We start from the raw sequence: 55,588 nt of genomic DNA, 5'->3' as shown, positions 1-55,588 counted from the left end.
CGGTCAGCCAGGCCTCGGTCGAGGGCAGCCACAGCTCACCGGCACGGGCCAGGAACTCCGAGGGCGGGGGGAAGAACGGCGAGCGCGCGTTCTGCGCCGCCAGTTCCCAGACCAGCAACAGCCCGGCCAGGACGGCCCAGCGCAGCAGGAACGATCCCAGGGTGCGCCCGGCGCGACCGGCCCTGCCGGGGTGCGCCCGCCCCGGGGAACCCCGGCCGGGGGGCACGGGCGCGGGTCGCACCACGCCGGGACCCCGTGTGTCCGAGGGCGGCTCCACCGTCGGGAACGTCTTCACGTCTGTTCCTCCATGAGGCGCTTCCAGTGGAAGAGCCGCTGTTCGACGGAGCGCAGGAGTCCGTTCACGGCCAGACCCAGGAGCCCGGCCACGATCGTCCCCGCGTAGACCATGTCGGTGTTGGCGCCGCCCGAGCTCATCCTCAGGATCCAGCTGCCCAGGCCCTCGGCGGCACCGGCGAGCAGTTCGGCGCTGACGGTGACGATCAGTGCGATCGCGGCGGAGATGCGCACCCCGGCGGCGACGAAGGGTGCGGTGGACGGCAGGACCACGCGCGCCAGGACCGCGAGCCGGGGCACCCCGAACACCCGGGCCGACTCCCGGGCCAGGGGTTCCACGGCCCGCACCCCGTACAGGGTGTTGAACAGGATCGGCCACAGCGCCGCGTAGGTCACCAGGGCCACCTTCATCTCGGCGCCCTGGCCGAACACGAGGATGGCGACCGGGATGAGCGCCACAGAGGGGAGCGGGCGGAGGAACTCCACCACCACCGAGGAGGCGCGTTCGACCCAGCGCAGGGAACCCAGGAGCAGCCCCAGGCCGACCCCGGCGAGCGCCGCGAGACCGAGGCCGGTGAGGGCGGCGGTCAGTGTGGCGGCGACCTCGGCCAGGAAGGCCGGATCGGCCAGCAGCCGGGCCGTGTTGGCCAGGACCACCGAGACCGGCGGCAGGGCGGCGGAGTCCACACCCCAGCGGGCCACGGCCTCAGCGAGGCACAGCGCGACGACGACGCCGACGAGACCTCGGCGTAGGGTGCCGAAGGTCGACGTGCGCGGACTGCGGCCCAGGCGACCACGCCGCGTGAGGATGTTCAGGGGGGTCACGTCGGAACGCTCCTGGGGGATGACGGAATGCAATCACTCTATTGATTATGGTTAATATGTCAACGTGCGTCCCCCGAACTCCACGAAGCCCGCCCCGTCGGCCCTCCCGTCCGGTTCAGCCCGGCGGCGTACGGGTGCTGCTGCGCGGCGGAGTGTGCTCGTCGGCCGCCCGTCTGGCCCGCCGCGCGTCACCCGAGGCGATGGCGTCCACCAGGTCGCGGTGCAGCTGGAGGTTGGCCTCGAAGCCCGCCTCGAAGCCGGGGTCCGCCGCGATCTCGCGCACCGACTCGCGCGCGGTGTCGAGCAGCGAGACGTACAGGGTGCGCAACAGCTGGTTGGAGGAGATCCTCGCGATCTCCTCGTGCAGCTCCCAGTTACGCGCCAGGTAGCCCGCCGGGTCGTCCCTGAGGTCCGCCATCAGCGCCACGATCTCCCGCAGCCGCCTGATCTGCTCCTGGCCAGCCTCCCGCGCCGCGTGTTCGGCGATGGTGGCCTCCAGGGCCTCACGGACCTCCAGGCTGTTGGCGACCGACAGCGCGTCGTCACCCAGCCCCAGGATGAGGTGACTCAGCCGGATGTGTGCGCTCGGGGAACTGACGAAGATGCCCCCGCGCGGACCGGGACGGGCCTCCACCAGACCACGCGTCTCCAGGAGCCGGACCACCTCGTTGAAGGTGCCGACCGAGACCTCGAACCGCTGGCGCAACTCCTCCTTGGTGCCGAGGCGGTCACCCGGGCTGACCTGCTTGTTCATGATGATGTCGCTGATGTGGCGCACCACGCCCTCAGCCTTGGACACGCGTTCGGGCAGGGGGCCGCCGATGGTGGGCCAGCCGCTGAAACGATTCGCCATAATGATCATAACTATAGGACCCTCCGGCGAACCGCGCAGGTGAGGGGCCTGCTCCCAGCCCCCGCAGGCGGTTCGGCGGCCTCCGCCGCTCCTCGCGGATCCCCTGACGGCACCCTCGTTCCCCCTCCCTCCGGCGCCTCCGCGCGCACCCCCGATCCGCCCCCTCAGGAGACCCCGTGGACCCCACGACGACCGAAGCACTGATCGCGGCCGGGGCCGCCCTCGCCCGGCACGGCCTGGTCGACGCCTTCGGCCACGTGTCGACCCGGACCCGCGACGGCGGCTGGGCCATGACCCGGGGCGTTCCCCTCGGCGCGCTCACCCCCGACGACGTCCGGCCCTTCGACCCCACCGCCGACACCCTCGCGCCGTCCCTGCCCAAGGAGGGGTGGATCCACCGTGCCGTCCTCCGTGCCCGCCCCGACGTCGGGGCGGTCTGCCGGGCCCAGCCGCCCACCGCGACCGCCCTGGCCTCGGCGGGGGTCCCCGTCGTCCCCCTGCACGGACAGGGCGCCTTCCTGGGCCCGGAGGTCCCGGTGCACGAGGACCCCCGGCTGGTCCGCGACCCCGACCACGCCGAACGGCTCGCCCACGACCTGGGCCGGGGCCCGGCGGTCCTGATGCGCGGGAACGGGGCCGTCACGGTCGGCGACTCGGTCGCTGAGGCGGTCGCGCTCATGTGGGTACTGGAACGCTCGGCCGTCATGAACGCCACGGCCTCGGCCGCCGGAACCCCCCGCCCCCTGGCCGACGACGAACAGCGGGCCTGGCGCGAGGTGGCGCCGGAACTCTGCCTGCGCGTCTGGCTGTACCTCGCCAACGAGGAAACCCCCCAAAGGAGATCCACCAGCACATGATCGAACTCAAGGACATCGCCTACGTGCGCTCCGGCGCCGCCGACCTGCGCGCCGCCGTCGACTTCGCCACCGACGTCGTCGGTATGGAACTGGTCCAGGAACAGGACGGGATCGCCTACCTGCGGGTGGACCACCGCCACCACTGCCTGGCCTTCGTCGAGGGCGAGTCCGGGGTGATCAGCTCCGGGTTCACCGTCGCGGACCTCGACGCCCTGGCGGCCGCGGAGACCGAACTCGAGTCCGCCGGGCTGCCCGTCCAGCGCGGCAGCAAGGAGGGCGCGCGCTCCCGGAGGGTCCACGACTACCTGACCTTCGAGGACCCCTTCGGCAACAGGATCGACCTGGTCGTCGGTCAGACCCACCTGACCACCCCGGTCGCCTTCTCGCGCCCCGCCGGGATCACCGAGTTCGGGCACATCTGCTTCGACGCCCCCGACATCTACGAGGCCGGACGCTTCTGGACCACCCGGTTCAACGCGAAGGTCTCGGACTGGGTGAGCGACGTCGCCTGCCTGATGCGCATCGACCCGGTGCACCACAAACTCGCCGTGTTCCACGGCGAGCGGCCGGGGCTCTGCCACATCAACTTCCAGGTGGAGTCGATCGACGACGTCATGCGCTCCTGGAACTTCCTCAAGAGCAAGGGCGTGGAGATCGAGCAGGGGCCGGGCCGCCACCCCCAGTCCACCGCGATCTTCCTGTACTTCAAGGGACCGGAGGGCCTCACCTACGAGTACTCCTTCGGCGTGCGGCGCATCCCCGAGGACGAGGACTGGCAGCCCCGCTGGTTCGACCTCAACGAGCCCGGCGCCATCGACATGTGGCTCGGTGAGAACAAGCGGGTGAGCACCCAGTACCAGGTGTCGTCGGACAGCGTCCCGCTGTCCGACTGACCTCCGCCCGGCCGAACGGGGGAGAGGGGCGGCCGTGTCCCGCCCCTCCCCGTCCGTCCGGCCCCGGACTCAGACCGACGGGATCTGGCCGCCGTCGACGCGGACGACCGAACCGTTGACGTAGGCGGCCTGCCTGCTGGCCAGGAACGCCGCCACCGCGCCGTACTCCTCCGGGGCGCCGTAGCGGCCCGCGGGGACCGTAGCCCGGCCCTTGGCCTGGGTCTCCTCCAGCGACAGCCCCTCACGCTCGGCGCGGGCGCGGTCCAGCGACTCCACCCGCGGGGTGGCGATCCGGCCCGGGACGATGACGTTGGCGGTCACCCCGTCGGCGGCCACCTCGCTCGCGACCGTCTTGGACCAGGAGTGCAGTGAGGCGCGCAGGGTGTTGGACACCCCCAGGTTCGGGATGGGCGCGATCGGCCCGCCCGACGTGCTGGTGATGATCCGGCCCCAGCCGCGCTCGCGCATCCCGCCGACGACCGCGTCGGTCAGCCTGATGACCGGCAGCACCATCGCCGCGTACATGTCCTCCCACAGCGCCGGGTCCTGGCCCAGGGCGGGGGTGGGCGGCGGGCCACCGGTGTTGTTGACCAGGATGTCCACCGGGCCCAGCTCCTCGACCACACGGGCCACGACCTCGCCCGCGCGCCCGTGCTCGGCCAGGTCCCAGACGACGCCGACCGCGTCCACCCCGTGGGCGCGGCACGCCTCGACCGTCGAGTCCAGACGCTCCTCGTCGCGTCCGGTCACGGCGACCCGGACCCCCTCGGCGGCCAGCGCGACGGCCATCGCGCGGCCCAGCCCGGAGCTGGCCGCGGTCACGAGCGCGACCTTGCCAGCGATTCCCAGATCCATTGTTCTCCTCAGACTTCCGACGCTTGCTGACGGCATCTTGGCAGCAAGGGGGAGACGTGGGACACGCGGGGGCCTGGTCAGCGGGGATCCCGGGGAGCGGTGGCCGTGCCCGGCCCCGGTAGCCTCGACACCGAGGTCCCGTCCCCCGGGTGGGGTCGGACGCGCCGGACCCCCTTCCCGAAGGACGCCCTCCCATGAGTGAGCCGCAGGTCATCGAGGTCCCCGACGCCCTGGCGGCGTCCCACGGGACTGGTGAGGGGGAGCGGGCCTGGATCGCGCGCCTGCCCGCACAGGTGAGGGACCTGCTCGATCTCTGGGACCTGGAACGCGACGGGAGCTTGGTCTCCGGGCAGGCCGCACTCGTGGCGCCGGTGCGACGCGCGGACGGCTCCCGCGCGGTGCTCAGGGTCCAGATGGCACGCCAGGAGACGACCGCCGCACTGATCGGCCTGCGGACGTGGAACGGCGACGGCGTCGTGCGGCTGCTCGACCACGACCCGGAGAGCGGTGCCCTGCTTTTGGAACGCCTGGACGGGTCACGCTCCCTGGCCTCCGTCGAGGACGACGACGAGGCCGTGGCCACCCTGGCCGGGCTGATGGCCCGGCTGCACTCCGCCCGTGCGCCCGAGGGTCTGCCCGGCCTCGGTGACGTCGCGCGGGACCTGCTGGTGTCCGTGCCCGACGCGCTTTCCGCCCTGTCCGATCCCGACCGGCGGCGGCTGCGCGGCTGGGCGGCGGTCGTCACCGAACTGGTCGACGAGCCCGGGGACCGGATGCTGCACTGGGACCTGCACTACGACAACGTGCTCGCCGCCGCGCGGGAACCGTGGTTGGCCATCGACCCCGAACCCCTCGTCGGTGACCCGGGGTTCGACCTGTGGCCCGCGCTCGACACCGGCTGGGAGAGGTTCCACACCGACGACGTGCCCCGGGTGGTGCGGCGCCGGTTCGACCTCCTGACCGAGGCGCTCGGGCTGGACCGCGAGCGCGCGGTCGGCTGGACCCTGGCCCGCCTGCTCCAGAACACCCTGTGGGACGTCGAGGACGGTCGGACCAGCATCGACACCTCCCAGGCCGTCGTGGCGGAGGCGCTGTCCCGCTACTGAGTCCGGTCATCCCGGGGAGCGGGCCGCGCCGGTGGAGTGACCCACCGGGGCGACCGGCCGTTTCGCCACTCCCGACTGATCCGCTCGCGGTGGGCGGCCAGGCGGGAGGGCACCTCGTCGACACCTGGGGAACGGCACCCGGCGCCGGTGCTCCATCGCGGGCCGCGGCAACCGCGCGAAGGCCGCCCGGCACCACACCGCGAACGGGTGGTCCGGACGGCCCGACCACGAACCCCGCGCCCCGGTTCGGTACCGGGACGCGGCGGGACCTCAGCTCTCGTTGGGCACCACGACCGCGCGCCCGTCGATCTCGCCCGCCTCCAGCCTCCGGTACGCCTCCAGGGCGTCCTCCAGGGAGAACAGCTCGACGTCCGGGCGGATCTGCCCCGCCCTGTACATGTCCACCACCTCCCACAGCTCCGCCACGGAGCCCCAGTAGGTGTTGGTCAGGTACGACTCGTACGGGTTGGTGAAGAACGAGAACTCGTGGGTGCCGCCCCCGATGCCCACGATGCTCACCCGGCCGCCCTGGGCCACGGACGCCGCGGCCGCCGCCACGGTCGGCCCCGCGCCCACGAAGTCGAAGACCGCGTCCACACCCCGGCCTCCGGTGAGCTCCCGGACCCGCTCCACCTGGCCCTCCCCGGCCTCGACCGTGATCGCTCCGTTGGCCTCCGCGCGGGCGCGCGCCCTCTCCTTGACGTCCGTGGCGATCACCGTCGCCCCGGTCAGCGCCCGCAGGATCTGGACGCCGATCTGCCCGAGCCCGCCCAGGCCGATCACCAGTGCGGTCCGGCCTCCGCCGCCCAGGTGCGGAAGGGCGGCCCTGATCGCGTGGTACGGAGTCAGCCCGGCGTCGGCCAGCGGAGCCGCTGCCACCGGGTCGGCGTCACCCAACGGGATGAGGTGGCGCTCGGGAACGGTCATGTACTCGGCCATCCCGCCGTCGCGGCCCAGCCCGACCGCCAGATAGGGCATGGTCGCCGCGTTCTCGCAGTAGGTCTCCAGCCCGGCGGCGCACTTGCGGCAGTGCTGGCAGCCGATCGGCCCGTACACCATGTAGGAGCCGCCCACCTGGACGCGGTCGCTCACCCCGCTCCCGACGGACTCCACCCAGCCGGCGTTCTCGTGCCCCAGGACGAACGGCGGCTTCTGCGCGCCCGGCTGCCCCTCCTTGAACAGGCGGTACACGCTGATGTCGGAGTGGCACGCGCCCGCCCCCGCGACGCGGAGGAGGACCTCCCCGGGGCCTGGTTCCGGCACGGGGACCTCCGTGAGTGAGGGGAACTCCCCATAGTTCTCGAACACCACTGCGCGCATGTGCGGTCTCCCCCCGCGTGAGGCGCGGTGCCCGTACGGGGGCACCGAGGACGGGACACGCTCGGTGCCCCGGCAGTCCCCGCGAAGCTAACACCGGGCCGATTCCCCCGTCACCCAAGGGGCGTGCACGGAACCGTCCGCATTGTTTGACCCCGATCCACCGATCCCGTCGATGAGTTCCGGGAACGACGCTGGTCAGTACGGGTGAAGACACCGCGACCTCCAAGGAGGACACCATGTTCGACAGCACGAGGGCCTTCGGGTCCTTCGCGGTCCCCGACGCCGAGACGGCCCGCGCCTTCTACCGCGACACCCTCGGCCTCACCGTCAGGGACGTCCCCGGCATGGAGGAGTACGGCCTGCTGGAGATCGACCTGGGCAACGACCGCAGCATCCTCGTCTACCCGAAACCCGACCACCGGCCCGCCGTGTTCACCGTCCTCAACCTGACCGTGGACGACATCGACGCCGCCGTGGACGGGCTGGTCGACCGTGGGATCACCATGCTCCGGTACGACGACTTCGACCAGGACGAGAAGGGGGTGGTCCGTGGCGGACGCCCCCTCGTCGCCTGGTTCACCGACCCGGCCGGGAACGTCATCGGCCTCATCCAGGAGTAGGCCGAGCACGGCGCACCCACAGGGGAGGGCGTCCGGGTACCATCACCCGGATGCCCTCCCCCCGTGTGGACAGCGTCGGCCAACACCCCGGCTTCCGCCGTCTCTGGGCCGGTGCGGTGGTCAGCCAGTTCGGATCCGCCGTCGGCATGGTGGCTCTGCCCGTCATCGCCGTCGTCGTGTTGGACGTCAGCGTCTGGCGGGTCTCCCTCCTGGCCGGGATCACCGCGCTGGTCACCGTCCTGGTCTCCTTCCACGTCGGCCGACTCGTGGAGTACACGCGCAAACGCCCGGTGATGATCGGCGGCGATCTCCTCAGGGCGGCAATCCTGGCCAGCCTCCCCGCCGCGCACGCCTTCGGGGTGCTCACCTACACGCACCTGTGCGCGGCAGCGGCCGTCAACGCCGTCTGTGCCGTCGCCTCCACCGGAGCCGCGCAGGCCCACCTGAAGTCCCTGGTCTCCCCGGCCGGGCTCGTCGACGCCAACAGCCGACTCGAGTCCACGCGCTGGCTGAGCGTGTCCGTCGGCCCCGCGCTCGCCGGTGCCCTGATCGCGGCGCTGTCGGCCGTGGGAGCCCTGGTGGCCACCACCGTTGGGTACCTCTTCGGTGCCCTGGCCGTTCGGACCATCCGTGAGCCCGAACCCGCCCCGCCCACGCGCGACGAGTCGGGGTCCTCGCGCCGGGAGGAGCTCTTCGCCGGGCTCGGCTTCGTCTGGAACCACGCCACCCTGCGGCCGATCCTGCTCGGATGGGTCCTGTTCGCCGGGGCCTCCTCGATGGCGGCCCCGCTGACCGCCGTGTTCTACATGCGTGACCTCGGTTTCAGCGCCTTCGAGTACGGGCTCCTCATGGGGGTGCCGTCGCTCGGTGGACTGCTGGGCGCCCGCCTCGTGCCCCGACTGGTTCGGAGACTGGGCGTGCTGCGTACTCTGCGCTGGGCCTCCCTGCTCCGTGGCCCCTGGTACTTTCTCATCCCCTTCGCGGTTCCCGGCCCCATGGGCCTGCTCATGTGCGGCCTGGGGTTCGGCCTGCTCCTGGTGTTCGCCGCCGCGGCCAACTCGGCCATGGCCGGATACCGGCAGTTGGAGACCCCGGACGCCCTGATGTCCCGGGTGGCCACGCTCTGGGCCTTCGCCACGACGGTCACACAGCCTGTGTTCATCGTGGTCGGAGGAGTGGTGGCCAGTCTGATGGACGCGCGGGTGGCACTCCTGGCCGCCGCGGTGGTGATGGCTCTGGCAGGGCTCCTCCTGCCTCGTGGGGACCATACCGCCAGCACTGCCTGAGCATTCCGTGCATGTGGGAGGCACGGACCTGACCCCTGACGGCCCAGCCCAAGGACACACTGTGTCGGCCGTCGGTACGAGGCACCCGCTGTGCGAACGAAGGTGGCGTGCTCCCTGGCGGGGACCCCTGGCAGGGACCCTGGGTGCCGACGGCGGACGGGGGCGTCCGTGCGCGGTCCAGGGGTCCCCCCGCAGTTCAACCGGGGTGAGGTTGGGGGGCGGCGGGCTCCCTGACGGAGGACCGTGGGGTGCCGACGGCACTCACGTCGTCCGTGAACATCGCCGTCGGCGCGGCGCGGCGCGGCGCGGCCCCGGCCCCCCGCACCGCTACTCGACCGGTGCGTACCGGTCGATGGCGGCGAGCTCCTCGGTGGAGAACTCCAGGTTGCTGACGGCGGCCACGTTGTCCTCCAACTGCGCCACACTGCTCGCGCCCACCACCGCGGAGGTCACCCGACCGCCGCGCAGCACCCACGCCAGCGCCATCTGCGCCAGGGTCTGTCCGCGCCGGTCCGCGATCTCGTTCAGCCCTCTGACCCGGTCGAGCACCGTGTCGGTGATGCCGTCCTCACTCAGGAACGGGCTGGCGCCCGCGGCCCGCGAACCCTCCGGCACCCCGTTCAGGTACCGGTCGGTCAGCAGCCCCTGGGCCAGCGGCGAGTACGCGATCGACCCGGCGCCCACCTCGTCCAGCACGTCCAGCAGCCCGTTCTCGACCCACCGGTTGAACATCGAGTACGAGGGCTGGTGGATCAGCAGCGGTGTACCCATCTCGCGCAGGAGGTGCGCGGCCTCCAGGGTCTGCTCGGGGGAGTAGTTGGAGACCCCGGCGTACAGCGCCTTGCCCTGCCGCACCGCCGTGTCCAACGCGCCCATGGTCTCCTCCAGGGGTGTGTCCGGGTCGGGGCGGTGCGAGTAGAAGACGTCCACGTGGTCCAGACCCATGCGCTCCAGGCTCTGGTCCAGACTGGCCAGCAGTCCCTTGCGTGACCCCCACTCGCCGTACGGCCCCGGCCACATCAGGTGCCCGGCCTTGGTGGACACGACGAACTCGTGCCGGTACCGCCGCAGGTCCGAGGCGACCACGCGGCCGAAGTTCTCCTCGGCGGCCCCGGGCGGAGGACCGTAGTTGTTGGCCAGGTCGAAGTGGACGACCCCCAGGTCGAAGGCGCGCAACAGGATGTCGCGCTGCGTCTCCAGCCCGCGTTCTCCGCCGAAGTTGTGCCACAGGCCCAGGGACAGGGCCGGCAGGCGCAGACCGCTACGGCCACAGCGTCGGTAGGGCATGGTGTCGTAGCGCGTGGGTGCGGCGACGTAGGTCATGGTGGCCCCTCGTGGCTGGTGGGAAAGGGTGGCTGGGCCCACATTCTGGCACGTGCGTCACGCCCGGGACCGTTGTCCACAGGGCCTCTTCCCGTGAAGACCAGCATCCCCGTGCGCTGTTTCCGCCCGGCGGTCCAACACGTCACCCCCTCGCCGATGAGTTCCCCGCGCCCGACCGGTCCGTACATGTGAACGAATCAGATCGTTCGACCCCTGACCGAGGAACGGACCCCCATGAACCCGACACCATCGCTCCGCCGGACGGCGGAACCACGGGCCACCAGACGTGAGTGGCTCGGGCTCGGTGTGCTCGCTTTGCCCACACTGCTGCTGTCCCTGGACATGAGCGTGCTGTACCTCGCACTTCCACACCTGGCCGCCGACCTGCGGCCCACCGGCGCGCAGACCCTGTGGATCATGGACGTGTACGGGTTCATGATCGCCGGGTTCCTCATCACCATGGGCACCCTCGGAGACCGGCTCGGGCGCCGCCGACTCCTGATGATCGGAGCCGCCGTCTTCGGGCTGGCCTCCGTGGCGGCCGCCTTCTCCAGCAGCGCCGAGACGCTCATCGCCACCCGCACCCTCATGGGGGTGGCCGGGGCCACGCTCATGCCCTCCACTCTGGCCCTGATCAGCAACATGTTCCGCGACCCCGCACAGCGCGCGGTGGCGATCTCGGTATGGACCAGCTGCTTCATGGGCGGGACCGCCATCGGACCACTGGTGGGCGGCCTGTTCCTCCAGTGGTTCTGGTGGGGGTCGGTCTTCCTCCTCGGCGTCCCGGTGATGCTCCTGCTCCTGGTCTGCGCACCCCTGCTCCTGCCCGAGTACCGTGACCCCGGCGCGGGCCGACTGGACCTGTTCAGCGTCGCCCTGTCCCTGGCCGCGATCCTGCCGGTGGTCTACGGGCTGAAGACCGCCGCCGAGGGCGGTTCCGGCCCCGTCTCCCTGATGGCCGTGCTGTTCGGCGCGGCGACGGGGACGTGGTTCGTGCGCAGGCAGCTGCGCCTGCCCGACCCGCTCCTGGACCTCAGCCTGTTCCAGTCGCGCTCCTTCAGCGCGGCGCTGGGGGTCATGCTGGTCGGCGCGGTCGCGATGGGCGGCATGTTCCTCCTGCTCAGCCAGTACCTCCAACTGGTCGCCGGGAACTCCCCGCTGGCCGCCGGTCTCTGGTTGCTCCCCCCGACCCTGGCGATGATCGTCGTCACCATGTTCTGCGCACCCCTGGCCCAGCGGTTCGGCAGGGGCACGGTGATCGGCGGCGGCATGTTCGTCAGCGCCCTCGGCTTCCTGGTGCTGGTGTTCGTCCCCGTCGACGGCGGTAGCGTCCCGGTGGTCCTCGGCCTGCTGCTCACCTCCGTGGGGGTGGGGCCGGGCGCGGCCCTGATCGCGGACATCGTGGTGGGAACCGCGCCCCGGGAGAAGGCCGGTTCGGCGGCGGCCATGTCCGAGACCAGCGGCGAGTTCGGCATCGCGATCGGTGTGGCCGTGCTGGGCAGCCTGGCCGCCGCCGTCTACCGGACCCGGGTGGAGGTCCCCGAGGGCGTCGCGGACCCGGGCGCGGTCGAGGTCGCACGTCAGACCCTCGCGGGGGCCGCCAGCGTGGCCGGGGACCTGCCCGCTCAGCAGGGGGCGGTGCTGCTGGAGTCCGCCCGGGAGGCCTTCACCACGGGCGTCAACATCACCGCCGTGTTCGGTCTGGTCGCGATGGGGTTGTTCGGGGCGCTGGCCCTGTGGCTGCTGCGCGGCGCGGGGGAGTCCGCCCCGTCTCCAGCGGTGCCGGAGAAAGTCGCCCCGAGGTCCGAGGCGACCGATGACTCTCCGGGCGGGGACGGGTCGGTACGGGTGAGGGAACACGACGACACCATCGGGAGGACACCATGAAGCGCCCCAACCTCGACAGCATGCTGCTCGCCAGCACCGACCCGGACCGCCTGCGCGACTGGTACGCCGCCGTCCTGGACCCCGTCAGCAACGACGACATGGACAGCTACCGGGTGCTCCGGTTCGGCACGTTCCACATGCTGATCGACCAGCGTGACGACGTCGGCGCCGAGGCGGCCGACCCCACCCGGATGATCCTCAACTTCGACGTCGGTGACGCCCGCGCCGTCGCCGCGCTCATGGACGAGCGGGGCACCGAGTGGGTGGCGCCGCTGGAGGACCGTGACGGGAGCCTGTTCGCCACCGCCAAGGACCCGGACGGCAACTACGTGCAGATCATCCAGATGAGCGAGGAGGCCCTCGCCGCCATGGAACGCGGTGACCTCGGCGGCTAGGTCCGATCCCGGGCGGACCGTCCCGGTCCGCCCGGAGCCGAGGTACAGAACTTCACGTGCTTGGTTGGCGAGGAGGCCGGGGCGTTCACGCCCGGGAGGAATTCGTCTTGCCTGCTGGATCATGAGCGCGAAGGGCGGTGTGTGGCGGGTTTCGGGGGAGTTTTGTGGTTCCCAGCTGAAGGCCGAGTTCGATCTCTCGGCGCAGCCCGCGGTCCGGGTGATCGGCAAGGTCGCTGACGCCTACACCACCCGTGCCGTGAACCTTCGGTCCGGGAACCTTCGGGCCGGGAACCTGGGCCGGAAGGGATCACCCACCCGCAAACGGGTGGAGGCCACCCCGATCAGCTTCCGCCCGGACGCCGCCCAACCCTTCGACGATCGGTGTGTGTCCTGGCAGATGGACGCCCGCACGGTCTCGATCTGGACCACCCAGGGGCGGTTGAGGAACCTTCCCTTCACCAGCTCCCCGGACCGGCTCAAACTTCTGGCCGAGTACCGCCGGGGTGAGAGTGCCCTGATCTGCCACGGCGGGGCCTGGTTCCTCGCCGCGGTGTGCGAGGTGCCCGAAGAGCCCTTGAACGAAGAACCGGAGGGGTTCGTCGGGGTGGATCCGGGGATCGTGGAGATCGCCGCCACCTCCACTGGCCAGCAACATGCCGGACGGCAGCTGAACCGGTACCGGCGCCGCCAGATGCGGCTTCGCGCCACACTCCAGGCCAAGGGCACCAAGAGCGCCCTACGGGTGCTCAAACGCCAGCGCCGCAAGGAGTCCCGGCGGGCGCGGGATGTGAACCACCGGATTTCGAAGAGCATCGTGGACCAGGCCGAACGCACCGGCCACGGGATCGCCCTGGAGGACCTTCGGGGCATCCGTGGCCGGGTACGGCAGGCCAGGAAACAACGCGCCACGCTGCATGCGTGGAGTTTCGCGCAACTGCGCGACTTCATCACATACAAGGCGCGCAGGGCGGGGGTGCCGGTCGTAGTCGTGGACCCGGCCTACACCTCCCAGACCTGCTCGGAGTGCGCCCACACGTGCAGAGGCAACCGGCCCTCGCGGGCCCGGTTCGTCTGTCGGGGTTGTGGTGTGGTGCTGCACGCCGATGTCAATGCTTCACGCAATCTCGCCCGCCGGGGTGAGGCGGTGTGGACCGCGGGGCGGCAGTCAACCGTCCCCGTGCCCTCCACCTGAGGAGAGTGCTGGACGCGGGAGGTCGGATCCACCTGCCAGGTGGGCGCCTACCTGCAAGCCCATAGATTCAGCCACGGGCAGTTGGCAAAGGAACTACATGGAGCCGTGCGTTCTGTCGTAGGTGGGGCGTAGCGTGACGTCCGTGGCCGAACACACGACTGACCAGGACTTCGAGCGGCTCGTCGCTCCCTACCGACGGGAGCTGTACGCGCACTGCTACCGCATGCTCGGTTCGGCGCACGACGCCGAGGACCTGGTCCAGGAGACGTACCTGCGCGCCTGGAAGGGCTACGACCGCTTCGAGGGCCGCTCCAGCCTGCGTACCTGGCTGCACCGGATCGCGACCACGGCCTGCCTCACCGCGTTGGACAGACGCGGCCGCCGCCCCCTCCCCACCGGACTCGGCGGCCCCACGGACACCCCCGAGGCCGCGCTCGCGGAACACGGCGACGTGCCCTGGCTCGAACCGATGCCGGACGTCCTCGGCGGCCCCGACGACACCACCGACCCGGGCGCGGTGGTGGCCGCGCGTGAGAGCGTGCGGCTCGCCCTGATCGCGGCGCTCCAGTACCTCCCGCCCCGCCAGCGCGGCGTGTTGCTCCTCCGCGACGTGCTCCGCTTCAGCGCGGCGGAGGTCGCCCGGACCCTGGACATCTCCGTCCCGGCGGTGAACAGCCTCCTGCAACGGGCCCGCGCCCAGCTGGGGCGGATCACCCCAGAGGAGGACACCGTCCCCGAGCCCCGTTCCGACCAGCGCGAGACCCTCGACCGCTACGTGGCCGCCTTCGAGACCTACGACATCGGTGCGCTCACTGACCTGTTTACAGCCGAGGCGTCCTTCGAGATGCCTCCGTTCGCCACCTGGGTGCGCGGTGCGGAGAACATCGGGCGGCTCATCGACGCGCACTGCCCGGCCAAGGGGCCCGGGGACCTGGCCCTGGTGCCGACCTCGGCCAACGGGCAGCCCGCGTTCGGCATGTACCTCAGAGGGGAGGACGGCTCGTACCGCGCGTTCGGCATCCACGCCCTGACCCTGGTCGAGGAGGGGATCGGCCACTGCGCGGTCTTCTTCGACACCGCGCTGTTCCGCCTCTTCGGCCTGCCCGCCCTTCACGGTCCCGCGAGCTCGTAGCCGGCCGCCTCCACGGCGGCGCGGACCTCGTCGGCCTCCAGTTCGCGGTCACTGCTGACGGTCACCCGGTCCAGTTCGACCTCCACAGTGACCGAGAGGACGCCCTCGACCCGCTCCAGCTCCTCGGACACCCAGCCCGCGCAGTGCGCGCAGGCCATGCCGAGCACGGTGTAGGTTCGTTCGATCATGCCGGGACCCCGTCCTTCTCCATGCGGGTGAGCGAGTGGGACTCGCGCAGGCGGCCGTCGGGCGTGAACCTGCCGAAGAAGTACACGTCGATCGAGAAGGACTTCCCCCTCATGGTCACGTGCATGGTGTAGCGGGCGGTGAGCAGGTCCCCGTCACTCGTGGCATCGTGCACGTCCATCCTGGACGTGGGCTTGTTCCTGCGAATGGGGCCCAGGTGCGTGATGAGCCTGCTCCGGTCCATGCGGTGGCCGTCGTTGACCTGTTCCATGTCCGGGGTGTGGAACCGGTCGACGATCGTCGCGAGGTCCTCCTCCGTATCGGTGACCGCGCCCCCGAAGTCATCCAGGAAACCGACGATGAACCGCCCGGGGTCGCCTGCGAAGGTGTCCACTGTTCCTCCCTGAGTCCATAACTCTGACTCGATGTAAGATATGCCACCCGTTCAATTCTGACAAGGTGTAAGAGATGTCCCCAGCTCCGAACCGTCGGGCCGACGCGCAGCGCAGCCGGGCCGCGATCCTCGACGCCGCGATCCGCCTCCTCAACGACCAGCCCGAGGCCAGGATGGACACCATCGCGGCCGAGGCCGGGGTCACCCGTCAGACCGTGTACGCCCACTTCCCCTCACGGGCCCAGCTCCGGTCGGCGGCGCTCGACCGGATCACCGAGGAGGCCGTGGCCGCGATGGACGCCGCCGACCTCGACTCCGGGCCCGCCGCCGACGCCCTGCTGCGCCTGGTGGACGCCGCCGCCCAGACCGTCGGCAGGTACCCCCACCTGGTGCTCTGGTCCGACGCCCGGACAGACACCTCCGAGGAGGTCCGGCACGCCCCCGTCGTCGAGCGGCTCAGGAGGGTGATCCACCGGGGACAGCTCGCCGGAGAGTTCGACGACACGCTTCCCACCGACTGGCTGGTCTCGGTCGTCATCGCGGTCGGTCACGTCGAGGCCGAAACCGAGGAGGAGACCCACCGGGCGCGGCACACCACGCTCCTCCGTGTCCTCGGCCACCAAGGGCCCGTGTGACCAGGGGCCCAGTCCGATTCGTCCCGCCCACTGGCACAAAGGGCTCCCGAACGCGACTACCGTGCTGATGGGCCGTGTCAGTGCGCGGCCCTCCTTCTGACCATTTCTCCCACCCGCGGCAGCGGGCAGCCAGATGGGAAACGTGTGAACAGCACCCATGACCGATCGCCCCGGAACCTGCGCCTCATCGTGACCGGAGGGGGTACGGGAGGCCACACCTACCCCGCACTGACCGCGGTCAACGCTCTGCGGGCCCGCCTGGAGTCGACCGGCAACTCCCTCGAGGTGCTGTGGGTGGGCGCGGCGGACAGCCTCGAGCAGCGCGTGGCCACCAGCAACGGCATCGCCTTCGAGTCGGTGGCCACCGGCAAGATTCGCCGGTCCAAGAACCCGATCAAGATGGTCTCCCCGGCCAACGTCAAGGACATGACCAACGTTCCCCGAGGCGTGGCGCAGGCCCGGTCGCTGGTGTCCGACTTCGCGCCCGACGTGGTCCTGGCCACCGGCGGATACGTCGCCGTGCCCGTCGGCCTGGCCGCGCGCATGTGCCGCCGCCCCCTCGTGGTGCACGAGCAGACCGTCCGCCTCGGCCTGGCCAACAAGGTCCTCGCCCGCGCCGGCGCCCAGATCGCCGTGTCCGCGCAGTCCTCCGTGGCGCTGCTGCCCGAGGGTTCCCAGGACACCGCCGTGGTGACGGGTAACCCCGTGCGCCCCGAGGTCCTCACCGGCCAGCCGGAACTCGCGGCCAAGGGCCTGGGCTTCGCCGGGTACGACCCCGAGCTGCCCACCGTCTACGTGACCGGCGGCGCCCAGGGTTCGGCGCAGATCAACACCAACGTCAGCGACATCCTCCCGTGGCTGCTCACCAGGGCCAACGTCGTTCACCAGTGCGGTGCGAACAACGTCGACGCCCTCCGTGAGAGCGCCCGGGCTCTGGACCCGGCCCTCGCCCGGCGGTATCACCTGACCGCCTTCGTCGGCCCGGAACTCCCCGACGTCCTGGCCCTCGCCGACGTGGTGATCTCCCGCAGCGGAGCCGGAACCATCGCCGAACTCACCGCCCTCGGCAAGGCCGCGGTGTTCATCCCGCTGGCCTCCTCGGCGGGGAACGAGCAGGCGCACAACGCCCGCCACCTCCAGGAGTCCGGCGCCGCAGTGGCCCTCCTCGGTGAGGTCAACCCGGCCAACCTCCAGGCCGCCGTCGAGCCGCTGCTCGCGGATCCGGCCACCCGCGAGGCCATCGCCTCCCAGGCTCGTTCCAAGGGCATGCCCGACGCCGCCGAACGCCTCGTCGACGTCCTCCTCACCGCCGCCAACTGAGCCATTTCCTGAAACATGTCTCCATTCATGCAGAAGAATCACGTTCGTCCATGGAAATCACCAGTGTCCAACTTTCGAGAAGTTGGAAAAACGACCCCTTGTCACTGGTAAGTTCCCTGTTCAAGAAGTCTGCTCCCCGCGCACGCGGGGATGGACCCCGCAGGCGGAGCAAGGACGGCTCGTGGTCCAGCTGCTCCCCGTGCACGCGGGGATGTTCTGGCAAGCGGTGTTTGTGTCGCGCGAGGCAACCCCGCTCCCAGGGTGTGCAGATCTGGGTCTCCGTACCATGGAAGTGTCTGTGTTGTGCGGGATATGCTCAATTTTCATTGGCCACATCCGGTTTGCGGGAAAGGTCGATTCCCGTTCTGGATTGTCGTCAGGAGCCGTTTAGATATCTCCCATGACCTCCTCTGTTCCTTCCCAGCCCTGGAAGGACCACCTCTCCGCAGCGGCGCGACGCGTGTGGGCCAAGCACGACTTCGACTCCGACGGCTGGCTCCCCCTGTACCGGCACATGGCCGACAGCGCCTTCGTTGCGGGCAGACTCTGGGACGAATGGCTTCCTGACCAGGTCCGGCATCTCGTCGGTGCTGCACTTCCCAACGGTGCGGCGGACGCCCGCCTGCTCGCGGTCTGGCTCGCCGCCACCCACGACATCGGGAAGGCGACTCCCGCCTTCGCCTGCCAGGTCGAACACCTCGCGGACGACATGCGCGCGCACGGCCTCGACATGCCGCTCCAGAAGCAGATGACAGACCGCAACCTCGCCCCGCACGGCCTCGCGGGCCAGCTCCTCCTCCGAGAGTGGCTGGCGCAACAGCACGGCTGGCGGGAACGCGACACCAACCAGTTCACGGTGATCGCCGGAGGCCACCACGGCATTCCGCCGAGCAACACGGCCATCGCTGCCCTGGACAACCGTCCCGATCTTCTGCGCGCACCTGGCAGCGCGGACGCCTGGTACACCGTCCAGACGGAGCTCCTGGACACGGCTGCCCGTGTGACCGGTGCGGCCGAGCGACTCTCGGACTGGCGAACCGCCAAACTCCCGCAGACCGCTCAGGTCCTGCTCACCGCATTGGTCATCACCGCCGACTGGATCGCGAGCAACGCGGAGTACTTCCCCTACTTCCCCGGAGAACGCGGCAACGACCCCGAGCGCTCCGAACAGGCCTGGAGACTCCTCGACCTGCCCCGGCCCTGGACACCCCGTGAGCCCCGGGGAACGGCCACGGAGCTGTTCGCCGCGCGCTTCGCTCTCCCCGCCGGAGCCGTCGTGCGTCCGGTCCAGGAGGAGGCAGTCGAGGCCGCCCGTGCCATGTCCGGCCCCGGACTGGTGGTGATCGAAGCTCCTATGGGGGAGGGCAAGACCGAGGCGGCCCTGGCCGTCGCCGAGATCCTGGGCTCCTACACCGGTGCGGGCGGATGCTTCGTCGCCCTTCCGACCATGGCCACGAGCAACGCCATGTTCTCCCGCTTCACCCACTGGCTGGAGCGTCTGCCCGGCATGCCCGAGGAAGCGGCCTCGATCTTCCTCGCGCACTCCAAGGCGCACCTCAACAAGGAGTTCTCCGGCTACCTCGGTGGCGGACCCCGCCTGGCCACTGACACCGACCGCGACTCGGGAAATGCTCCCGGAAGCGCCGCGCTGGTCGCGCACCGCTGGCTGCGCGGACGCAAGAAGGGCATGCTGTCCTCCTTCTCCGTCGGCACCGTCGACCAGCTCCTGTTCACCAGCCTCAAGAGCAAGCACCTGGCGCTGCGCCACCTCGCGTTGGCGGGCAAGGTCGTCGTGATCGACGAGGCCCACGCCTATGACACGTACATGAACACCTACCTGGATCGGGCCCTGTCCTGGCTCGGCAGGTACGGGGTTCCCGTCGTCGTGCTGTCCGCCACCCTCCCGGCCCGGCGCAGGCGTGAGCTCGCGCTGGCCTACACGGGGGAACGACGGGGGAGCGACCCGACCGAAGAGGCTATGGGGCGGGTTGGGGAGGCGGAGGCATATCCACTGATCACCACGGCCGAGCCCGGCGCGGCACCCCGCCTGTACACCCCCGCCGCTTCCGGCCGATCGACTGACGTCCTCATCGAACCCCTCGGTGACGACCTCGCCACCCTCGCTGCCCGCCTGGAGACGGAACTGGCCGAGGGCGGCTGTGCCCTGGTCATCCGCAACACCGTCACCCGGGTGCACGAGGCCGCCGCCCACCTACGCGACCAGTTCGGTGACGCCGCGGTGACCGTCGCCCACTCCCGCTTCCTCGATCTTGATCGGGCCGCCCGGGACGAACAGCTCCTGAGCGAGTACGGACCTCCCCCGAAGGTCGCCGAACTTGGCGGGGTCCGCCCCGCCCGCCGCATCGTGGTCGCCAGCCAGGTCGTCGAGCAGTCCCTGGACGTTGACTTCGACCTGTTGGTCACCGATCTTGCCCCCGTCGACCTGGTACTCCAACGCATGGGCCGCTTGCACCGCCACCTCCGGGGCGACGGACAGAGCCAGCGCCCCTCCGGGCTCCGCACGGCGCGGTGCCTGGTCACCGGCGTGGACTGGGACCAGAGCCCACCCCGTCCGGTTCGCGGATCGCGCACTGTCTACGGCGAGTACCCACTCCTCCGCTCGCTCGCCGCGCTCCGGCCCCACCTCGAAGCGACGACCGACGACGAGCGAACTCTCCGGCTGCCCGACGACATCAGCCCACTGGTCCAGGACGCCTACCACCAGACCGACGACCATTCCGACATCGCTCCGGCGAGCTGGTCCGCGGCATTGGACGAGGCCCACACCGTCCAGGAGACCCAACACGCTGACAAGGCCGTGCGGGCCCGCGCGTTCCTGCTCGACCCGGCGGCCCGGGACGGCCGTGCGGTGATCGGCTGGGTGGACGCCGGAGTCGGGGAGGCCGACGACAGCCAGAGCGGTAAGGCCCAGGTCCGGGACACCGGGGAGAGCCTGGAGGTCCTGGTGGCCAGGCGCAACGCCGACGGATCCCTGACCACGGTCCCCTGGCTCACCGAGGGGCGTGGAGGCCTGCCACTGCCCCCGGACTCGGTGCCCACTGCCAAGGCCGCGCGAGCGCTCGCCGCGAGTGGCCTGCGTCTGCCCTACCAGTTCACGGTCACCGGAGCGATGATCGACCGCACCATCGCTGACCTGGAGACCGATCTGATCGTGGCCTGGCAGACCAAGGAGGCCCACTGGGTCGCGGGGGAGCTGGTCCTGTTCCTGGACGAGGACAACCGCGCCGAACTGGCCGGACACACGCTGCGCTACACCGAATCCGACGGCCTGGAGGTCACCCGTGCACCATGAGGCGCCCACAGCCGTGGCGACATCCGAATCAGGGTCCTCGCCCCCGCGCTGTTTCGACCTCACCCGCAGTCCCTGGATCCCGGTACTGCGCATGGACGGCAGCGAGGTCGAACTGTCCCTGACCGAGGTCTTCGAGCAGGCCGAGTCGGTGCGCCGGTTGGTCGGCGACGTCCCCACCCAGGACTTCGCGCTGCTCCGCCTCCTTCTGGCGATTCTGCACGACGTGCTCGACGGTCCGCGGGAGGTCGAGCAATGGGGCGAACTCTGGGACGACGGACTGCCGGTCGCGGAGCTGCGCGCCTACCTCGACACTCACCGGGGACGGTTCGACCTCCTGCACCCGCGGACCCCCTTCCTCCAGGTGGCGGATCTGCACACCAGCAAGGGCGAGTACTCGGCGCTGGACCGGATCGTCGCCGACGTTCCCAACGGCTCACGGTTCTTCACCATGCGCGCCCATGGCGCCCGACGGCTCGACTTCGCCGAGGCCGCCCGCTGGGTGGTGCACGCGCACGCCTACGATTCCTCCGGTATCAAATCCGGTGCCGAGGGCGACCCTCGCGTGAAGGGCGGCAAGGGGTACCCGCAGGGTGTGGGCTGGGCGGGCCACCTGGGCGGGGTGTACGCGGAGGGCGACAACCTCCGGCAGACCCTCCTGCTCAACCTCATCTCCTTCGACACCGCCAACCTGGACGTTGACCGGGAACCGGGGCGAGACCGGCCCGCCTGGGCACACCCTCCCGTCACCGCCGCACCGCTGGAGGGCGCCGCCGCCGTGTCCCGCCCTCATGGGCTACGCGATCTCTACACCTGGCAGACGCGCCGCATGCGCCTGCATCACGACGCGGAGGGCGTCCACGGTGTCCTGCTCGCCTACGGCGATCCGCTCACCCCCCGCAACATGCAGCTGCGCGAACCCATGTCGGCCTGGCGCCGCAGCCCCGCCCAGGAGAAGAAGCTCCGTGAGGCCACCGTCTACCTCCCCCGTGAGCACGACCCGTCGCGAGCCGCCTGGCGCGGCCTGGGCGCGCTCGTGACCGGGAAGGTCCGAGGCGCCGAACAGCGTCAGGAGGCGGCCGACCAGGTGCGCCCCCGCGTCCTGGAGTGGATCGCCCGCCTCACCGTCGACAGCTACCTCCCGCGCGGCCACCTCCTGCGGGTCCGACTGGCCGGGGCGGTCTACGGCACCCAGCAGTCGGTCGTCGACGAGATCGTGGACGACTCCGTGGCCATTCCCGTGATCCTGCTCCACAGGGACCATTCGCATCTCGCCCAGGTGGCGGTGACGGCGGTCGGCGACGCCGAGGACGCCGTCACCGCGCTGGGTGACCTGGCCACGGGACTGGCGCACGCGGCGGGGGCCGACGGTGACGGCCCCCGGGCCACCGCCCGCGACCGCGGCTTCGGAGAACTGGACGGCCTCTTCCGCGCCTGGCTACGCGACCTGGCCCCGCTGCGGGAGGAGGAAGCCGACACCGAATCCCGCCTGGACGACCCGCACTACAGCAGGGGGCAGCACGGTCAGTGGCAGCGGACCGTACGCGACACCGTTTCCCGCCTCGGCGACGAGCTCATCGAGTCCGCGAGTGAGGCCTCCTGGGAAGGGCGCGTCCTCGACGCCAAGGGCGGCCCGTTCTGGCTCAACACCTCCAGCGCCGACCTGCGTTTCCGTAGAGCACTGCGCAAAGCCCTGCCCCTGACCGTCCCCGTCACGGGCTCCGAGAACACGGAGGAAGAACAGTGACCACAGCGAGCGCCACCGACTACGTCCCCGACCTCAGAGAGGTCGGTGAGGCCGTCGACGAGCGTATCCGCCAGCTCCAGGCCGGATACCTCCGGGATCACCCCGACGCGGTCGCCACTCTGGCCAAACTGCGTCGCGGAGCGGGCAGGACCATCGACGAGGTGCCGGAGCTGGTCGGAGTCACCATCGACCACCGCTTCTACGAGACCTTCCACGTCAACGATCCGCGCACGCCCGACGCGGAGTCCGCCGTGCACGAGGCCCTCACGCTCTACGCCCTCCATCAGCAGTCCAAACGTGAGAAGGGCATGCACCGGCGAGGGAGGGACTTCGGCGGAGCCGTCCGACGCCTCATGCCGTCCGGCGACATCGACGAACCCCTGCGCAAGCGGTTCGTCCAGGCCCAGACCGCGAGCAGTCGCAGCACCCGCCTGGACCGGCTGCGCGGGATCGTGCAGCTCATGCGAGCCGAGGACGTTCCGCTCGACTACGGGCTTCTCGCGGACCAGCTCCACGACACCCGCACCGTGGCGGGAGCCGAGCGGGTGCGCCGCGCCTGGGGGCGCGGCTTCCAGGCGTACCGCCCGAGCAGGTCCGAGCCCACGCCGGAGGGTGACGAGACCGGAACCGACCCCGCCGAGTAACCGCCGATGGCGGGGTCAGCTCCGGACCCCGCCATCGGCGACACGACCCCCAACCCTCCTGTTCGCGCCACGCGCCGAACACACACCGACCAAACGAGGACACACCCATGAGCCGGACCATTCTCGACGTGCACGTGTTGCAGACCGTGCCGCCCAGCAACCTCAACCGTGACGACACCGGTGCCCCCAAGACCGCCGTCTACGGCGGTGTACGCCGCTCCCGGGTCTCCAGCCAGGCCTGGAAGCGTGCCACGCGGCTCGCCTTCGACGCCCTGCTCGACCCCCAGGACCTGGGCACCCGCACCAAGCGCGTCGCGGAACTGATCGCCGCCCGCATCCGGGAGATCGACCCCTCCATCGAAGAGAGCGAGGCGCTCACCCTGGCGGCCGAGACCGTCCAGGCCGCCACCGGTTCCAAGATCGAGCCGCCCAAGCGCAAGGTCGACGCCGCGAAGAAGAACGGTGAGGCGGCCCCCGCCCCCGAGTCCGCCTACCTGATGTTCCTCAGCGCCCGCCAGCGCGACGGTCTCGCCCGGCTCGCCGTTGACGGCAGGGACGACATCAAGGCCTTCCTCAAGGAGAAGGACAACAAGGCGCGCGCCAAGACCGTCGCCGACACCCTGCACTCGGTGGACATCGCCCTGTTCGGTCGTATGGTCGCTGACGGCGCCGACATCAACGTGGACGCCGCCGCCCAGGTCGCGCACGCCATCAGCGTGCACGCGGTGGAGAACGAGTCGGACTACTACACGGCCGTCGACGACAGGAACCCGGAGGAGGAGACCGGCGCGGGCATGATCGGGACCGTCGAGTTCAACTCCTCCACCCTCTACCGTTACGCGGCGGTCGACGTGGACCTGCTCCGGAGGAACCTGGGGGAGGGGCTGCGTGAGGACGAGCCCGTCACCGAACCGCTGCGCCGCGCCGTGGAGGCGTTCGTGCGCGGGTTCGTGGAGTCCCTGCCCACCGGCAAGATCAACACCTTCGGCAACCACACCCTGCCCGACGCGGTCGTCGTCAAGCTGCGCAGCCAGCGGCCGATCAGCTTCGTGGGGGCCTTCGAGGAGCCGGTCGGGGCCGAGACCGGTCACGTGGCACAGGCCAGCGCCCGCCTCGCGGAGTACGTGCCGGAGGTGGAGCGGGCCTTCGGGGCCGCTGACGACGTCGACACCTGGGTGGTGCGGGTGGGGGACCGGACCGCCAAGCTCTCCGGGCTGGGTGCCGACGTGACCCTTCCCGAACTCCTTGAGCAGGTCGGCTCCGCCGTCGCCCGGCGGCAGGCCCCGAAGTGAGTGCCTCCGCCCTGGGGGCCGCCGGATCGCTCACCCTGCCCCTGGTCCTGGCGGGGCCGCTCCAGGCCTGGGGATCCTCCTCCCGATTCTCGCGGCGCGGTACCGAGAACGCGCCCACCAAGAGCGGTGTGCTCGGGCTTCTCGCCGCCTCCCTCGGACGTGACCGGACAGAGGATCTGGCCGATCTGGCGTCGCTGCGATTCGGTGTGCGGGTGGACCAGCCCGGTACCCGAGTACGGGACTACCAGACCGCGCACCACCTGGTCACCGGTGTGTCCATGCCGGTCTCCGAACGCTTCTACCTTTCCGACGCGGTGTTCGTGGCGGCGGTGGAAGGCGCCCCCGAGCTGATCGTCGAACTGTACGAGGCGGTGCGCGCGCCCGTGTACCTCCCCTATCTGGGCAGACGGTCCTGCCCGCCCTCGCGGCCCGTCGAACTGGGCGAGCCGGTGCGGAGTCCGCTGGAGGACGTCCTGCGCGACCAGCCCTGGCAGGCTTCCGAGTGGTACCGGAAGCGGCGCGGACGGCGTGAGGGGGCGGAGATCGCACTCTCCACTCTCGTGGACGCGGCATCCGGGGACGGCCCGGCCGATTCCCTGCGTGACCTCCCACTCAGCTTCGACCCGAGACACCGCCGGTACGGCCTGCGAGCGGTCCGAGCCGATTCGGTCAGCGTCTCCAACCCGATCCCGGGGCGGCGCGTGAAGGTCGCGCCTGCCCACGATCCCCTGTCCGCGCTGGGAGACCCCTGATGCATCTCACCCGTTTCCGCTTCAACACGCATCGGCCCGGAACACGCAGGCTGTTGTCCTCGCCGCAGGCACTGCACGCCGCCGTGATGGGCGGGTTTCCCGACCTGCTGCCCAGCGCCGCCTCTGCCAGCGACCCGCTGGCCGGGATCGCGGGACCCGTCAGCCGGACCGGCAGTGACGGAGGCAGGCCGCGAGTCCTGTGGCGTTTGGATCGCAACGCCAGTGCGGAGGTGCTCCTCTACGTGGTGAGCCCCAGCAGGCCCGAGCTCACCCACCTGGTGGAGCAGGCCGGCTGGCCCCAGGCAGAAGAGGGGCCGGGGTGGCAGACACTCGACTACAGCGGGTTCCTGTCCCGGCTGGAGACCGGACAGACCTGGGCGTTCCGGTTGACGGCCAACCCGGTGCACAGCATCAGGCGCAAGGACGGGGAGGAGACCAAGCCCACCGCGCACGTCACCCCCCGGCACCAGGCCGGGTGGCTGCTGAAACGGCAGGAGAAGTGCGGGTTCGAGGTGCTGCGCGCCGCAGGTGCTGACCCGGCTCTGCCGGAAATGGATGGCTACGAACTACTGGTTCACGACCGCAACAGCGCGGGCTTCGACAAACCCGACCCGAGGCCCGAGCGGAAGGGGAAACGGATGCGGGTGCCCGTGGTGACCGCGACCTTCGACGGGAGACTGACCGTCACCGATCCCGACGCGCTGCGCCAGGCCCTGAGCGCGGGTATCGGCCGTGCCAAGGCGTACGGATGCGGTCTCATGACCCTGGCCCCGGTGGGTGAACGGTGACGACGGTCGGGAGGAGGCGGACGCCCTCACCACGTGAGCTGACCCGGATGAAGGACCGGGTGTCGTTCGTCTACCTGGAGCGGTGCGTGGTGCACCGGGAGGACAACGCCATCACGGCTGAGGACGGGGACGGCACGAGGTACATACCCGGAGCGACCATCGGGACCCTTCTCCTGGGGCCTGGGACCACCGTGACCCAGGCTGCGATGAAGGTCCTTGGGGAGTGCGGAGCCAGCGTCGTCTGGGTGGGTGAGCATGGGGTCCGCTTCTACGCGGCGGGGCGAGGGCTGACGACCTCGTCCCGGATGGTGGAGGCACAGGCTGCTGCATGGGCCAACCGTCAACGTCGGCTGGACGTCGCACGGGCGATGTACAGGATGCGCTTCCCGGACCTGGACGTGGAGGCCTTCAGCCGCCAGCAGTTGCTCGGCAAGGAAAGCGGCCGAGTGAGGAAGTGCTATCAGGCTGAGTCGGAACGTACCGGGGTGACCTGGAAGGGGCGCAAGTACAAACCTGGTCAACATGACATGTCCGACGCGCCGAACAAGGGGATCACCTCCGCGGCACAGTGTCTCTACGGGGTGGCGCACACGGTGACGGTCGCTCTGGGATGCAGCCCCGGGTTGGGTTTCGTGCACTCGGGGCACGATCGGGGGTTCGTGATGGACATCGCGGACCTCTACAAGGTGGAGATCGGGATACCGGTGGCTTTTGATGCCGCTGCGCAGGGTGATGACGACGTTGATGGGGTGACCCGGAGACTTCTGCGGGATCGGATCAACGAGGAGGGCCTGCTCGACAGGTGTGTCCGGGACGTCAGGAAGCTTCTTCTCGGGGACGCGAGCTGCGAAGAGTCAGACGAGGACTCGGTCGGCCTCGTTGGTGACGATGGGCAGCTGTTGGAGGCTGGGAGGCACCATCCTGACGAGGTGGTGTGGTGACGGTCATCGTTCTGGCCAAATGTCCCAAGGGACTGAGGGGCTTCCTCAGCCGTTGGCTTATGGAGATCTCTGCGGGCGTGTTCATCGGCAATCCCTCTCACAGGGTTAGGGAAGCGCTGTGGGCTGAGGTCCGGGAGTACGCGAACAACGGTCGGGCGCTGCTCGTGTACGGGAACGACTCGGAACAGGGGTTCGCCTTCGACACGTTCGAGCATGATTGGGAGCCCAGGGACCACGAGGGGCTGGTGCTGATGCATCGCCCCAAGAATCCAACCCGCAGAAGTCCGGCCACTACTCCCAAGGCCGGTTGGAGCAAGGCTGCCCAGCGGAGAAGGTTCGGGAATCGATGAGCCACAAGGTGCCTATGGGGTTTTTGTCTTTGGTGTCCAAATTCCGAGAAGTTGGAAAAACGACCTTTTGCCACTGGTAAGTTTCCTGGTCAAAAAGTCTGCTCCCCGCGCACGCGGGGATGGACCCGAGATGTTGGCCAGGCGCTTGAAGAACTTCTCCTGCTCCCCGCGCACGCGGGGATGGGAACGGCCTGCTTGACTGGGGCGGTCAAGGTAGGGGGAAGTTGTGGGCGGTCGGGTTTGGTGGGTGGCGGGTCTCTCCCTGCTGCTCGCGGGGTGTGGTGCTGAGGTCCTACCGGAGGGCGGGGCCGACTACCAGTTGGGCGGTGCCTACCCGCCGCCGGACGGGGTGACCACGGTGGTGCGTGACTCCACGGCGGAGCCGGTGCCGGGAATCTATTCGGTCTGTTACGTCAACGGCTTCCAGACGCAGCCCGGGGAGCTGGACTTCTGGCTCGGAACCGATCTGTTGCTGCTGGACGAGGGCGGGGAACCGGTCGCGGATCCGGGATGGCCCGACGAGATGCTCCTGGACACCTCGACGGAGGAGAAACGGGGGCGGATCGCGGAGATCCTGGGGGAGACCATCGACCGCTGCTCTGAGGCGGGGTTCGACGCCGTCGAGTTCGACAACCTGGACTCCTACCTGCGGTCGAACGGGGCGCTGACCGTGGACGACAACCTGGCGCTGGCCGAGGAGATCGTCGGGTTGGCACACGAGGGCGGGCTCGACGCCGGGCAGAAGAACGCGGCCGAGGTGGCCCAGCAGGGCAGGGACGAGGCCGGGTTCGACTTCGCGGTCGCCGAGTCCTGTGCGGCGTGGGCGGAGTGCCCCGCCTACACGGACGTCTACGGGAGCGACGTGATCGCCGTCGAATACCCCGGGGACCTGGACGACGCCGGGACCAACTTCGACGTGGAGTGCGAGAATCCCGACGTGCCGTCCAGGTTCGTGCTGCGGGACCTCGACCTGGTCGAGCCCGGGGACCCCGAGTACGTGTACGCGGAGTGCTAGCCGAAGGCGGCGGCTTCCAGGCTCAGCCCGATCAGTGGTCGGCCGTGGAGTCTGTCCCGGGGTGGTCGTAGGCCGTCACCCCCGGGAGCTGAAGTTGGTTGAGGTCAAGACAAGGAGGGCTGGATGAGTTTCCCCGGCACGCTGGACCACCTCGTGTACGCGGTGCCCGATCTCGAGGAGGCGGTCACCGACTTCGCCCGGTGGAGCGGGGTGACGCCCGCCCGCGGCGGTTCGCACCCGGTGGGGTCGGCCAACGCCCTGGTGGCGCTGACCGTGGAAGGTCGGCGCGCGCCCTACTACCTGGAGATCGTCGGCCCCGATCCCGAGCAGGTGGGGCCGGTGCGTGTCTTCGGGCTGGCCGACCTGGACCGTCCCCACCTGGCGACCTTCGCGGTGCGCGTCGACGGTGACCTGGAGACCGTCGTCGAGCGGGCCCGAGCGGTGGGCCACGATCCCGGTGACGTGGATCCGTGGTCCCGGACCACTCCGGACGGAACCGTGCTGCGGTGGCTTCTGGCCAAGCGGGAGCCCGACGAGTACCCGGCGCCGGTGCCGTTCCTCATCGACTGGGGGCGGACCCCGCAGCCCGGTCTGGGAGACCTGCCCTCGCTCGAACTGCTGGCCCTGCGCGCGGAGCACCCCGATCCGGAGTCGCTGGCGCCCGCCTTGGAGGCGTTGGGTGTCGACCTCGACCTCCGCCGGGGGCCGCGGCCCCTGTTGGAGGCGGACCTGCTCGGTCCGCGAGGTCTTCTCGTCCTGCGCTGACCAACGGGGGAACCCGGATTCCCCCATCTCTTCCCAGCCGTCGTTTTCGACCCACTCATGTCGGGTACCGCAGCACCCACATCCCCCCGCCGTAACCGACGAACAGGGGAGCACATGCCGCAGGCCCAGCACACGCCCGCTGACCGGGAGGGCGCACGGTGAGCGGCTGGAAGGTACCCCTCGCGCTGGCCGGACTCCGGTGGGTGTGGTCCCGCCGCAAGCGGGCGCCCGAGCCCGAGCCCGGGAACCACGGGGAACTCCTCCTCTGGGGCGCGGCCGGGGCCGCTCTCGGGGTCGGCGCCTCGGCGCTGTCCGAACGCCGTCGATCCGGGCTGATGAACGGCAAGGTCGTGCTGATCACCGGCGGCTCCCGGGGACTCGGCCTCCAGCTGGCCCGCGAGTTCGGCGCCAGCGGGGCCTCCGTGGTGATCTGCGCGCGCGGCCAGGAGGGCCTGGACCGCGCGGTGGCCGAGCTCTCCGGCAGGGGAGTGCGGGCGCACGGCGTGGTCTGCGACGTCACCGACGCGGACGCGGTCGAGGACCTGCTCGACGAGGCCGAACGGCACTTCGGCCGTCTGGACGCGGTGGTCAACTCGGCCGGGATCATGCGAGTGGGCCCTCAGGAGACCCTCACGGAGGACCACTTCCGGCAGGCCATGGACGTCATGTTCTGGGGCCCGTTCCACCTGTCCCGAGCGGCGGTGGACCGCCTGCGTCGCACCCGGGGCACCATCGTCAACATCACCTCGATCGGCGCCTACCTGTCCGTGCCGCACCTGCTGCCCTACTCCACCGCCAAGCACGCCTGGGCCGCGCTGTCCGAGGGCATGGCGGCGGAGACCGCCGGCAGCGGCGTGCGGGTGACCACCGTGGTGCCCGGGCTGATGCGCACCGGCTCCCACCGGGGCGTGGTCTTCACCGGGGACCCCGAACGCGAGTACGCGTGGTTCGCGCTGGCCGCCGGGCTGCCCCTGGTGAGCGTGAGCGCCGAACACGCGGCCCGGCGCATCGTGCGCGCCACGGCCCGGCGCCGGGGCTTCCTCGTGATCTCCCCCATGGCCCGGGCGGGGATGGCGGTGCACGGTGTCGCGCCCGGACTCACCCAGGGGGCGATGCGGCTGGTCGGCCGACTGCTGCCCGACGCGCCCCGGCACGTGGAGGAGCGCCCCGGCTCCGAGGCGGGTCAGAGCAGGCTGGGACGCCTGGTCGGCGCCGTCACGGTGCTCAACGAGCGGGCGGGCCGCCGCATGAACCAGCGCTCCCGAGTCGAACGGATCTCCCAACGGAACGAGGAGGACACCCTATGAGTGAGAACTCCGCCCCGACACAGCGGCAACCCGACCCCATGCCGCCGGACCCCTTCCCTCCGGCGCCGATGCCGCCCGAGCCCGTGCCGCCGGAGCCGAGCCCGACCCCGGTCCCCGAACCGGGCCCCATGCCGGTTCCCGAGCCGCCCGGACCCGAGCCCCAGCCCGAACCCGCCTGAGCGGCGGCTCCGGGGCGTGCCCGACCGGGTACTCCCCGGAGCAGATGATCACCATGGGTCACCACTCTTGACGTCTGAGCGACCGGAGCCTAGCTTCTTCAGATAACACTCCTTCCGGATCCGGACCGCGTGAACCCCCTCGCGCGGCGCCGGTCCGTACCCCGCTGGAGGTCCTCCATGGCGCGTCACCGCTCCACCCCCCGCAGACACCCCTTCAGGACCCTCGGGATCACCGCTCTGGGAGCGCTCCTGATGGGCGCCGCCCTGTTCCCGGGCGGCTCCACGGACGAGGTCGCCCCCGTCTCCGACGAGACCGCGCTCAGCGCGGTCGACGAGCACGGGCAGCTCCGGGTGTGCGGCCTCAAGCTCTGCGACGAGAGCGGCCAGCCGATCCAACTCACCGGTATGAGCTCGCACGGGCTCCAGTGGTACGACCAGTGTCTGACGGACGCCTCGCTCGACGCCCTGGCCCAGGACTGGCGGGCCGACGTCCTGCGGGTGTCCATGTACATCCAGGAGGGCGGATACGAGACCGACCCGCGCGGCTTCACCGACCGGGTGCACGAGCTCATCGAGGAGGGCACCGCTCGCGGCCTCTACGTGATCGTCGACTGGCACATGCTCACGCCCGGCGACCCGAACCACAACACGGACCGCGCGAAGGAGTTCTTCGCCGAGATCGCCGCCGAGCACGCCGACAAGGACAACGTCCTCTACGAGATCGCCAACGAACCCAACGGGGTCTCCTGGAACTCGGTGAAGGGCTACTCCGAGGAGGTCATCCCGGTGATCCGGGCGCAGGACCCCGAGGCGGTCGTGCTGGTGGGCACGCGCGCCTGGTCCTCACTGGGCGTCTCGGAGGGCTCGGACCACTCCGAGATCGTGGACAACCCGGTGGACGCCGACAACATCATGTACGTCTACCACTTCTACGCCGCCTCGCACAGCGGCGGGCACTTCGACGTCTTCCGTGAGGCCGCCCAGGAGCTGCCCCTGTTCGTGACCGAGTTCGGCACCCAGGAGCACACCGGTGACGGTCCCAACGACTTCGCCGCCGCCCAGGCCTACCTCGACTTCATGGCCGAAGAGCAGATCAGCTGGGTGAACTGGAACTTCTCGGACGACTTCCGCTCCGGCGCGGTCTTCGAGACCGGCACCTGCGACGCGGGCGGGCCGTTCACCGGCACCGACTCGCTGAAGCCCGCGGGGGAGTGGATCCGCGACCAGATCCGCACCAGCGGACTGTCCGCCTGACCGGCCCGGGTCCCGGGGGAGCCCCCGGGACCCGGTGCGTCAGCTCGGCGGAACGGTGGACACGCTCAGCTGGTCCTCACCGTCCACGTCGACCACCACCTGGTCGCCGGGGAGCACCTGGCGGTCCAGCACCATGCGGGAGAGCCGGTTGCCCACGTTGCGCTGGATGGTCCTGGCCAGGGGGCGTGCGCCGAACTCCGGCTGGTAGCCGCGTCGGGACAGCCAGTCGATGGCCTCGTCGGTGAAGCGCACCTGGATGTCCTGGGCGCGCAGCCGCTCCTCGGTCCCCTCCAGCATGAGCGTCGTGATCTGCCTGATCTCGTCCTCGCCCAGCTGCTTGAAGACGATGATCTCGTCCACCCGGTTCAGGAACTCCGGGCGGAACTCCTCCTTCAGACGGCGCATCACCCGGCGCTCGGTGTCGGGGTCCATCTGCCCGTCCGAGGTGAAGCCCATCGGGCCGCCGCCGGTGATGGCCTCCGAGCCCAGGTTGCTCGTCATGATGACCACCGTGTTCCGGAAGTCCACGGTCCGGCCCTGTCCGTCGGTGAGCCGACCGTCGTCCAGGAGCTGCAACAGGAGGTTGAACACGTCCGGGTGGGCCTTCTCGATCTCGTCGAGCAGCAGCACCGAGTACGGGTGGCGGCGGACCGCCTCGGTCAGCTGCCCCGCCTCCTCGTAGCCCACGAACCCGGGCGGCGCCCCCGTGAGCCTGCTGGTGGTGTGCCGTTCCTGGAACTCGCTCATGTCGATCCGGACCATGGCCTCCTCGGCCCCGAACAGCGCCTCCGCCAGGGCCCGGGCCAGTTCCGTCTTGCCCACGCCGGTCGGCCCCAGGAACAGGAAGCTGCCCACGGGCCGGTCCGGGTCGCCGAGCCCGGCGCGGTTGCGGCGGATCGCCTCCGAGACGGCGGTGACCGCCTCGTTCTGGCCGACCACGCGGTCGTGCAGCACCTCCTCCAGGTTGACCAGCCGCTCCCGCTCCTCCTGGGTCAGCTGGGCCACCGGGATGCCGGTGCTACGTGAGACCACCTCGGCGATGTCGGCCGGGCTCACCTCGGGCACCGCCGAACCGGTGCCGCGCGCCTGGTGCACCTCGCTCTTGGACGCGTTGATCTCGTCGCGCAGGGCCGAGGCCCGCTCGTAGTCCTCGTCCTGCACCGCCCGGTCCTTGCGTTCCTCCAGCTCCTTGAGCTTGCGTTCCAGGTCGCGCAGGGCCGAGCTGGAGGTCTTCAGACGCAACCGGACCCTGGCTCCGGCCTGGTCGACGAGGTCGATGGCCTTGTCGGGCAGGAACCGGTCGGTGACGTAGCGGTCGGAGAGCTCCGCCGCAGCCACGAGGCTGTCGTCGCTGAACCTCACCTGGTGGTGCGCCTCGTAGCGGTCCCGGAGGCCGCGCAGGATCTCGACGGTGTCCTGGACGGACGGCTCGGGCACCTGGATCGGCTGGAACCGGCGTTCCAGGGCCGCGTCCTTCTCGATGTTCTTGCGGTACTCGTCGACGGTGGTCGCGCCGATGATGTGCAGTTCCCCCCGGGCCAGCGCGGGTTTGAGCATGTTCCCGGCGCTGGTCGACCCCTCGGAGGCACCCGCCCCGACCAGGGTGTGGATCTCGTCGATGAAGATCAGCAGCTCGTCCGAACGCGCGCGGATCTCGTCCACGATGGCGTTGAGCCGTTCCTCGAAGTCGCCCCGGTACCGGGTGCCCGCGACGATGCCGGACAGGTCGAGCTGGACCAGCCGACGGCCGCGCAGGGTCTCGGGGACGTCGTCGTCGAAGATGCGCTGGGCGATGCCCTCCACGATGGCGGTCTTGCCCACGCCCGGGTCACCGATGAGCACCGGGTTGTTCTTGCGCCGTCGCGCCAGCACCTCGATGCACTGTTCGACCTCGTCCTCACGGCCGATCACCGGGTCCAGGCGCCCCTCCCGGGCGAGCGCGGTCATGTCGGTGCCGAACTCGTCCAGCTGCGGGGTGTCGGAGGGCGCGGTCTCGCCCTGTTCGCTCGGCGGCACCGCCCCGGCGGCCTTCTGAAGCGCCTGCGGGGTGATCCCGGAGTCGCGCAGGAGTTGGCCGACCGGTGCGCCGGGGTTGACCGCCAGCGCGAACAGCAGGTGTTCGGGCGTGATGCTGGTGCTGCCGGTGGCGCGGGCGATCTGGAGGGAGTCGAGGAAGGCGCGCTTGGCGGCGGGCGTGAGCCGGGGGGAGCCACCGCGCGCCGCCCGGGGCGTCTGGGCGACGGCCTGGTCGACCACGTCCCCCAGCGGGGCCAGGTCCGTGTCGGTGCGGCCCAGCAGTTCACGGATCGGCGGGTAGCGCAGGAGCGACCACAGCAGGTGGACGGAGTCGACGTCGGCCCCGCCGCTCTCCAGGGTGCGGCGGACCGCCGAGTCGGCCACCCTCTGCGCCTCGGGGTCCATCAGTTTGGAGAGGTCGACGCGGCGGACGGGCCCCCGTGACCCGCTGAGGAACCGCGCGAGGAACTCGTCGAAGGAGCCCGGGTCGTCACCCGGGCCGTCGGGAAGGTCGGTGCTCATGTCGTGTCGTCCCCCGTGGTGTTGACGGACGGGCGGTGCGGTGGCCCGTCGGAGTCGCACAATCACCCTAAGTGAAACCACCTGAATCGGGCGGTACCACCCGCGCATGGGGAGGGTTCGGCTGATCCCTGGCCAGGGTCGGCGGGGGAGTGCTAGCCTCGAAACGATTCCCTACTTTTCCAGTCGGCTTTCTGTGTAAAGGGGCGTTCGTTGAGCACCGACACCACCCGGATCCGGTCCTGGTCCTTCGAGACCCAGCAGATCCACGCCGGGGCCGAGCCCGACCCCGCGACCCTCGCGCGGGCCACCCCGATCTACCAGACCACCTCGTACGTCTTCCGGGACAGCCAGCACGGCGCGGACCTGTTCAGCCTGGCCGAGCCCGGCAACATCTACACCCGCATCGGCAACCCCACCCAGGACGTCCTCGAACAGCGCGTCGCCGCCCTGGAGGGCGGTGTGGGGGCGGTCGCCTTCGCCTCCGGTTCGGCCGCCGTCACCGCGGCGCTGCTCAACCTGGTCGGCGCGGGTGACCACCTGGTCGCCAGCTCGCTGCTGTACGGCGGCACCTACAACCTCCTCCACCACACGCTGCCCAAACTCGGCGTCCAGGTGTCCTTCGTCGAGGACCAGGACGACCCCGACTCGTGGCGCGCCGCCACCCGCCCCGAGACCAAGCTCTACTTCGCGGAGACCCTCGCCAACCCCGGCGGCAACGTCCTGGACGTGCGCGCGGTGGCCGACACCGCCCACGAGACCGGCGTCCCGCTGATCGTCGACAACACCGTGCCCACCCCCTACCTGCTGCGTCCCATCGACTTCGGCGCCGACGTCGTCGTGCACTCCGCCACCAAGTACCTCGGCGGGCACGGCACCACCGTCGCCGGGGCGGTCGTGGACGCGGGCAGCTTCGACTTCGGCGCGCACGGGGACCGCTTCCCCGGATTCGTGGAGCCCGACCCCAGCTACCACGGGCTCAGGTACTGGGACGCGCTCGGCCCCGGCGCCTACGCCGCCAAGCTCCGTGTCCAACTGCTGCGCGACACCGGCGCCGCCATCGCCCCGCTCAACTCCTTCCTCGTGTTGCAGGGAGTGGAGACCCTCTCACTGCGGATCGACCGCCACGCCAGCAACACCCAGGCGCTGGCCGAGTGGTTGGAGGCGCGGGACGAGGTCGAACGCGTCCACTACGCGGGCCTGCCCTCCAGCCCCTTCCACACCCTGGCCCGGAAGTACCTGCCCCGGGGTGCGGGGGCGGTCCTGTCCTTCGAGCTGCGCGGGGGAGTGGACGCCGGACGGGCCTTCGTCGACGGCACCGAACTGTTCAGCCAGCTCGTCAACATCGGTGACGTGCGCAGCCTCATCGTGCACCCGGCCAGCACCACCCACAGCCAGCTCGCCCCCGAGGAACAGGTCACCGCGGGGGTCACGCCCGGGCTGGTCCGGCTGGCGGTGGGCCTGGAACACGTCGACGACCTGCGCGCGGATCTCGAACTCGGCTTCCGCGCCGCCAAGGCGCACCAGTGACCGGTCGTCCGCGACCGGCGGGTCCGGCCCGTCCGCGCCAGGACGGGCCGGACCCGGCCCTGACGGTTCCGGCCGCGACCCGGCCGGCCCGGGGCGGCTGGCGTGAGGGCGACCCGGTCGGACGGCGCCGTTGGGTCCGGCTGGACCGACCCCTGGAGCTGGAGTCGGGGGAGCACCTGCCCGGGGTGCGCCTGGCCTACCAGACCTGGGGGCGCCTCAACCCCGAGGGCGCCAACGCGGTGCTGGTCCTGCACGCCCTCACCGGCGACGCCCACCTGGCCGGACCGCCCGGCCCCGGCCAGCCCAGCCCCGGCTGGTGGGAGGGGATCGTCGGTCCCGGGCGGGCGCTGGACACCGACCGCTACCTGGTGGTGGCCCCCAACGTCCTGGGCGGCTGCCAGGGCAGCACCGGTCCGTCCTCGGACGCCCCCGACGGTCGGCCGTGGGGGAGCCGGTTCCCCCGGATCACCCTGCGCGACACCGTCCGCGCCGAGGAGGCGCTCGCGGACGCGCTGGGCGTGGACGCGTGGGCGGCCGTGCTCGGCGGATCCATGGGCGGGATGCGCGCCCTGGAGTGGGCGATCACCCTCCCAGGGCGGGTCCGTCGGGCCCTGGTCCTGGCCTGCCCCGCCGCCACCACGGCCAGGCAGATCGCCTGGGCCGCCCCGCAGCTGCACGCCGTACGAGCGGACCCGGACTGGTTCGGCGGCGACTACCACTCCACCGGCCGCGCGCCGGTGGACGGCCTCGGGGTCGCGCGCCGGATCGCCCACGTCACCTATCGCGGGGCGGGCGAGTTCGACGCGCGCTTCGGCCGGTCCGCCCAGCGGGGCGAGGACCCCGGCTCCGAGGGGCGGTACGCGGTGGAGTCCTACCTCGACCACCAGGCGTGGAAGCTGGCCCGCCGCTTCGACCCGGCCAGCTACGTACTGCTCACCGAGGCGATGAACGGGCACGACGTCGGACGCGGCCGTGGCGGGGTCGCTGCCGCGCTGGCCGCGATGCCGGAGCGGACGATCGTGGCGGGGGTCGACAGCGACCACCTGTATCCGCTCTCGCAGCAGCGGGAGATCGCCCGCCACCTGCCCCGGCCCGGTCAGGTACGGGTGATCGGGTCGGCGCACGGCCACGACGGCTTCCTCGTCGAGACCGAGCAGGTCGCCGCGCTGGTCGGGGAACTGCTCTCCGACACCGGGTGAGCGGCGCGGGCCGCGACCCGCACGCCTGCCCCGGGCCGAAGGGCTCAGGCCGAGGCCGCGTCCAGGAGCGCCGACTCCTCGGCGGTCAGACGCAGGTCCGCCAGGGCCAGCAACCCCTCCAACTGCCCCAGGCCACGAGCGCTGGAGAGCACCCGGCCAGGTCCGGACAGGCTGCCGGTGCCCCCGGCAGTGACGCACCCGTGAGGTGGACCCGAGGGCGCTGCTCATCATGGTGCGCAAGGAGGGCGTGTGCCACCTGGGTGCCGGTCGGCTGACACAGGCCGAGCCGCTCATCCTCCGGGCCCTGGGGCTGCTCTCCGAGGACGACCACCAGAACCGGGCCCGCGCGCACAAGGCCCTGGCCGACCTGCGGGTCCGCCAGGGGCGGATCGACGAGGCACTGGAGGAGTACGACGAAGCGGTCGCTTCGCACCGCCACCTCGGAGACCAGCGCCGGGTCGGAGACGTGTACGTGGCGCGCGCGGACGCCGTCGAGGACCGCGACCCGGCGGCCGCCCGCGCGGAACTGGGCCGAGCCCTGGAAGCCTACGAGAGCGCCGAGGCCGGTCGGGAGGCCGCCGAGGTCCGGGAGCGGATCGGCGCCTGACCCGCCCCGGGGTCACTCACCTTCCCGGTGGACGGTGAAGGTGAGCCGCTGCTCGCCCAGGAACACCGCGAGGTCCCGCTCGGGTGCCCGTCCCCCGACCCACAGGTGCCAGTAGGCGGAGGCCGCCGCGGTGGGGTCGGCCCCGTGCCGGGGGGAGTCCGCCACGAGGCGTACCCGCGCCCCGTCGCGGTCGACGACCAGGCAGTCGGGGCCGTCCGCCGCCACCGCCAGGTGGGCGCGCGGGTGATCGGCCAGCCGAACCCGCAGCCGTTCCCAGGAGACGGCCCCCCGGGGGCCCTCCGACCCGGGACCGCACAGGAGGAGGCAGGCCGCCTCGGACCAACGCGCCTGGGTCTCGTCCGCGTGGGCGGCCAGGTGGGGCCGGTCCAGCGGCAGCCTCCCGGCGTCGACGGCCTCCGCGGGGAGTCGGCGGACCCGGAGTCCGTCCTCCTCCTCGAGGACCGTGCACCACAGCGGCGTGGTGTCCGCGGCGTCGGGCCAGCCGCGTCGGTAGGGGATCGGCGGGTCCGGCGGCAGGACGCGCAGGGGCTGCTCGGGCTCGGACAGGTTCAGGAGCCGGTAGAAGGTCGCACGCAGGATCTGCCCCGACCGGCCGGGTACGGAGTTGAGCAGGTCGGTGTGGGCGGAGAACCGGTCGGGCTTGTGCCCGGCGGCGTCGGCCAGCAACTGGGGCAGCAGAGGTCGGTCCGCGCGCAGCCGGGTGGCGTCCCTGCCGAACGCGGCGATGGGGGAGCCGTCGGCCATCTCGTGGTGGGGGAAGGCGGCCAGCATGGTGTGGGTGCCCTGGGCGGCGCCGTAGAAGGTGACCGAACCGTGGTCACCGATCACGTGGTCGGCGGCGACCAGTGCCGCCTGCCAGCCCTGCCGGGGAGGCAGGACGCGGAGCCCGGCGCGTTCGGCCGTGGCCAGCCAGGACCGCACCTGCCAGGTCCCGTGTCCGTGCCAGACGTTGGGGTGCAGGGCGAGGGCCACGCGGTACTCGTCCACCGGGAGTTCGGTGAGGAGGGTGCCGAGGAGGCCGGGCCAGGCGCCCAGGAGGGAGGTGGGCCCCCAGGTGGAACTGACCAGGACCAGCCTGCGCGCGCCCGTCTCCAGGTGGTCGCGGTAGCGTTCGCGCCAGGGCAGCCCGGCCAGGATGCGGTCGTGGGTGGGGTCTCCGGCGACGACCGCGGAGCCGACCGCCTCGGGGCAGGCGGCGCGGAGCCGGTCGAGCTGCTCGGTGTGGGAGAGCACGAGGGCCTCGGGGACCAGCTCCCCGTCCCGCAGCAGGGTGGGGGCGGCCAGACCGAACACGGCGTCGGTTTCCGGGGAGTCCGTCACGTCACGGTTTCCGGTTTCCGGTTTCCGGTTTCCGGTTTCCGGTTTCCGGTTTCCGGTTTCATTAGTTTATTGTATCCGGCACCATGGGAGAAGACGACCAATGGGGCCTTGATCAGGTGCAGGTCGTCGCCGTAGCTCGCGGCGATCGCGAGGTCGAATTCCTCCTCCACCGCCTGTTCCCACGGGGCGACGACGGCGCCGATGTCACCGAGGAATTCGGTGACGCCCTCGCGGAAATTGGACGTGCGCGCGCGGGTGAAGACGATCTGGATTCGGGGATCGGATTCGAGTAGCGGAAGAATGTCGAGCAGGCGCGTGAGGGTGGTGACGGTGTGCGCCACGACCAGCACGCGGCGGCAGTCGGGCGCCGTCGACCAGCCGGGGGCCGATCCGATGGGTACCCTCAGCCGCTCCTCGACCGACATGTGCTCTCCCGCTACTCGTGTCCGTTCTGCCCGGCCCGCGACGGGACAGAGTACCGAATCCCCGCCTCCTTGTCGGGGGCCGGTCAGACCCCGTGGGTGGCGCGGCGGTGCTCCGCGTAGCGCTCACGGACCCGTCGGCCCACGTCGGGCTCGTGGCTGGACTCCTCATCCGGGGCGCCCAGGGGCCACACCGGGGGTTCGGCGGTTCCGGCGAGGGTCCAGGCGGCCTGGCGGGCCGCACCGATGGCCACGTACTCGGCCGCGGGCGGCACCACGATGGGAGCGCCCAGCACGAGCGGTGCCACGGCCCGTACGGCCGCCGACCGGGCGCCCCCGCCGACGAGCAGGACGCGCTCGACCGGGACCCCGCTCGCGGTCATCGCGGCCAGGCCGTCGGCCAGTCCGCAGAGCATGCCCTCGACGGCGGCGCGCGCGATGTTCTCCGGACGCATGTTGTCCCGTGTCAGCCCGTGCAGTGAGCCGGTGGCGTGCGGCAGTTCCGGGGTGCGCTCCCCGTCCAGGTAGGGCAGCAGGACCACCCCGCCCGCCCCGGGTTCGGCGTTCAGGGCGAGGGCGTCCAGTCCGGCCAGGCCGGTGCCGAGCATCGCGGCGGTGGCGCTCAGTACCCGCGCCGCGTTCAGGGTGCAGGCCAGCGGAAGGAACCCGCCGGTGGCGTCGGCGAACCCGCACACGGTGCCGGTGGGGTCGTGGGCGGGCCGGTCGTGCGCCGCGAACACGGTTCCGCTGGTGCCGAGGGAGACCACGGCGTCACCCGGCCGCAGCCCCAGACCCAGCGCGGTCCCCATGTTGTCGCCGGTGCCGGGGGCGATGACGGCGCCCTCGGGCGTGTGGCCCACCGGCTCCGAGGGGGCCGCCACCCGGGGCAGGTCGAGTTCGCGGCCGAAGGCGCGGACCAGCAGGTCGGTGCGGTAGGCGCCCTCGGACGGCGACCAGTACCCGGTACCCGAGGCGTCGCCCCGGTCGGTGGTCGGCGCGGTACGGGCGCCGCCCAGCCGCCAGGTCAACCAGTCGTGGGGGAGCATCACCCCGCGCACCCGGGCGGCGTTGTCCGGTTCGTTCCGGGCGAGCCAGCGGAGCTTGGTGACGGTCAGGCTGGCCACGGGCACGTTGCTCACCGCGTCCGCCCAGGCCCCGGGGCCGCCGAGCTCCTCGACCAGGTCGCGCGCGGCGCCGGCGGAGCGGGCGTCGTTCCACAGCAGTGCGGGCCGCACGACCCGGCCGTCCTCGTCGACCACCACCATGCCGTGCTGTTGACCGGCCACGGACACGGCCGCGACGCCGTCGAGCAGCCCGGAGGAGGCGGTGGTCAGCGCCGTCCACCAGTGCGCGGGATCGGTCTCGGTTCCGTCGGGGTGCGGCGCGCGGCCCTCGCGCACCACCTTGCCGGTGGTGGCGTCGCAGACCACGATCTTGCAGGACTGGGTCGAACTGTCGATTCCGGCAACCAGCGTCATGTGTGCTCCGTGTGAGTGAGGGGTCGAAGCGGTCGTGGAGGTCAGGTCATGGCTGACTCGAGGAGGATGTGCGCGGTCGTGGTGTCGGTGACCAGTGAGGAGATCACCCCGGTCTTGAGGGTGGAGTGGATGGCCTGGGCCTTGCCCGAGCCCCCGGCCACGGCGATGACCTCGGGGACCGCGCGGAGCTGGTCCAGGGTGATGGCGATGACGCGTGAGGTCAGCTCGGGTGCGATGGGGGAGCCGTGCACGTCCACGGTGCGTGCGCACACCTCCGCCTGGACCCCCTCGCGTTCGAGGGAGGCGCCCTCGGCGGGGGAGAGGGCGTCGCGGACCAGGGAGAGCGTGGGGGACCACGAACCGATGGCGACCACGGCCTTGTCGAGTTCGCCGTAGCGCTGCATGGCGTCGGCCACCTGGGGTTGGCTGCGCAACGCCTCCGCCGTACCGGGGTCGGACACGACCAGAGGGGCGTAGACGGGGAAGGCCGGGCCGCGCGCGAGGCTGGCCACCCGCCGCACGAGTTCCACCGAGTTCTCCTCCACGCCTCCGGGCAGCACGCCGGTGAGCTGCACGACCGTGCACCGGGGCAGGTCGCCCAGGGCGAGGGTCATCGCGTTGAGGGTACGGGAGCAGGCCAGCCCGAGGGTGTCGCCCTCCTCGAGGATCTCGGTGAGGTACTCGGCGGCGATGCGCCCGAGGCTGCGGTGCAGTGCCTCGCCCTCCCCGGCGTGGGCGACCACCACCGCCTGCTTGAGGCCGTAGGCGGTGCTCAGCCGCTGGGAGAGGTCGGTGTCCACCTCGGTGGGCTCCGCGATCTCGATGCGGACGATCCCGACGTCGCGGGCCTCCTCGAGGATGCGTGCGACCTTGAACCGGCTGATGCCGAAGTCCTCCGCGATGCGGATCTTGGAGTCGCCCGCCAGGTAGTACCTGCGGGCGACCGCGGTGGCGCGGATCAGTTCCGCGGGTCGGAACGCGTGCTTCATCTACGCCCTCCAGTGGTGTCGCTCAAATGAGCGGAGTATCGCCCATTATTGCACCACGGGTTGACCGGTGACACCCGTCACAACTTAAATGAGGCCCGGGCCGCTCATGTGTTATCCAGAACGCTCATATGAGCGGCCGGTGCTCGGAGGAGGCCGCACGGGATCCCCCTCGCGTGGTCCCGCGGTCCTCGCCTGCCTACCCCCAGGAGGAAGTCATGATCACGAACGCACCGCGAGGCGTGCCGCTGGTGGCGGCGGCCACCGGGCTGGCCCTGGTCGCCACCGGCTGCTCGGGGGCCGGGGGCGCCGGGGCGGACGGCGACCGGATCGTCACCGTCGCCACGGTCTCCAACCCGCAGATGGAGGACATCGAGGCGCTCGCGTCGGAGTTCAACGACGCGCACCCCGACATCACGGTCGAGTTCGTGGTCCTGCCCGAGAACCAGCTCCGCGACCGCGTGACCCAGGACATCGCCACCCAGGGCGGCCAGTACGACGTCGTCACCATCGGGACCTACGAGGTGCCGATCTGGGCCGAGAACCAGTGGATTCTCAGCCTCGACGAGTACGCCGCCGACCCCGGCTACGAGATCGACGACATCATCCCCACCGTCCGCTCCGCCCTCTCCCACGAGGACCAGATGTACGGGGCCCCCTTCTACGGGGAGTCCTCCTTCCTCATGTACCGGGAGGACCTCTTCGAGGAGGCGGGCCTGGACATGCCGGACCGGCCCACCTGGGAGGAGGTCGCCGGGTTCGCGGCCGAACTGGACGACCCGGACGCCGGCACCGCCGGGATCTGCCTGCGCGGGGTCCCGGGCTGGGGCGAACTCCTGGCGCCGCTCAACTCCGTGATCCTCACCTACGGCGGCCAGTGGTACGACGAGGACTGGAACGCCCACCTCGACTCGCCCGAGGTGGAGGAGGCCGTCCAGACGTACGTGGACCTCGTCCGCGACCACGGACAGTCGGGCGCCCCCAACGCGGGCTTCACCGAGTGCCTCACGACCATGGCCCAGGGCGACGCCGCCATGTTCTACGACTCCACCGTCGCGGCGGGCAACCTGGAGGACCCGGACTCCAGCAGCGTCGTCGGTGACATCGGCTACGTCGCCGCGCCGACCATGGAGACCGACCACGCGGGCTGGCTGTGGGCCTGGGCCCTGTCGATCCCCTCCACCTCCACCGACCCCGAGGCCGCGTGGGAGTTCGTCTCCTGGGCCACGTCGAAGGAGTACCACCAGCTCGTCGGTGAGGAACTGGGCTGGGAGCGCGTCCCGCCCGGCTCCCGGATCTCGACCTACGACATCCCCGAGTACCAGGAGGCCGCCGAGGCCTTCGCCGGACCCACCTACGACGCCATCGACAACGTCGACGTGGAGCAGCCCGGAGTGCACCCGCAGCCCTGGACCGGGGTCCAGTACGTGTCCATCCCCGAGTTCCAGGACCTGGGCACCCTCGTCTCCCAGGAGATCTCCGCGGCCATCGCGGGACAGCAGACCGTGGAGGAGGCCCTGGCCAAGTCGCAGGAGTACGCGGACCAGACCGCCGAGTCCGGCGGCTACCGCGACTGAGAACCGCCGGTGCCGGGCGCCGAACCCGGCACCGGCACCGGAGCCCTCCCCACCCCGACCCCCGCAAGGAAGGCCATGAGCGCTCAGACCCCGCCGGACACGGCGCGGCGCGGGCCCCGGACCCGGGACCTGACCCGGACGGAGCGATGGATCCGGCGCGGCCCGCTGCTGCCGGGACTGCTGTTCGTCATCGCGATGACCCAGATCCCGTTCCTGTTCACCGTCTACTACAGCTTCCAGAGCAGCAACCTGCTGCGCCCCGACTCGGACTCCTTCGCGGGGTTCGCCAACTACGGCAGCGTCCTGGGCGACCCGCTCTTCCACAACGCCGTCGCCAACACCGTCCTGCTGACCGTCGGCGCGGTTCTGGCCTCCCTGGTCCTCGGGCTGGGGCTGGCCCTCCTGCTGGACCGCGCCTTCCTCGGCCGGGGGATCGTCCGGACCCTGATGATCACGCCGTTCCTGGTCATGCCGGTCGCCGCCGCGCTGCTGTGGAAGACCTCGATGTACCACCCGGTGTACGGCCTGCTCAACTGGGTGCTCTCGCCGTTCGGGGTCCAGGCGGACTGGGTCAACGACTTCCCGCTGCTGTCCATCGTCATGGTGCTGACCTGGCAGTGGACCCCGTTCATGATGCTCATCATGCTCGCCGGGCTCCAGAGCCAGTCACCCGAGGTGCTGGAGGCCGCGCGGGTGGACGGCGCCGGACCCCTCGCGGTCTTCCGCCGGATCACCTTCCCGCACCTGCGCCGCTTCGTGGAGCTGGCGATCCTGCTCGGCACGATCTACATCGTCCAGACCTTCGACGCGATCTACATGATCACCCAGGGCGGGCCGGGCCAGTCGACCACCAACCTGCCCTACTTCATCTACCTTCAGGCCTTCCGCTCCTTCGACGTGGGGGAGGCCGCCGCCGCCGGAGTGATCGTGGTCGTCGCGACCCTGGTCGTCGCCATGTTCGCCCTGCGCGTGGTCTCCAGCCTGTTCGAGGAGGAGTCGTGACCCCCGTGACCGCACCTCCGTCCGCCCCGTCCGCGGTGACCTCGCCCCGGGACGGTTCGGCCCGGCGCAGGCGTCGGCGCCGACCCGTACGCCCCCTGCCGGGCATCCTCGCGTGGGCGCTGGGACTGCTGTTCTTCTTCCCCGTGCTGTGGATGTTCCTCACCGGTTTCAAGCAGGAGTCCCAGGCCTCCACCAACCCGCCCACCTTCTTCTTCCAGCCGACCCTGGACCAGTACTCGGCGGTGATCGGGCGCGACTTCGTCCCCTACCTGCTGAACTCCCTCCAGGCGTCGGTGCTGTCCACCATCCTCGCCATCGTCCTGGGGCTGCCCGCCGCCTACGCGCTCTCCCTGGTGCGCGTCCCCGCGTGGCGCGACTCGCTGTTCTTCTTCCTGTCCACCAAGCTCCTGCCGCCGGTGGCCATGATCCTGCCGCTGTACGTCATCGCCAGGAACCTCGGCGCGCTGGACGACGCCCGCACCCTCACCCTCGTGTACACGGCCATGAACCTGCCGATCGCGATCTGGATGATCCGGTCGTTCCTCGTCGAGCTGCCCAAGGAGGTCCTCGAGGCCGCCCGGATGGACGGAGCGCGCCGACTCACGGAGATGCGGCGCGTCATCCTGCCGATGATCGCCCCCGGTCTGGCCGCCACAGCCCTGATCTGCTTCATCTTCGCCTGGAACGAGTTCTTCTTCGCGGTCAACCTGACCGCGTCCCAGGCCTCCACCGTCCCGGTCTTCCTCGTCGGCTTCATCAGCGGCGAGGGCCTGTACTGGGCCCGACTCTCGGCCGCCTCCACCATGGCGGCCCTGCCCGTGATCCTCGCCGGATGGGCCGCCCAACGGTGGCTGGTCCGCGGCCTATCCCTAGGAGCCGTGAAGTAATGCGCGCACTCGTCGTCAGCGAACCCGGTCACTACTCCGTCCAGCAGGTGGACGACCCCAAGCCCGGCCCCGGGGACGTGGTCGTCGCCCCGGCCGCCGTGGGCATCTGCGGAACCGACCTGCACATCATCGACGGGGAGTTCGCCCCCACCCCCTATCCGATCGTCCCCGGACACGAGTTCGCCGGAACCGTGGTCGCGGTCGGCTCGGAGGTCACCGACGTGGCCGTCGACGACCGGGTCGCGGTGGACCCCTCCCTGTTCTGCGGGGAGTGCGCCAAGTGCCTGGTGGGCCGGGGCAACCTGTGCGCGCGGTGGAACGCGGTGGGCGTGACCCGGCCCGGAGCCAGCGCCGAGTTCGTCCCGGTGCCCGCGTCCTCCTGTTACCGCATCCCCGACTCCATGCCCTTCGAGCACGCCGCACTCATCGAACCCCTCTCCTGCGCGGTACACGGGTTCGACCTGCTGCCCGGCCGGGTGGGCGAGCACTACCTGGTCTACGGAGCGGGGACCATGGGGCTTCTCATGGCGCAGCTCGCCGCCTCGGCCGGGGCTGCCAGCGTGTCCGTGGTCGACCCCAACACCGACCGCCTCGCGGTGGCCGCCTCCCTGGCGGCGGACGCGGTCGCCGTCGGCGCCGACGAGCTGGACCGCTCCGACTGGGAGGTGGTCATCGACTGCACCGGTGTGGTCCCGGCGATCGAGGACGGTCTGACCCGGGTGGCCCGGGGCGGCACCTTCCAGGTGTTCGGCGTGGCCCCGGCCGAGGCCACCGCGACCTTCTCGCCCTTCCGGATCTACAACGACGAGATCACCGTGGTCGGCTCCATGGCGGTCCTGCACAGCTACGGGCGGGCCGTGGACATCATGGCCAAGGGGGTCGTGGACGCCGACACCATGGTCACCGACTCCTTCGCCCTCGACGACTACGGTCTCGCCGTCGAGGCCTTCCGCGCCGGTCGCGGCCGCAAGCTCCAGGTCAACCCGCAGCTGTAGAGGAGTGATGCCACGTGGCATCGGTCAGTTTCGAGAAGGCCACCCACTTCTACCCGGGCTCGGACGCGCCCGCCGTGGACGAGCTGAGCCTGGAGATCGAGGACGGGGAGTTCCTGGTCCTGGTCGGACCGTCCGGTTGCGGGAAGTCCACCTCACTGCGCATGCTCGCCGGGTTGGAGGAGGTGGACCACGGGACCATCCGGATCGGGGACACCGACGTCACCGACCTCAGCCCCATGGACCGCGACATCGCGATGGTCTTCCAGTCCTACGCGCTCTACCCGCACATGACCGTCGGGCAGAACATGGGCTTCGCCCTGGAGATGGCCAGGGTCGGCAAGGAGGAACGGGCGCGCCGGGTGGCCGAGGCCGCCGAGCTGCTGGACCTGACCCCGCTGCTCGACCGCAGACCCAAGGCGCTCTCGGGCGGCCAGCGCCAGCGTGTGGCGATGGGCCGCGCGATCGTGCGGGAGCCCCGGGTCTTCCTGATGGACGAGCCGCTGTCCAACCTGGACGCCAAGCTCCGGGTGTCCACCCGCACCCAGATCGCCGAACTCCAGCGCAGGCTGGGCGTCACGACCGTCTATGTCACCCATGACCAGGTCGAGGCCATGACCATGGGCGACCGGGTCGCGGTGCTCAAGGACGGGCTGCTCCAGCAGTGCGACACCCCGCTCGGGCTGTACGAGCGCCCGGCCAACGCCTTCGTCGCCGGTTTCATGGGTTCACCCGCGATGAACCTGCGGGAGTTCCCCGTCACGGGCGAGGCGGTCCGGGTCGGCGGTCACGACCTCCCGCTGGGCGCCGGGCAGCGGGCGCGTCTGGCCCGGGAGGGCGCGGACTCGGTCCTGTTGGGGTTCCGTCCCGAGGCGGTGGACCTGGTGGGTGACACCGACGGCTTCCCGATGGAGATCGGACTGGTCGAGAACCTGGGCGCGGACTGCTACCTGTACGGGGGGATCCCCGGACATCCGGCCGACGGCGACCTGGTGGTCCGGGTGGCCCCGGACCGCGCTCCGACCAGCGGTCAGGTCGTCCACCTGCGGGTCCGGCCCGGGCAGGTGCACGTCTTCTCACCGGGGACGGGGGAGCGCCTGGACGAGTGACCTGGACCATGGCCGCGACGGACACTTCTCCCTTGCCTTGGTAAAGACGCGTCAATAAACTTGAGCGCAGACAACTCAAGGACGAGGGGAAGTGGTCCGATGCGCGTCACGGATGTCTTCGCGGGTACCGGCGAGCGGATCGACGAGCACCTGTGGGCCCAGTTCGAGGCCGAGCCCGTGGCCCGTGTGGACAGCGGCCGGCGTGGCGGAGACCTCGTGGTCGAGGTCGAACTCGCCCCGGGCGTCGATCCCCGAGGGGTGCGGGTCCGCCACGAGGGTGACACCCTCGTCCTCGTGCGGAGCGCGGACCGCGCACCCCTGTACCGCGTGCCCCTGGACGCCCCGGTCGGTCGTGCCTCCCTGCGCCGCACGCCGCGCGGGCTCACCGTCACCGCGCCCCTCACCGGTCCCGCGCCCGCGGCCGTCCGGCCCGGGCTGAGCCCCGTCTCCCGCCCCACCCGGGCGCGGGCCGCCCTGGCCGGTCTCGCCGCCCGGATCCGGGCCCTGTTCAGCCGCTGACCCGCCTGCCTCCGTTCCCACCCGCGCCCCCGGATCCGACACGTCGGGGAGAGCCCGGGCGCGCGGACCGCACGACGAAAGGGCGCCCCGAACCGTTCGGGGACGCCCCTCTTCCCGGGCGAAGGGAAGTCTCGTGGAGCCGTGCCTACTCCGACGGGGCCACCGTGGCGAACCCGCCCCGGTGGTAGAGGAGCGGCGGTCGCGGGTCCTCCAGGACCAGGGTGTGGGTCACCTCGCCGACGACCAGCCAGTGGTCACCGATCAGCCGGGTGTCGAAACGCGTGCAGACCAGGTGCGCCACCGCCCCGTCCAGCAGCGGCACCCCGTCCGGTCCCGGACGCCAGACCGTGGGCGGGGCGAACCGGTCGACGTCCCGGCTCGCGAACCGCACCGCGACGTCCGTCTGCTCCTCGCTGAGCAGCTGCACCCCGAACTCGCCCGCGCGGCGCAGCGTCGGCCAGGTGGTGGACGTGTCGGCCACGTAGAAGGAGACGAGCGGGGGTTCCAGACTCACACTGGTGAAGGACGTGGCGGTCAGCCCCACCGGCCTTCCCCCGACGTTCGCGGTGATGACGACGACACCGGCCGGGTGGTGGCGCATCGTCGCGCGGAACCGGTCGGCCTCGGCCCGTCTCCGGGACGGGGACGAGGTCTCGGTGACACTCATCGGACTCTCCCTTCTGGGCGGCGGTCAGACGGCGGTGGTCCTGGACCGGACGGCGGCGCGCAGGGCCGGGGCGGCTCCGTGGGCCCACGGCTCCAGCACCGCGTCCAGCCGCGGGGCGTGGTCCTCGTCGGCGGGCACGGTGTCCTGGAGCAGGGCCAGCCCCGAGGTGGGCACCGTGGCCCCGAGCTCCAGGAGCAGCGGGCGCAGGTGCACGTCCACGGCCAGGGTGTGCGCGGGGGAGGCCATCACCAGGACGGGGACGGCCGTCACGCCCGCCAGGCCGCCGGACGGCAGCAGGTCCAGGAAGACCTTCAGCAGCCCGGTGTAGGTCGCCTTGTAGGTGGGGCTGGCCACCACCAGCAGGTCGGATCCGCTCACCCGTTCCAACGCCGACCGCACGTCCAGGGTGGGGCCGGGGGTGAGCAGCAGGGGCGACAGGTCCGCCAGTTCCAGGACCTCCTGCTCCGGAGGCAGTCCGGTGGCGCGTGCGGCGTGGTGCGCCACGGCCCGGGCGGCGGTGGCGGTGCGGGAACCCCGGTGCGGGTTCCCGACGAGGACGGTCGTGGTCATGACGGCTCCGGAACGGAAGGAGGGGCGGACTCAGGTGGTGGCGGGCTCCGCCACCGCGAAGGGGACGAGGGTGGGGGCGTCGGTGGCCTCGTCCCCGTCGGGATGCCGCCACAGGCCGCGTTCCCGGAGCAGGGGCAGCACCCCCTCACCGAACCAGTACGCCTCCTCCAGGTGCGGGTAGCCCGACAGCACGAACTCGCTGACGCCCACCCGGTGGTACTCCTCGATCAGGTCCGCGACCTGTTCGTGGCTGCCGACCATCGCCGTACCCGCTCCGCCGCGCGCCAGACCCACACCGGCCCAGAGATGGGGGTGGATCTCCAGGTCGTCGGCGCGGCCGCCGTGCAGCTCCAACATGCGCCGCTGCCCCTCGGACTCGCTCCGGCGCAGACCGCTCTGCACCTGGGCGACGGTCTCGGGGGAGATCCCGTCGAGCAGACGTCGGGCCTGCGCCCACGCCTCCTCCTCGGTGTCGCGGCTGATCACGTGCAGTCGGATCCCGTACTCCAGGGTCCGGCCCCGTTCGGCGGCCAGTGCGGTGACCCGGCCGATCTTCTCCTCGACGGCGGCCGGGGGTTCACCCCAGGTCAGGTAGGTGTCCACGTGGGAGGCGGCGACCTCCAGGGCGGCGGGTGAGGAGCCGCCGAAGTACACGGGTGGGCGTGGGTCGGGCGTCCGCTGGAGCACGGCCCCCTCCACGGTGACGTGCTCGCCCCGGTGGTCCACGGTCCGGCCGCGCCACAGGGCGTCCACCACGCCCAGGAACTCCGCGGTGCGCCGGTACCGGGCGTCCTTGTCGAGGAAGTCGCCGTGCTGGCGCTGCTCGGCGGACTCACCGCCGGTCACCACGTTCAGCAACAGGCGCCCCCCGCTGAGCCGCTGGTAGGTGCTGGCCATCTGCGCGGCCAGGGTGGGGGAGAGCAGGCCCGGGCGGAAGGCCACCAGGAACTTGAGCCGCCTCGTGCCCCCGACCAGCATCGCCGTGGTCAGCCAGGCGTCCTCGCACCACGAACCGGTGGGGGTGAGGACGCCCTCGAACCCCAGCCGTTCGGCGGCCTGGGCGATCTGGCCGAGGTACTCCAGGGAGGGTTCGCGCGTCCGCCAGGCGGAGGAGGACACGACGTCCGCGCCGTGGCCTCCGCCGACGACGCCTCTGCTGTCTCCCTGCGTGGGCAGGAACCAGTGGAAGGTCAGGGGCATGAGGGTGTCAGTCCTTGCTCTCGTGGTGCTAGATCTGTCCGTGCCGGGGAGGACGGCGACGGTTGAGGGAGTACTCCCCGACGTGCTGGACCTTCCAGCGCACCGGGTCGTGGACGGTGTGGGTGCGGGCGTCGCGCCAGTGGCGGTGCAGGTTGGCCTCGTCCGCCGTGGCGCGGGTGCCCGCCGCCTCGAACAGGGCGGAGGAGACCTCCACGGCGGCCCGGCCGCCGACGACCTTGGCGGCGGCCACCGCGATGGAGGCCTCTGCGGTGGCGTCCTCCGCGTCGGAGGCGCCCTCGGCCAGGAGCGCGTCGGCCGCCTCCACGCGGTCGGCGGCGGTGCCGAGCAGGGCCTCGGCGGAGCGGACCTGGATCTCCAGCTCACCGAAGCCCTGCACCAGCAGGAGGTCCTCGCTGGCGTCGTCCACGCCGCTCTCGAACCAGGGGCGGCTCTTGGTGCGCACGAATTCCGAGGTCTCCTCCAGCGCCCCGCGCGCGGCGCCGACGTCGATGGCGGCGTGCAGGAGCTGGGCGAGGGCGCCGTAGGTGGTGGGGCCCTCGAAGGTCCGGTACTGCTCCAGGAGGAGCTCGGGGGAGACCGTCACCCCGGCCAGGTGCACGGTCCCGCTGGCGGTGGTGCGCTGGCCCATGCCCGCCCAGTCGTCCTCGATCCGGACCCCGGGGTGGTCGGCGGGGACGAACGCCAGGTGCGGACGGGGCCCGTCCGGGGTGGCGGCGGGGGCGACCACGGCGAGCCAGTCGGCGAACAGCGACCCGGTGGCGTAGTACTTCGTGCCGTCGATCCGGTACGCCTCCCCGTCGCGTTCGATCCGGGTGGCGTGGGTGTGCGCGTTCCTGCCGGAGCGCTCGGCCTGCGCGTTGCTGATCAGGGCGCCCGCGAGGACGTCGGAGTACACGCGGCGCCGGGCCTCGGAGCCGCCGCGCAGGCGCAGGGCGTTGAGGAACGCGAAGTGCGGCTGGAGGATCTGGGCCAGGCTCAGGTCGGCGGTGCCGAGCAGGCGCAGGACCTCCGCGACGGTGGCGGCGCCCACGGCCGCCCCGCCGAGGTCGCGGGGGACGGTCACCCCCAGCAGGCCGGAGCGGGAGACCGCGCGGACCACGTCGTGGGGCAGACGGCGTTCCCTGTCGCGGGCGGAGGCCTCGCGCGCGACCAGGGGGACGAGGGAACGGGCCACGCGGACGGCTTCGGCGGCGGAGGACAGTACGGGAACCGGCGCGGCGTCGGGGGACGTGCCGGGGGTGGGCCCGGTGATGGTCTCGGACAAGGGGAACCTCCTGAGCTGGGGCGCGACCGACACGCCCGGTAATCCTGAATGCCTACTGGAATTACCCGGAATCAAAGCACGGGTGGGGCGGGTCGGTCGTGAGGCACCGATCGTCGGTGTGGCGCGGCGGTTCCCGGGGGTGTCCGGGCCGAGGGTTCGGGCGGCTCCGCGCATGGCAGCCCCCTCGGCCCGGAACGTGGACCGGCCTCGCGCTCGTGATGTCCGTCCGGCGGGGTGGCCCGGGCGGCGCGAGGGTTCGGCGGGTCCGTGCCGACCGGCTCCGCGATCCGGTCGGCGTGGTGTCCACTGTGGTCTCCGGAACCCGATTTTGTCAACCAATAAAGTAGGGATTCAAGGAAGTGGGAGGTCACGGCGGTTGATGGTGGAGTATCGCGTGGTGCTGGTGGGGTGGATGTGGCGCGCGGCGACACGCTACTACCGACTAAACCTGTAGGGAATATGGTTTACTGGCGGGCATGGCAGTCAGCGCATCACCACACCTCCGGCCCTGGTGGCGACCGCTCACCTTCGACGAACGCTGTCAGTGACCCCGTCCAGCACGACCACTGACACCGCCCGGAGAGAAGTAAGAAGCCCATGACCGTCGACGACGCCGCCGGACGCACCGCAGCACCCACCCCGCTCACCCTGGACCGCCTGTCCGAGCTGACCGCGAAGGTCGCGGACGAGGTCCGCCAGGGAATCCACGAGATCCGCTTCGACGCCGAGAACCGTTGGTCCGTCCGGCTGCACGCCGACGACTACACCGACGTCTGGCTCATCTCCTGGACCCCCGACCAGTCCACCCGGCTGCACGACCACGCGGGCTCCCTCGGCGCCCTGACCGTCGTCACCGGTGAGCTGGTCGAGCACTACTGGGACGGAGAGCTGCGCGAACGCGTCCTCGCGGAACACGGGGGCGGCCGCTTCCCCCTCGGCCACGTGCACGACGTCATCAACACCTCGGACCGTCCGTCCGTGAGCGTGCACGCCTACTCGCCGCCGCTGACCGCCATGCACTACTACGAGGTCACCGGGGACGACGCGCTGCGCCGTACCGGCAGCATCCTCACCACCGATCCCGAGCCCGACGTCCCCACGTTGGAGTCGGTGCCCTCGGCTGAGGGGGTGGGCCGGTGAGCCTCATCGAGCGCGTCCTCAACAGCAAGCGTGCCCACCTGGAGCGGCTCACCCCGGCCGAGGCGCTGCGCGCCCAGCGCGAGGGCGCGCTCCTGGTCGACACCCGGCCGGTCGTCAACCGCGCGTCGGAGGGGGAGATCCCCGGCGCCCTGGTGATCGACCGCAACGTCCTGGAGTGGCGGCTCGACCCCACCAGTCCGGACCGGGTGCCCGAGGCCGACGCGCCGGACCGGCACGTCGTGCTGTTCTGCAACGAGGGCTACGCTTCCAGCCTGGCCGCCGCCCAGCTCCAGGAGCTGGGGCTGGCGCGCGCCACCGACCTGGTCGGTGGTTTCCGGGCCTGGCGCGCGGCCGGACTGCCCGTGACCGAACTCGTGCGGGAGTCCGCTCCCGTCTCCTGACCCGTCCGCGGGCGGCCCCGACCCCGCCGCCAGTGTCCGGTGTCGCCGCATGTGTCTTATCCATACTAAACAAGTCGGTTTGATGAGTAAGGGTCGCCGGCCCCGCGACCCTCCGCCGTGCCCCACCGCTCCGTCCCCCGACCCAGGGCGCCCCGGGCGCCCGGAGGAGAAGCGTCATGAGTGAAACACCCTCCACATCGTCACCCACCACCCCCGCGCGGACCGGTCTCAGGATCAGCGAGGACTGGGCCGCCACCCTCACGGGTCTCGTGCTGCTCGGCCTGTGCCTGCTCGGCGTGATCCCCGAGGGGCTGATCCCGTGAGCACCGGAACCCCCGATCCCCACGGCTCCGCCGACGTCCCGGAGGAGGGCCCGGCGGAGGCGGCCACCTCCACCGCCGCCGAGGTCCCCGCTCCGGAGGCCTCCCGCGCCGACACGCCACCGCCCTCCTCCCGGGGCTGGACCGCGCTCGGTCTGCTCGTCGTGCTGGCGCTGGCCGCCGCCACCAGGTTTCTGGAGTCCTGGGTCCCCGAGGCCGCCGAGGGCACCGCGCTGTCCGGGTTCGCCAGCGCGGTCGAGTACCCCGTCTACGCGATCCTCCTCGGCCTGGCCGGGAACCTGGTCCTCTCCCTGACCGGACTCCTCGACCGCCTCTCCCCGGCGTTCCGGACCGAGTTCCTCATCAAGACCGGTCTGGTGCTCCTGGGCTCCACGGTCCTGTTCGACGTCATCATCCGCGCCGCCGGACCGGCCGTCCTCCAGGCCCTGGTGCTGGTCACCTCCGTGTTCCTGTTCACCTGGTGGCTCGGCGGCAGGCTCGGGCTCGACGACCGCCTGCGCGCCCTGCTGGCCTCGTCGGTGTCCATCTGCGGAGTCAGCGCCGCCATCGCGGCGGCCGGAGCCGTGCAGGCCAGGAAGGAGCAGCTGGCCTACACGGCGAGCCTGGTCATCCTCTTCGCCGTGCCCTCGATCTTCCTGCTTCCCTGGCTGGTCCAGGTGATCGGGCTCAGTGACGCCCAGGCGGGCGCGTGGATCGGCGGCAACATCGACACCACTGCCGCCGTCGCGGCCTCGGGGGCGATCGTGGGCGAGGACGCGCTCCAGATCGCCTCCATCGTCAAGGCCACCCAGAACGTCCTGATGGGCGTGGTCGCGGTCCTGCTCACGGCCTACTTCGCCTTCCGCGTGGCCCCCACGGAGGGGAGGGACAACGAGGGACGCCCCGGGGTGCGCACCCTCTGGGACCGCTTCCCCAAGTTCGTGCTGGGCTTCCTGGTCGCCTCGGTGGTGGCCACGCTGTGGGCCAACAACGCGGCGGAGGACGCCCAGGCGGGGCTGGACACCGCCAAGGCGCTGCGGGACTGGTTCCTCATCGCGGCCTTCACCAGTATCGGCCTGGAGTTCCGGCTCGGCTCCCTGCGCGAGGCGGGGTGGCGTCCGATCGGCGTCTTCGGCGCCGCCACCGCGTTCAACCTGCTGGTCGGACTGTTGCTGGCGATGCTGCTGTTCCGGGGCTTCTCCTTCTGACCCGGACGGACGAGGGGCGCGGCACCACACGGTGCCGCGCCCCTCGTCGTGCGCGTGGGATCGGAGCGGGCCGCCGCGCCTCAGGGGACTCCGCCCGGCGGTCCGACCGGTCAGTCCCTCCGCACGGGGACCGACGTCGAGGGGCCGTGGTAGATGTATCCGACCTTGCGCACCGTGGCGATGCGGCCCCCGGCCCGGCCGAGCTTGCGGCGGAGGCGGTGGATGTGCACATCGATGGTGCGTGAGTGGAGTTCGCGGCTGGAACCCCAGACCCGTTCCATGAGCTCGCCCCGGGTGACCGCGCGGCCGGGAAAGGCGGTCAGGCACTCCAGGAGCTCGTACTCCTGGAAGGTCAGCTCGACCTCGGTGCCCTGGGACCACACGCGGCGGGAGTCCCGGTCCAGGAGCAGGTCGCCGCCGACCTCCGGCACGGGGCGGACCCCGGGGTGCGGTTCGTCCACGACGACCCCGTACACCAGCATGTACCGGCCGCTCTCGGGGAGGGGGAGCACGCCGAGGAGGGAGTGCTCGCCTTCCGTGGCCTCCGGGGTGGGGGAGGCCGCGGGTACGGACACGGCGGTCAGGGCCGGGTGGCTCCGCGTCGGGGTGGTGCGGGCGTCGGCTCGGGGAGGTGCGGTGTGTGCGCTGAGCATGTACCCATCATGCTTCCGGTTTCCTTCAAAAGCTACCTGATTAGTGGGTAATCTTTCCCGCTGTGGGGAAGGCCACGATTGGTGTCGGGCAAAACGGAGTTTTCCTACCAAGAAGGTGGTCTAGTCTCTGGTATCAGCGCGCCCGGGTCCCACGAGGACACCGGGCCGTCCCGGTGCCGGTCCCGCCGTCGCCGGACGCCCCCCGCGATCCTCCGTCCCACGACCACGAAGGAGTGCACCATG

Annotated in this window: 56 protein-coding genes (2 of these 56 cut by a window edge); 38 read left to right on the top strand and 18 right to left on the bottom strand. The window is 71.3% G+C overall.

Annotated elements, in window-relative coordinates; genetic code table 11:
* The 3 genes from AC0VYL_RS17830 to AC0VYL_RS17820 all read right to left on the bottom strand — a co-directional run.
* On the bottom strand, positions 1-295 hold the 5' portion of the coding sequence (locus AC0VYL_RS17830; protein ID WP_475480915.1) for an ABC transporter permease. Its footprint begins 635 nt before the window's first position; the window shows 295 of its 930 coding nt (coding positions 1-295); the start codon lies at positions 293-295; the stop codon falls past the left edge of the window.
* Positions 292-1,119: an ABC transporter permease gene (locus AC0VYL_RS17825; RefSeq protein WP_475480914.1), complete on the bottom strand. Its 828-nt coding sequence runs from the start codon at positions 1,117-1,119 to the stop codon at positions 292-294. The genes AC0VYL_RS17830 and AC0VYL_RS17825 overlap by 4 nt, the downstream gene beginning before the upstream one ends.
* 115 nt (positions 1,120-1,234) lie before the next feature.
* Positions 1,235-1,972, bottom strand: coding sequence for a FadR/GntR family transcriptional regulator (locus AC0VYL_RS17820; RefSeq protein ID WP_475454235.1), 738 nt, complete (start codon positions 1,970-1,972; stop codon positions 1,235-1,237).
* Positions 1,973-2,148: 176 nt separating this feature from the next.
* On the opposite strand from AC0VYL_RS17820, the gene AC0VYL_RS17815 reads away from it, so the two are divergent.
* Together AC0VYL_RS17815 and AC0VYL_RS17810 are read left to right on the top strand one after the other, a co-directional pair.
* On the top strand, positions 2,149-2,829 hold the full coding sequence (locus AC0VYL_RS17815; protein WP_475454233.1) for a class II aldolase/adducin family protein: 681 nt from the start codon (positions 2,149-2,151) through the stop codon (positions 2,827-2,829).
* Positions 2,826-3,722, top strand: coding sequence for a VOC family protein (locus tag AC0VYL_RS17810; protein WP_475480913.1), 897 nt, complete (start codon positions 2,826-2,828; stop codon positions 3,720-3,722). The genes AC0VYL_RS17815 and AC0VYL_RS17810 overlap by 4 nt, the downstream gene beginning before the upstream one ends.
* 69 nt (positions 3,723-3,791) lie before the next feature.
* Here AC0VYL_RS17810 and AC0VYL_RS17805 read toward each other — a convergent pair whose 3' ends face one another.
* Positions 3,792-4,577 (bottom strand): SDR family oxidoreductase, encoded by a 786-nt coding sequence (locus AC0VYL_RS17805; RefSeq protein WP_475480912.1) that lies wholly within the window; start codon positions 4,575-4,577, stop codon positions 3,792-3,794.
* A gap of 194 nt (positions 4,578-4,771) precedes the next feature.
* Between AC0VYL_RS17805 and AC0VYL_RS17800 the strand changes: the two genes are divergently transcribed.
* On the top strand, positions 4,772-5,683 hold the full coding sequence (locus tag AC0VYL_RS17800) for an aminoglycoside phosphotransferase family protein (protein ID WP_475480911.1): 912 nt from the start codon (positions 4,772-4,774) through the stop codon (positions 5,681-5,683).
* 270 nt (positions 5,684-5,953) lie between these two features.
* On the opposite strand, the gene AC0VYL_RS17795 is transcribed toward AC0VYL_RS17800, so the two are convergent.
* Positions 5,954-7,003 carry an NAD(P)-dependent alcohol dehydrogenase gene (locus AC0VYL_RS17795; RefSeq protein ID WP_475454225.1) on the bottom strand — a complete coding sequence of 350 codons (1,050 nt, stop codon included), beginning with the start codon at positions 7,001-7,003 and terminating at the stop codon, positions 5,954-5,956.
* A 236-nt stretch (positions 7,004-7,239) separates the two neighbouring features.
* Between AC0VYL_RS17795 and AC0VYL_RS17790 the strand changes: the two genes are divergently transcribed.
* Both AC0VYL_RS17790 and AC0VYL_RS17785 read left to right on the top strand, forming a co-directional pair.
* Positions 7,240-7,623 (top strand): VOC family protein, encoded by a 384-nt coding sequence (locus AC0VYL_RS17790; RefSeq protein WP_475480910.1) that lies wholly within the window; start codon positions 7,240-7,242, stop codon positions 7,621-7,623.
* Positions 7,624-7,673: 50 nt separating this feature from the next.
* Positions 7,674-8,909: an MFS transporter gene (locus AC0VYL_RS17785; protein ID WP_475480909.1), complete on the top strand. Its 1,236-nt coding sequence runs from the start codon at positions 7,674-7,676 to the stop codon at positions 8,907-8,909.
* Between the two features lie 327 nt (positions 8,910-9,236).
* Here the strand turns inward: AC0VYL_RS17785 and mgrA are convergent, their stop codons facing one another.
* On the bottom strand, positions 9,237-10,232 hold the full coding sequence (gene mgrA / locus AC0VYL_RS17780; RefSeq protein WP_475480908.1) for an L-glyceraldehyde 3-phosphate reductase: 996 nt from the start codon (positions 10,230-10,232) through the stop codon (positions 9,237-9,239).
* 234 nt (positions 10,233-10,466) lie between these two features.
* On the opposite strand from mgrA, the gene AC0VYL_RS17775 reads away from it, so the two are divergent.
* From AC0VYL_RS17775 to AC0VYL_RS17760, 4 genes are all read left to right on the top strand, one after another.
* Entirely contained in the window at positions 10,467-12,119 is a 1,653-nt protein-coding gene (locus tag AC0VYL_RS17775; RefSeq protein ID WP_475480907.1) for an MFS transporter, read from the top strand.
* Positions 12,116-12,514 carry a VOC family protein gene (locus tag AC0VYL_RS17770; protein ID WP_475480906.1) on the top strand — a complete coding sequence of 133 codons (399 nt, stop codon included), beginning with the start codon at positions 12,116-12,118 and terminating at the stop codon, positions 12,512-12,514. Before AC0VYL_RS17775 ends, AC0VYL_RS17770 begins: the two co-directional genes overlap by 4 nt.
* A gap of 121 nt (positions 12,515-12,635) precedes the next feature.
* Positions 12,636-13,706: an RNA-guided endonuclease InsQ/TnpB family protein gene (locus tag AC0VYL_RS17765; RefSeq protein WP_475480905.1), complete on the top strand. Its 1,071-nt coding sequence runs from the start codon at positions 12,636-12,638 to the stop codon at positions 13,704-13,706.
* 133 nt (positions 13,707-13,839) lie between these two features.
* Positions 13,840-14,838, top strand: coding sequence for a sigma-70 family RNA polymerase sigma factor (locus AC0VYL_RS17760; protein WP_475480904.1), 999 nt, complete (start codon positions 13,840-13,842; stop codon positions 14,836-14,838).
* Here AC0VYL_RS17760 and AC0VYL_RS17755 read toward each other — a convergent pair.
* On the bottom strand, positions 14,817-15,026 hold the full coding sequence (locus AC0VYL_RS17755; RefSeq protein ID WP_475480903.1) for a heavy-metal-associated domain-containing protein: 210 nt from the start codon (positions 15,024-15,026) through the stop codon (positions 14,817-14,819). The two genes, AC0VYL_RS17760 and AC0VYL_RS17755, sit on opposite strands and share 22 nt — an antisense overlap.
* Entirely contained in the window at positions 15,023-15,418 is a 396-nt protein-coding gene (locus tag AC0VYL_RS17750) for a nuclear transport factor 2 family protein (RefSeq protein ID WP_475480902.1), read from the bottom strand. The genes AC0VYL_RS17755 and AC0VYL_RS17750 overlap by 4 nt, the downstream gene beginning before the upstream one ends.
* 74 nt (positions 15,419-15,492) lie before the next feature.
* Between AC0VYL_RS17750 and AC0VYL_RS17745 the strand changes: the two genes are divergently transcribed.
* From AC0VYL_RS17745 to AC0VYL_RS17675, 15 genes are all read left to right on the top strand, one after another.
* Positions 15,493-16,053, top strand: a complete 561-nt coding sequence (locus AC0VYL_RS17745) for a TetR/AcrR family transcriptional regulator (protein WP_475480901.1) — start codon at positions 15,493-15,495, stop codon at positions 16,051-16,053.
* Positions 16,054-16,197: 144 nt separating this feature from the next.
* Positions 16,198-17,373 carry a UDP-N-acetylglucosamine--N-acetylmuramyl-(pentapeptide) pyrophosphoryl-undecaprenol N-acetylglucosamine transferase gene (locus AC0VYL_RS17740; protein ID WP_475454207.1) on the top strand — a complete coding sequence of 392 codons (1,176 nt, stop codon included), beginning with the start codon at positions 16,198-16,200 and terminating at the stop codon, positions 17,371-17,373.
* Positions 17,374-17,773: 400 nt separating this feature from the next.
* Positions 17,774-20,686, top strand: a complete 2,913-nt coding sequence (gene cas3 / locus AC0VYL_RS17735) for a CRISPR-associated helicase Cas3' (RefSeq protein WP_475480900.1) — start codon at positions 17,774-17,776, stop codon at positions 20,684-20,686.
* Positions 20,687-20,699: 13 nt separating this feature from the next.
* Positions 20,700-22,430, top strand: coding sequence for a type I-E CRISPR-associated protein Cse1/CasA (casA, locus tag AC0VYL_RS17730; RefSeq protein WP_475480899.1), 1,731 nt, complete (start codon positions 20,700-20,702; stop codon positions 22,428-22,430).
* Positions 22,427-23,074: a type I-E CRISPR-associated protein Cse2/CasB gene (gene casB / locus AC0VYL_RS17725; protein ID WP_475480898.1), complete on the top strand. Its 648-nt coding sequence runs from the start codon at positions 22,427-22,429 to the stop codon at positions 23,072-23,074. The genes casA and casB overlap by 4 nt, the downstream gene beginning before the upstream one ends.
* A gap of 107 nt (positions 23,075-23,181) precedes the next feature.
* On the top strand, positions 23,182-24,366 hold the full coding sequence (cas7e, locus tag AC0VYL_RS17720) for a type I-E CRISPR-associated protein Cas7/Cse4/CasC (RefSeq protein WP_475480897.1): 1,185 nt from the start codon (positions 23,182-23,184) through the stop codon (positions 24,364-24,366).
* A complete protein-coding gene (cas5e, locus tag AC0VYL_RS17715; RefSeq protein ID WP_475480896.1) occupies positions 24,363-25,118 on the top strand; it encodes a type I-E CRISPR-associated protein Cas5/CasD in 756 nt (251 codons plus the stop codon). Before cas7e ends, cas5e begins: the two co-directional genes overlap by 4 nt.
* Positions 25,118-25,906: a type I-E CRISPR-associated protein Cas6/Cse3/CasE gene (gene cas6e, locus AC0VYL_RS17710; RefSeq protein WP_475480895.1), complete on the top strand. Its 789-nt coding sequence runs from the start codon at positions 25,118-25,120 to the stop codon at positions 25,904-25,906. Before cas5e ends, cas6e begins: the two co-directional genes overlap by 1 nt.
* On the top strand, positions 25,903-26,847 hold the full coding sequence (gene cas1e / locus AC0VYL_RS17705) for a type I-E CRISPR-associated endonuclease Cas1e (RefSeq protein ID WP_475480894.1): 945 nt from the start codon (positions 25,903-25,905) through the stop codon (positions 26,845-26,847). The genes cas6e and cas1e overlap by 4 nt, the downstream gene beginning before the upstream one ends.
* Complete coding sequence (gene cas2e / locus AC0VYL_RS17700) at positions 26,844-27,197, top strand: type I-E CRISPR-associated endoribonuclease Cas2e (RefSeq protein WP_475480893.1); 354 nt, start codon at positions 26,844-26,846, stop codon at positions 27,195-27,197. Before cas1e ends, cas2e begins: the two co-directional genes overlap by 4 nt.
* 247 nt (positions 27,198-27,444) lie before the next feature.
* Positions 27,445-28,212, top strand: a complete 768-nt coding sequence (locus AC0VYL_RS17695; protein WP_475480892.1) for an endo alpha-1,4 polygalactosaminidase — start codon at positions 27,445-27,447, stop codon at positions 28,210-28,212.
* A 123-nt stretch (positions 28,213-28,335) separates the two neighbouring features.
* Positions 28,336-28,977, top strand: coding sequence for a VOC family protein (locus AC0VYL_RS17690; protein WP_475480891.1), 642 nt, complete (start codon positions 28,336-28,338; stop codon positions 28,975-28,977).
* 158 nt (positions 28,978-29,135) lie between these two features.
* Positions 29,136-30,284, top strand: a complete 1,149-nt coding sequence (locus tag AC0VYL_RS17685) for an SDR family NAD(P)-dependent oxidoreductase (protein ID WP_475480890.1) — start codon at positions 29,136-29,138, stop codon at positions 30,282-30,284.
* Positions 30,281-30,463, top strand: a complete 183-nt coding sequence (locus tag AC0VYL_RS17680; protein WP_475480889.1) for a hypothetical protein — start codon at positions 30,281-30,283, stop codon at positions 30,461-30,463. The genes AC0VYL_RS17685 and AC0VYL_RS17680 overlap by 4 nt, the downstream gene beginning before the upstream one ends.
* 177 nt (positions 30,464-30,640) lie before the next feature.
* A complete protein-coding gene (locus AC0VYL_RS17675) occupies positions 30,641-31,717 on the top strand; it encodes a glycoside hydrolase family 5 protein (RefSeq protein ID WP_475454196.1) in 1,077 nt (358 codons plus the stop codon).
* 39 nt (positions 31,718-31,756) lie between these two features.
* On the opposite strand, the gene AC0VYL_RS17670 is transcribed toward AC0VYL_RS17675, so the two are convergent.
* Entirely contained in the window at positions 31,757-34,255 is a 2,499-nt protein-coding gene (locus AC0VYL_RS17670) for an ATP-dependent Clp protease ATP-binding subunit (RefSeq protein WP_475454194.1), read from the bottom strand.
* A 210-nt stretch (positions 34,256-34,465) separates the two neighbouring features.
* On the opposite strand from AC0VYL_RS17670, the gene AC0VYL_RS17665 reads away from it, so the two are divergent.
* The 3 genes from AC0VYL_RS17665 (at position 34,466) to AC0VYL_RS17655 (ending at position 37,588) form a co-directional block, all read left to right on the top strand.
* Complete coding sequence (locus AC0VYL_RS17665; RefSeq protein WP_475480888.1) at positions 34,466-35,782, top strand: bifunctional o-acetylhomoserine/o-acetylserine sulfhydrylase; 1,317 nt, start codon at positions 34,466-34,468, stop codon at positions 35,780-35,782.
* Between the two features lie 59 nt (positions 35,783-35,841).
* Complete coding sequence (gene metX, locus AC0VYL_RS17660; protein ID WP_475483531.1) at positions 35,842-36,981, top strand: homoserine O-acetyltransferase MetX; 1,140 nt, start codon at positions 35,842-35,844, stop codon at positions 36,979-36,981.
* A 205-nt stretch (positions 36,982-37,186) separates the two neighbouring features.
* Entirely contained in the window at positions 37,187-37,588 is a 402-nt protein-coding gene (locus AC0VYL_RS17655) for a tetratricopeptide repeat protein (RefSeq protein ID WP_475480887.1), read from the top strand.
* 12 nt (positions 37,589-37,600) lie between these two features.
* On the opposite strand, the gene AC0VYL_RS17650 is transcribed toward AC0VYL_RS17655, so the two are convergent.
* From AC0VYL_RS17650 to AC0VYL_RS17635, 4 genes are all read right to left on the bottom strand, one after another.
* The gene (locus tag AC0VYL_RS17650; protein WP_475480886.1) at positions 37,601-38,929 is read right to left on the bottom strand and encodes a hypothetical protein; all 1,329 of its coding nucleotides are present in this window, start codon (positions 38,927-38,929) and stop codon (positions 37,601-37,603) included.
* Positions 38,926-39,354: a hypothetical protein gene (locus tag AC0VYL_RS17645; RefSeq protein ID WP_475480885.1), complete on the bottom strand. Its 429-nt coding sequence runs from the start codon at positions 39,352-39,354 to the stop codon at positions 38,926-38,928. The genes AC0VYL_RS17650 and AC0VYL_RS17645 overlap by 4 nt, the downstream gene beginning before the upstream one ends.
* 83 nt (positions 39,355-39,437) lie before the next feature.
* Positions 39,438-40,829 (bottom strand): xylulokinase, encoded by a 1,392-nt coding sequence (gene xylB, locus AC0VYL_RS17640; RefSeq protein WP_475480884.1) that lies wholly within the window; start codon positions 40,827-40,829, stop codon positions 39,438-39,440.
* Between the two features lie 41 nt (positions 40,830-40,870).
* Positions 40,871-41,818, bottom strand: coding sequence for a sugar-binding transcriptional regulator (locus AC0VYL_RS17635; protein ID WP_475454180.1), 948 nt, complete (start codon positions 41,816-41,818; stop codon positions 40,871-40,873).
* Between the two features lie 215 nt (positions 41,819-42,033).
* On the opposite strand from AC0VYL_RS17635, the gene AC0VYL_RS17630 reads away from it, so the two are divergent.
* From AC0VYL_RS17630 to AC0VYL_RS17605, 6 genes are all read left to right on the top strand, one after another.
* Entirely contained in the window at positions 42,034-43,392 is a 1,359-nt protein-coding gene (locus AC0VYL_RS17630) for an ABC transporter substrate-binding protein (protein ID WP_475454178.1), read from the top strand.
* Positions 43,393-43,467: 75 nt separating this feature from the next.
* Complete coding sequence (locus tag AC0VYL_RS17625) at positions 43,468-44,394, top strand: carbohydrate ABC transporter permease (protein ID WP_475454176.1); 927 nt, start codon at positions 43,468-43,470, stop codon at positions 44,392-44,394.
* A complete protein-coding gene (locus tag AC0VYL_RS17620) occupies positions 44,391-45,281 on the top strand; it encodes a carbohydrate ABC transporter permease (protein ID WP_475480883.1) in 891 nt (296 codons plus the stop codon). The genes AC0VYL_RS17625 and AC0VYL_RS17620 overlap by 4 nt, the downstream gene beginning before the upstream one ends.
* The gene (locus AC0VYL_RS17615) at positions 45,281-46,276 is read left to right on the top strand and encodes a zinc-dependent alcohol dehydrogenase family protein (protein WP_475454172.1); all 996 of its coding nucleotides are present in this window, start codon (positions 45,281-45,283) and stop codon (positions 46,274-46,276) included. Before AC0VYL_RS17620 ends, AC0VYL_RS17615 begins: the two co-directional genes overlap by 1 nt.
* A 14-nt stretch (positions 46,277-46,290) precedes the next feature.
* On the top strand, positions 46,291-47,382 hold the full coding sequence (locus AC0VYL_RS17610; protein WP_475454170.1) for an ABC transporter ATP-binding protein: 1,092 nt from the start codon (positions 46,291-46,293) through the stop codon (positions 47,380-47,382).
* 99 nt (positions 47,383-47,481) lie between these two features.
* Positions 47,482-47,901, top strand: a complete 420-nt coding sequence (locus tag AC0VYL_RS17605; RefSeq protein WP_475480882.1) for a hypothetical protein — start codon at positions 47,482-47,484, stop codon at positions 47,899-47,901.
* 145 nt (positions 47,902-48,046) lie between these two features.
* Here AC0VYL_RS17605 and AC0VYL_RS17600 read toward each other — a convergent pair whose 3' ends face one another.
* The 4 genes from AC0VYL_RS17600 to AC0VYL_RS17585 are packed head-to-tail and all read right to left on the bottom strand — an operon-like array spanning position 48,047 to position 51,623.
* Positions 48,047-48,568, bottom strand: a complete 522-nt coding sequence (locus AC0VYL_RS17600; protein WP_475480881.1) for a flavin reductase family protein — start codon at positions 48,566-48,568, stop codon at positions 48,047-48,049.
* Between the two features lie 24 nt (positions 48,569-48,592).
* Complete coding sequence (locus AC0VYL_RS17595) at positions 48,593-49,138, bottom strand: NAD(P)H-dependent oxidoreductase (RefSeq protein WP_475454164.1); 546 nt, start codon at positions 49,136-49,138, stop codon at positions 48,593-48,595.
* 30 nt (positions 49,139-49,168) lie between these two features.
* Complete coding sequence (locus AC0VYL_RS17590; protein WP_475480880.1) at positions 49,169-50,338, bottom strand: LLM class flavin-dependent oxidoreductase; 1,170 nt, start codon at positions 50,336-50,338, stop codon at positions 49,169-49,171.
* A gap of 28 nt (positions 50,339-50,366) precedes the next feature.
* A complete protein-coding gene (locus AC0VYL_RS17585) occupies positions 50,367-51,623 on the bottom strand; it encodes an SfnB family sulfur acquisition oxidoreductase (RefSeq protein ID WP_475480879.1) in 1,257 nt (418 codons plus the stop codon).
* A 597-nt stretch (positions 51,624-52,220) separates the two neighbouring features.
* On the opposite strand from AC0VYL_RS17585, the gene AC0VYL_RS17580 reads away from it, so the two are divergent.
* The 4 genes from AC0VYL_RS17580 (at position 52,221) to AC0VYL_RS17565 (ending at position 54,692) form a co-directional block, all read left to right on the top strand.
* Entirely contained in the window at positions 52,221-52,763 is a 543-nt protein-coding gene (locus AC0VYL_RS17580) for a cysteine dioxygenase (protein ID WP_475454158.1), read from the top strand.
* The gene (locus AC0VYL_RS17575) at positions 52,760-53,164 is read left to right on the top strand and encodes a rhodanese-like domain-containing protein (protein ID WP_475480878.1); all 405 of its coding nucleotides are present in this window, start codon (positions 52,760-52,762) and stop codon (positions 53,162-53,164) included. The genes AC0VYL_RS17580 and AC0VYL_RS17575 overlap by 4 nt, the downstream gene beginning before the upstream one ends.
* Positions 53,165-53,340: 176 nt before the next feature.
* On the top strand, positions 53,341-53,487 hold the full coding sequence (locus tag AC0VYL_RS17570) for a hypothetical protein (protein ID WP_475480877.1): 147 nt from the start codon (positions 53,341-53,343) through the stop codon (positions 53,485-53,487).
* Positions 53,484-54,692, top strand: coding sequence for a YeiH family protein (locus AC0VYL_RS17565; RefSeq protein WP_475480876.1), 1,209 nt, complete (start codon positions 53,484-53,486; stop codon positions 54,690-54,692). The genes AC0VYL_RS17570 and AC0VYL_RS17565 overlap by 4 nt, the downstream gene beginning before the upstream one ends.
* Positions 54,693-54,802: 110 nt before the next feature.
* Here AC0VYL_RS17565 and AC0VYL_RS17560 read toward each other — a convergent pair whose 3' ends face one another.
* Positions 54,803-55,345, bottom strand: coding sequence for a winged helix-turn-helix domain-containing protein (locus AC0VYL_RS17560; RefSeq protein ID WP_475480875.1), 543 nt, complete (start codon positions 55,343-55,345; stop codon positions 54,803-54,805).
* A gap of 240 nt (positions 55,346-55,585) precedes the next feature.
* Here AC0VYL_RS17560 and AC0VYL_RS17555 point away from each other — a divergent pair, with 240 nt between their 5' ends.
* Positions 55,586-55,588 carry the 5' portion of a MetQ/NlpA family ABC transporter substrate-binding protein gene (locus AC0VYL_RS17555; RefSeq protein ID WP_475454148.1) on the top strand. The gene runs 864 nt beyond the window's last position, so the window shows 3 of its 867 coding nt (coding positions 1-3); it begins with the start codon at positions 55,586-55,588; its stop codon lies beyond the right edge, outside the window.

The sequence above is a fragment of the Nocardiopsis sp. iso_238 genome (assembly GCF_056173325.1).
This window is presented reverse-complemented; position numbering and strand designations above follow the sequence as displayed.

Excerpts from the sequence above, each read along its gene's own strand:
- AC0VYL_RS17820 (WP_475454235.1), bottom strand. The coding sequence starts at position 1,972 with ATGGCGAATCGTTTCAGCGGCTGGCCCACCATCGGCGGCCCCCTGCCC.
- AC0VYL_RS17810 (WP_475480913.1), top strand. The coding sequence starts at position 2,826 with ATGATCGAACTCAAGGACATCGCCTACGTGCGCTCCGGCGCCGCCGAC.
- AC0VYL_RS17805 (WP_475480912.1), bottom strand. The coding sequence starts at position 4,577 with ATGGATCTGGGAATCGCTGGCAAGGTCGCGCTCGTGACCGCGGCCAGC.
- AC0VYL_RS17800 (WP_475480911.1), top strand. The coding sequence starts at position 4,772 with ATGAGTGAGCCGCAGGTCATCGAGGTCCCCGACGCCCTGGCGGCGTCC.
- AC0VYL_RS17795 (WP_475454225.1), bottom strand. The coding sequence starts at position 7,003 with ATGCGCGCAGTGGTGTTCGAGAACTATGGGGAGTTCCCCTCACTCACG.
- AC0VYL_RS17790 (WP_475480910.1), top strand. The coding sequence starts at position 7,240 with ATGTTCGACAGCACGAGGGCCTTCGGGTCCTTCGCGGTCCCCGACGCC.
- AC0VYL_RS17785 (WP_475480909.1), top strand. The coding sequence starts at position 7,674 with ATGCCCTCCCCCCGTGTGGACAGCGTCGGCCAACACCCCGGCTTCCGC.
- mgrA (WP_475480908.1), bottom strand. The coding sequence starts at position 10,232 with ATGACCTACGTCGCCGCACCCACGCGCTACGACACCATGCCCTACCGA.
- AC0VYL_RS17775 (WP_475480907.1), top strand. The coding sequence starts at position 10,467 with ATGAACCCGACACCATCGCTCCGCCGGACGGCGGAACCACGGGCCACC.
- AC0VYL_RS17770 (WP_475480906.1), top strand. The coding sequence starts at position 12,116 with ATGAAGCGCCCCAACCTCGACAGCATGCTGCTCGCCAGCACCGACCCG.
- AC0VYL_RS17765 (WP_475480905.1), top strand. The coding sequence starts at position 12,636 with ATGAGCGCGAAGGGCGGTGTGTGGCGGGTTTCGGGGGAGTTTTGTGGT.
- AC0VYL_RS17755 (WP_475480903.1), bottom strand. The coding sequence starts at position 15,026 with ATGATCGAACGAACCTACACCGTGCTCGGCATGGCCTGCGCGCACTGC.
- AC0VYL_RS17745 (WP_475480901.1), top strand. The coding sequence starts at position 15,493 with ATGTCCCCAGCTCCGAACCGTCGGGCCGACGCGCAGCGCAGCCGGGCC.
- cas3 (WP_475480900.1), top strand. The coding sequence starts at position 17,774 with ATGACCTCCTCTGTTCCTTCCCAGCCCTGGAAGGACCACCTCTCCGCA.
- cas7e (WP_475480897.1), top strand. The coding sequence starts at position 23,182 with ATGAGCCGGACCATTCTCGACGTGCACGTGTTGCAGACCGTGCCGCCC.
- cas6e (WP_475480895.1), top strand. The coding sequence starts at position 25,118 with ATGCATCTCACCCGTTTCCGCTTCAACACGCATCGGCCCGGAACACGC.
- AC0VYL_RS17690 (WP_475480891.1), top strand. The coding sequence starts at position 28,336 with ATGAGTTTCCCCGGCACGCTGGACCACCTCGTGTACGCGGTGCCCGAT.
- AC0VYL_RS17680 (WP_475480889.1), top strand. The coding sequence starts at position 30,281 with ATGAGTGAGAACTCCGCCCCGACACAGCGGCAACCCGACCCCATGCCG.
- AC0VYL_RS17675 (WP_475454196.1), top strand. The coding sequence starts at position 30,641 with ATGGCGCGTCACCGCTCCACCCCCCGCAGACACCCCTTCAGGACCCTC.
- AC0VYL_RS17670 (WP_475454194.1), bottom strand. The coding sequence starts at position 34,255 with ATGAGCACCGACCTTCCCGACGGCCCGGGTGACGACCCGGGCTCCTTC.
- AC0VYL_RS17645 (WP_475480885.1), bottom strand. The coding sequence starts at position 39,354 with ATGTCGGTCGAGGAGCGGCTGAGGGTACCCATCGGATCGGCCCCCGGC.
- xylB (WP_475480884.1), bottom strand. The coding sequence starts at position 40,829 with ATGACGCTGGTTGCCGGAATCGACAGTTCGACCCAGTCCTGCAAGATC.
- AC0VYL_RS17635 (WP_475454180.1), bottom strand. The coding sequence starts at position 41,818 with ATGAAGCACGCGTTCCGACCCGCGGAACTGATCCGCGCCACCGCGGTC.
- AC0VYL_RS17630 (WP_475454178.1), top strand. The coding sequence starts at position 42,034 with ATGATCACGAACGCACCGCGAGGCGTGCCGCTGGTGGCGGCGGCCACC.
- AC0VYL_RS17625 (WP_475454176.1), top strand. The coding sequence starts at position 43,468 with ATGAGCGCTCAGACCCCGCCGGACACGGCGCGGCGCGGGCCCCGGACC.
- AC0VYL_RS17615 (WP_475454172.1), top strand. The coding sequence starts at position 45,281 with ATGCGCGCACTCGTCGTCAGCGAACCCGGTCACTACTCCGTCCAGCAG.
- AC0VYL_RS17605 (WP_475480882.1), top strand. The coding sequence starts at position 47,482 with ATGCGCGTCACGGATGTCTTCGCGGGTACCGGCGAGCGGATCGACGAG.
- AC0VYL_RS17600 (WP_475480881.1), bottom strand. The coding sequence starts at position 48,568 with ATGAGTGTCACCGAGACCTCGTCCCCGTCCCGGAGACGGGCCGAGGCC.
- AC0VYL_RS17595 (WP_475454164.1), bottom strand. The coding sequence starts at position 49,138 with ATGACCACGACCGTCCTCGTCGGGAACCCGCACCGGGGTTCCCGCACC.
- AC0VYL_RS17590 (WP_475480880.1), bottom strand. The coding sequence starts at position 50,338 with ATGCCCCTGACCTTCCACTGGTTCCTGCCCACGCAGGGAGACAGCAGA.
- AC0VYL_RS17580 (WP_475454158.1), top strand. The coding sequence starts at position 52,221 with ATGACCGTCGACGACGCCGCCGGACGCACCGCAGCACCCACCCCGCTC.
- AC0VYL_RS17570 (WP_475480877.1), top strand. The coding sequence starts at position 53,341 with ATGAGTGAAACACCCTCCACATCGTCACCCACCACCCCCGCGCGGACC.
- AC0VYL_RS17560 (WP_475480875.1), bottom strand. The coding sequence starts at position 55,345 with ATGCTCAGCGCACACACCGCACCTCCCCGAGCCGACGCCCGCACCACC.